Raw genomic sequence first — 57671 nt, forward strand, 5'->3', positions numbered from 1 at the left:
GACGCAGTCAAAGACGTTCGATTTTTAATTGAACAAGTCGCAAAAACAGATGCCAATGTGCTCATTTTAGGTGAATCTGGCACTGGTAAAGAAGTTGTCGCCCGTAATGTTCACTTATTGTCAAAGCGTAACACAGGACCATTTGTTCCAGTAAACTGCGGAGCAATTCCTGGGGAGTTACTTGAAAGTGAGTTATTTGGTCATGAAAAAGGCGCTTTTACAGGTGCGATTTCTGCACGTAAAGGTCGCTTCGAATTGGCGCAAGGTGGCACGCTCTTTTTAGATGAAATTGGTGACATGCCATTGCAAATGCAGGTGAAGTTACTACGTGTTTTACAAGAGAGAAGCTATGAGCGGGTAGGGGGGACTAAGCCTATTCAGGCTGATGTGCGCATCATTGCTGCAACCCACAGAAACCTTGAGGATATGATCGAAAAAGGGGATTTTCGTGAAGATCTTTTTTATCGCTTAAATGTATTCCCGATTGAAAACCCATCACTAAGCGAACGCGCAGACGATATTCCACTGTTATTAAAAGAGTTAATGCGCCGTGTAAACGAGCAAAGTGGCACCACAGCCAAGTTCACTGAGCGCGCGATTCAAAGTTTAAAAGAGCATGCGTGGCCTGGCAATATTCGTGAGCTGGCGAACCTCGTTGAGCGTATGGTGATCATGTTCCCTGATAAGGTCGTTGATATACCAGACTTACCAAGCAAATACCGTTATATTGAAGTCGATGCCTATGAGCCTGAATACCCTGAAGAGTTGATGGAACGAGATGCCTTTAACGATATTTTCAGCAGTGGTTTTAGTGACTATGAGGACGAAGAGCCTGAACTTTCAGCCGCGTCAGCTGATTCAGGTTTATTACCTGAAGAAGGTATTGAGCTAAAAGAGTATTTAGCAGATTTAGAGATAAGCCTGATTAGCCAAGCGCTTGAGCGTTATGACTATGTGGTGGCACGTGCCGCTGAAATTTTAGGTGTACGCCGTACAACCCTAGTCGAAAAAATGAAAAAGTATAATCTGTCGCGAGATTAACCTGCTTTAGCTTTTCATTATTCCCAAAAAATGTGTAGGTCATTTTAGCAACACGCTGTGATAGATGACCTACTTGTTTTTATTCGCTTCAAATTAACACTAATCGTGCAATCAATACTGTGCAATTATTTCAGCTTTTCTAAAACAATCATTACTGTGGTCGTTAACCATGCCACAGGCCTGCATATGTGCATAAACAGTTGTTGGCCCTAAAAATTTAAAGCCGCGCTTTTTTAGATCTTTAGCAAAAGCGGTCGAGGCTTCTGTTATAGCAGGGTAATCTTCTCGCTTTTCAAGGTTATTCACCAGTGGTTTACCACCTACAAACTGCCATTGATAGTTTGAGAAACTACCAAACTCTTTTTGAATCTCAATAAAGCGTTGCGCGTTATTGATAGTGGCAGCGATTTTAGCGCGATTACGAATAATGCCTTCAAACTGCATTAACCGTTCGACGTCATCTTCGGTCATTCTGGCAACCTCTTCGACAACAAAGTTTTTGAAGGCACTGCGATAGCCATCACGCTTTTTAAGTATGGTATACCAACTCAGTCCCGCTTGTGCTGACTCTAAGGTTATAAACTCAAATAAGCGGTGATCGTCATATAATGGCACACCCCATTCTTCATCATGATAGGCCACATAATCTTCTTTACTGGTGTCGAGCCATGGGCAGCGACAAAGGTGTTCTTTTTGCATCGTTCCCTCGCAGTTGTCATTTTTTTGTCGTTGTTAAATTAACCTTTAATTTATTGAAATTAAACAATAATAAATTTGGTATAGTTTGTGCATTTACACTGTCAGACACGATTTTTGAGTAGTTAATTATGGCCTTGGCAAATGTACTAAAACCACAATTTATCACAGCTAATCAATATAACCCATGTTTACAGCAAGAAGAGTATGTGGGGGAATTAAGTGAGCTTCGCCAGCAGGCAAGTTGGCTTAGTCATTTGGTTGATACTATGCCTGCAGGTGTGGTGGTGCTAGATGGGCGCGGCATGATTGCAAAAGCAAATCAAATTGCAATAGACATGCTGGGTGAGCCATTAGAAGGTGAAAAGTGGTTTAGCGTTATTCAACGCTCATTTCGCCCTAAGCAAGATGATGGCCATGAGGTGTCACTAAAAGATGGTCGTTTAATTAAGCTCGATATTACAGCTCTAGCTCCTGAGCCTGGGCAACTTATCCTAATGACAGATTTGACCGAAACGCGCAGGTTGCAAAAACGTGTAGCGCATATGCAGCGTTTAAGTGCCCTTGGCAAAATGGTTGCTTCTCTTGCTCATCAAGTCAGGACGCCGCTTTCTGCAGCTATGTTATATGCTGCAAACTTAGGCTCGAAGCGATTACCAGAAGCATCGCGTGGTAATTTCCATACTAAGTTAATGTCGCGTTTAAAAGATTTAGAAACCCAAGTGAATGACATGCTTTTATTTGCCAAAAGTGGTGAGCAGCAAGTTGTTGAAAGTGTCTCGATGCAACAACTTTTAAGTGAAGTTAAAGTGGGTGCCGATGCAATGGTTGCCCAAAATCATAGTGAGCTTGTTGTTAGTTTACCTGAGCCAGATATTGAAATAGTCGGTAATAAAACAGCACTGGCAAGTGCCGTTCAAAACCTTATTCATAACAGTATTCAAATAATTGGCAGTCAGGCACGTGTTGAGCTGAGTGCTAAGCGAGATGACAAAGATGAAAATTGTGTGCGCATAAGTGTCAGCGACAATGGCCCAGGTATTGATACTAGTTTAGCAGATAAATTATTTGAACCGTTTTTTACCACTAAAAGCCAAGGCACAGGGCTTGGACTGGCTGTTGTCAGTTCAGTCGCCAATGCCCATCAAGGGCGGGTTGAAGTTTATAACAACGCACATGGTGGTGCCTGTTTTAGTTTGATCTTGCCTATTAGTGCAGAACCTATGTTAGCGGAGGCAAAATGAGTACCCATCCTATTTTAGTCGTTGAAGATGACGCAGGCCTACGAGAAGCGCTGATTGATACACTAGAAATGTCTGGTATTGATTGTATTGCTGCCGACAGTGCCGAGCAGGCAATGGTCTTGTTAAAACAAAATACCTATGCATTGGTAGTCAGTGATGTGCAAATGGGCACTATGAGTGGTCTCGACCTATTGCGCAGCATTAAGCTGAACTACCCAGAATTGCCTGTTTTGATGATGACAGCGTATGCCACCATTGATGATGCGGTTGAAGCAATGCGCCTTGGTGCTATTGACTATATGGCCAAGCCGTTTGCGCCAGAAGTGCTTCTTAATATGGTCAGTCGTTATTTACCAGAGAAAGAAAAAGAGACCGAAGGTCCCATTGTCGCAGATCCATCAAGCATAAAGCTACTTGAGCTGGCCAGTAAAGTGGCTCGCTCTGACGCCAGTGTTATGGTGCTTGGCCCAAGTGGGTCAGGTAAAGAAGTCTTAGCGCGTTATATTCATGATAAATCAAGCCGTGCTGATGCGCCTTTTGTTGCAATTAACTGCGCAGCCATCCCCGAAAACATGCTTGAGGCAACATTATTTGGTTACGAAAAAGGTGCTTTTACAGGCGCTATTCAAGCTTGCCCAGGTAAATTTGAACAGGCGCAAGGTGGCACCATTTTACTTGATGAAATCACTGAGATGGACTTAGGGCTTCAAGCAAAATTACTGCGTGTATTACAAGAGCGTGAAGTGGAGCGACTGGGTAGCCGTAAAACGATTGAACTTGATGTTCGTGTTTTGGCAACCAGCAACCGTGATTTAAAAGACGCTGTTAGTAACAATCTATTTAGAGAAGATTTATACTATCGTTTAAATGTATTCCCCCTAATGTGGCGGCCACTTGCTGAGCGCCCAGGTGACATTATTATTCTTGCTGAGCATTTGATTGAACGACACTGCTTGAAAAGCAAAGAGCCAATTGCACTGATTACAGAAGGCGCAAAGCAAAAGCTTTTAGCGCACACATGGCCTGGTAACGTTCGCGAGCTTGATAATGTTATTCAACGGGCACTCATTTTATGTGATGGCAACAGTATTCATGAGAATGATATTTTCATCGAAGAGTTGTTATCAACAAGTTCAGAGCTAACTCAGCCGGCTCCATCCCATAATGCCCCGATTTATCAAGAGCAGCCTGTAGAGCCTCAACTTGCGAGTATTCCTCAAGTGAACGAGCAAGGTAATTATAAAGACGAACTCAAAGATAAAGAGCATCGTATTATTTTAGAGACGCTAGCCAAATGCCAAGGTAAACGCAAAGAGGTTGCAGAGACTTTAGGAATTAGTCCTCGTACACTTAGGTATAAGTTGGCGCAAATGCGTGATCTTGGGATCGCATTACCAGCCTAATCCATATTTCTTCTTACACAAACAAGCTCACATTATCGTGAGCTTGTTTGCTGTCAAAACTCTGACAACAATAAATATAACAATAAACACTTGTTCTTATTGGTTTTTATTTGTGGCACGCTTTGTGCATTTTACTTGGTAAGTGAACTGCATCGTCAGAGAGTATTATGAAAATTCAAAACAGCGCATTATTTCAAGAAATGCAATCTATGGCTCTAGAAGCGGGCCGTAGCCAGTCAGTTAATAACTTACCAACACAAGCTCAGCCGACTTCATCAGCACAGTTTGGTGATTTACTTAGTAATGCGCTTGATAACGTTAATGGCCTACAACAAGACGCTAAGCAAAAAGTCACCGCATTAGAGATGGGAGATCGCAGTGTTTCCTTGGCAGAAGTGATGATAGCTTCGCAAAAGTCTTCAGTGGCTTTTGAGGCGACGGTACAAGTAAGAAACAAACTTGTTGAAGCATATAAAGACATTATGAACATGCCTGTTTAACTAGGTAGTGGAGAATTATTGTGGCGCAATCTAATCAATCAACTGATCTAGCCTTAGCAGGTGGTGGAGTCGATTCACCTGATACTGAGGAACAACAAGAGCAAAAGTCTGGATACTTAAGTGCCCTGAACGGTGTGGATGTACTTCGTCAGGTTACGTTAGTTATTGCACTGGCTATCTGTTTGGCAATTGCTATTTTTATTATTATTTGGGCTCGTCAGCCAGATATGCGACCGCTTGGTAAAATGCCAACGGAAGAGCTTATTCAAACTCTCGACTTCTTAGATGCTCAAAAGATTGATTATGAATTAGATGGTAATGTCATTTCGGTTGAAGAAGGTGAATACCAAAATATTAAGCTATTGATGGCTCGTGAAGGCCTTGAGCAAGCGCCAAGCTCAGGTACTGACATCATCATGCAAGATATGGGATTTGGTGTAAGCCAACGCCTTGAACGTGAACGTTTAAAACATGGCCGTGAGCAGCAGCTTGCGCGCACCATTGAAGAGCTAAAAAATGTAACTCGCGCCAAAGTACTTTTAGCTATTCCAAAAGAAAACGTGTTTGCTCGTCGTGAAAAACAGCCTTCTGCTACGGTGGTGCTAACCCTGAAGCGTGGCCGCACACTCGATGGTGAAGAAGTTGACTCAGTGGTTGATATTATTGCGTCAGCTGTACAAGGGCTGTCACCTGAGCGCGTTACAGTTACCGATCAAAATGGCCGTTTACTTAACTCAGGCTCACAAAATTCACTGGCAGCTCGCTCACGTAAAGAGTATGAAATTGAGCGCAAACGCGAAGAAGAATATCTTAATAAAATCGATAGTATCCTTATTCCTGTTGTGGGGTTAGGTAATTACACAGCGCAAGTAGATTTGAATATGGACTTTAGTGCCGTTGAAGAAACTCAAAAGCGCTTTAACCCAGATTTACCTGCCGTACGCAGTGAAACAACGTTTGAAGAAAATAACATTGGTGGTTTAGCGGTTGGTATTCCTGGTGCCTTAACAAACCAGCCGCCTGTTAACTCTGATATCCCTGAGGTAGCGGGTCAAGGTGGTGCTGGTACAGCAACTAACCCGAGCCGTTCTCACAAAGAAGCAACCCGTAATTACGAGTTAGACACAACGATTTCGCATAAACGTCAGCAAACAGGGGTTATCCGTCGTATTAGTGTATCTGTTGCCGTTGACTATGTACCTCAAGTCGGTGAAAACGGTGAAACAACAATGGTACCGCGCTCGGTTGAGGCATTGTCAAATATCCGTCGCTTATTACAAGGTGGTGTTGGCTTTGATATGCAGCGTGGTGATGCGCTAGAAGTTGTAACCGTGCCTTTTGTTCGCCAAGACACAGGAGAAGCAATCGAAATACCACTGTGGGAACAAGAGTGGTTCATGAAAATGCTACGTTTAGCGCTGGGCGCATTGGTAATCATTGTACTAATAATTGCTGTTGTTAAACCAATGCTGAAACGCTTAATTTACCCAGATGATACACTGGAAGAATATGATGAAGATGCGCTAAGCTCAGGTATAGATATTGGTGATAGTACACTAGATATGCTAAATAAAGACTTTGACTCGGCTGCTGTAGGATTCTCAAGTGATGGTACACTACAGCTACCAGATTTACATGGCGATGAAGATTTACTTAAAGCAGTGCGAGCACTGGTAGCAAATGAGCCTGAATTGTCTTCACAAGTAGTGAAAGCGTGGTTAACAGAAGATGACTGATCAAGAAAAACAACTACCTGCGGCGTTTGATGTCGACAAATTAGACGGCGTAGATAAAGCAGCGATACTTTTGCTGAGTTTATCAGAAGAGGATGCAGCACAAATCCTAAAACACTTAGAGCCAAAACAGGTTCAAAAAGTGGGGATGGCAATGGCCGCACTGGATGATTTATCGCAAGCAAAAATTAGCGCTGTGCATAACTTGTTTATTGAACAAATTCAAAGCTTTAGTACTATTGGTTTCCAATCTGAAGACTTTATTAAGAAAGCACTAACCGCAGCCCTCGGTGAAGATAAAGCAGCAAGCTTAATCGATCAGATTGTCATGGGCTCAGGTGCGAAAGGCCTCGATTCGTTAAAATGGATGGACTCTAAACAGGTTGCTAATATTATTCGTAATGAGCACCCGCAGATCCAGACCATTGTTTTATCTTACTTAGAGCCTGAGCAGTCTGCTGAGATCTTGTCGCAGTTCCCAGAAAAAGTGCGCCTTGATTTAACCATGCGTATTGCTAACCTTGAAGAAGTTCAACCTGCGGCACTCCAAGAATTAAACGAAATCATGGAGAAACAGTTTGCTGGTCAAGCAGGTGCGCAAGCAGCGAAAATGGGTGGCCTGAAAGCCGCGGCAGATATCATGAACTACCTAGATACGAATGTTGAAGGTCAGTTGATGGATTCAATCCGTGAGCATGACGAAGAAATGTCGCAACAAATCCAAGACTTAATGTTTGTCTTCGAAAACTTAATGGATGTAGAAGATAGAGGCATTCAAGCGATTCTTCGTGAAGTGCAACAAGATGTACTCATGAAAGCAATCAAAGGTACCGACGAAGCACTGAAAGAAAAGATCCTAAGCAATATGTCAAAACGTGCTGCAGAATTGCTTGCTGATGACTTAGAAGCAATGGGGCCTGTGCGTATTAGTGAAGTAGAAACGGCACAAAAAGAAATTCTGTCAACAGCACGTCGCTTAGCAGATTCAGGTGAAATTATGCTTGGTGGCGGTGGTGGAGAGGAGTTCCTGTAAATCATGGATAAACCATCACTTCACCGAGGTAAACCTGTTCACGCCAGCGAAGCGGTTGATGAACTTTTAGAAAATTGGCCAATTCCTGATGTTGAACAAGATACTCGCAAGTACGCGGGACGCTCTACTGCATTTGGCACGCCTTTAGCTGATCTATATCGTAAAGAGCAAGAAAAAGCACCCGCAAAGGAAGAGCCTGAAGAGCCAGAAATACCCGCATTAACAATGGCTGAGCTAGAAAAAATTCGTCAAGATGCGTTTGAGGAAGGTTTAAAACAAGGCCATGAGCAAGGCTATATTGATGGCTTTGAAAAGGGCGTAGGTGAAGGTAAAGAAGCCGGCTACAAAGAAGGTGTAGAGTTAGGTAAAACTCAAGGCCAAGAAGAAGTTAAGCCTATAATCGAAGAGCAGCTCACGATATTACGTGGCTTACTTGATAGCCTATCAAATCCTTTATCACAAGTGGATGAAAGCGCTGAAAAACAGCTTGTGCAACTGGCTGTGATGTTAAGTGAGTCACTGATTTATCAAGAAATTAAAACCTCGCCAGATGTTGTTTTACACGCGTTAAAGCAGGCGATAGATGCATTAGGTGATGAGCAAACAAAAGTCCGTATTCACTTACACCCTGATGATATTAAACTTGTCACAGAAAGTTATGGTGAACAAACTGTTGCAGATAATCACTGGCAGTTAGTGGCAGAGCCGACCCTTGAACGCGGTGGATGTGAAGTTAAAACACCTCAGTCATCAATAGATATGACCGTAAAAACCCGCGTCAAAGAAACATTGGAAAACTTTTTGCATAACAGTGGTATCTAACCACTTTTTAGGCTCAGTATGAGTAGTCAAACACCCCTTGGCGAACGTTTAAAGCGTTATGAAAAGCATATAAAAGTCAGTAAGCCTGCTGTCGCAGGCATTTTGACGCGCGTTGTTGGTTTAACTCTGGAAGCGAAAGGTCTTCGCGCACCGGTTGGTAGCCAGTGCAAAATTGAAACGATCAATGGTTATGTTGATGCTGAGGTTGTTGGTTTTAATGATCAAACCTTATATTTAATGCCAAATGATCATATTTCCGGCGTGTTACCTGGCGCACGGGTTATTCCTCAAGTTAACGAAACAGGTTTGCCTGTAGGTATGAGTCTACTCGGTCGTGTTATTGATGGTCTTGGTCGTCCACTTGACGGTTTAGGTGTAATTAAGGCTGAGCACTATCTGAAGTTTGCACAAAACGCGATTAACCCCCTTGCTAGACGTCCAATTAGCCAGCCAATGGATGTTGGGGTGCGGGCGATCAATTCCGTTATCACTGTTGGACAAGGTCAGCGTATGGGCTTATTTGCAGGCTCAGGTGTGGGTAAGTCAGTGTTACTTGGTATGATGACCAGAGGCTCAGAAGCCGATGTCATCGTGGTTGGCTTAGTGGGTGAGCGTGGCCGTGAGGTAAAAGAATTTATTGAAGAAATTCTTGGTGTTGAAGGGCGTAAACGTTCCGTTGTTGTTGCTGCACCTGCTGATGCATCACCACTTATGCGTTTAAAAGGCTGTGAAAGTGCCGTCACAATTGCCGAATATTTTCGTGATCAAGGTCTCAATGTGTTACTGCTGCTTGATTCAGTGACTCGTTACGCGATGGCGCAGCGTGAAATCGCGCTCGCTGTAGGCGAGCCCCCGGCAACAAAAGGTTATCCGCCTTCCGTGTTTGCAAAATTACCCGCGTTAGTTGAGCGTGCTGGTAACGGTGGTGAAGGGCAAGGCTCTATTACTGCATTTTTTACTGTGTTGAGCGAGGGGGATGACATGCAAGACCCTATTGCCGATTCTGCCCGCGCTATTTTGGACGGTCATATCGTGTTATCGCGAGACTTAGCTGATAGTGGTCATTATCCTGCCATCGATATAGAAAAGTCTATTTCACGGGTTATGCCGCAAGTTGTTTCAGAGCCGCACATGCAACAAGCAAGAGTGCTTAAACAAGTCTATTCTATGTACCAGCAGAATAAAGATATGATTACGCTGGGTGCTTATCAAAAAGGAACAGATCCTATGCTTGATCAAGCAATTAATATGATGCCAGCAGTGAATCAGTTTTTACAACAAGGCATGAAAGATGTGATCAGCTATGACGATGGCTTACAAGGCCTAGCACAACTGTTAGGACAAGCATAATGGCTAAAAATAAACTTGCTCTATTACTAAAGCTTGAAAATGATAAAGAAGAATCGCTGCGTATGGATTACTTAAAAGCACAGCAACATCTGCAAAGTAATCAACAAAAGCTACAAGGCTTAAATAACTTTCGTCTTGAATACTCACAGCAACTGCATACCAAAGGGCGTTCAGGGTTATCAAGCGCAGGTTTTAGTCAGTACCACTCGTTTATTGCCAAAATAGAAGAAGCGATTCGTCAACAGGCAAGCACCGTGAATACCGCAAAGCAAGTTGTTGCGCAGCGAAAAACTCTGTGGTTAAAACAGCAAGTTAAAGCAAAAGCAGTTGCTAAGCTTATCGAAAAACAGGCAATTAAGCAGGCCGCGGCTGTCGCTAAAAGTGAGCAAAAGATGCTGGACGAGTTCGCTTCAAATCAATTCTATCAACGCCAGTTGAAAAATCCAACACTGTAATTTTTTAGGCATATAATTTGCATTTGTACTTGCTAGTAGCATTTATTTTGGCACTTACGGCGGCAAATTGCCCCTTTAAACTCAGGTGAATTATGGCGATCAGTGAAATTAATTTGCAAGTAAAAACAGAGCAAGGTACTGGTTTTTCAAGTAAAGAAACAGATTCTTCAGAGCAATCATCAGATGTAAGCTTTTTATCAACGCTTACACAAGCCCATGATGCGGCAAATGAAACCACCAGTAAGGATCGTCAAAGTGAACCTGCCAAACAAGTGGATGATTCAAAGCCGTCAGAAACAGGCGAAGATGAGCCAAAAAGTGAAGACAACACATTATTATTGCAAATTAATGCATCGCAAGCGATGAGTACCCACGTTAACGTCATCAATAACGCAGAAGCTGAACAGCCTGCGAGTGCTGCTAATACACAAAGTACTAAACCTGACGGAGCGTCAGTAAAAGACGCGACTTCTGTTGCCAGCTTAATCGAAAAATCAAAGGTTGCGACAGCCGTTAATAACGAATTGAACGCTGCTAATTTACCACCCAAAGATAAAGTTGAACCAGTGGTGGGTAAAGCTGAAGCGCTGGTGGATAAAGTTGCAGCTCAAAGCAGTGCACAAATAGATAAGCAACTTAACACTGATGAGTCAAAAGTTGCTATGCAAAGTGAGTCAAAAGTGGCAGCAGAACCAACGAAAGCTGCGAGCATTAGTGATGAACAAACAGTCCGTATACTCGCTCAGCTACAAAAAGGAGATGGTCAAGCCGTTAGTCAATTAGCTAAAGAGTTTGCTTTATCACCAGAACAACAAGCTAAGTTAGAACAGCAAGTAGCTGAATTAAAAGCAAGCGGCGAACTCAAAAACAGTGATATTAAAGCGATTAAATCACTGCTTAGTGAAGTATTGAACACTCAATCTAGTAATAACCCAGTTAAGAGTGACAATGCTTTACAAAATAATGAGCAAGTTCTTGCAAATGAAAGTAAAGATACGAGCAGTAAATTACCTCAATCAATAGAAAAACAAATAAGCGCACTGACTAAAAGTGAGCAACAAGTTTTATTGAATAAAGTGAATGAGCAGTTACAAACATTGCCTGAAGATTCTGAGCAATATAACAAGTTATCCGCAGTGCAAGCACGTTTAACTGAGGCTGTAAATCATTCAGATAAGAGCGCGGCCATCACAAGCTATGCGGCGGCGCAGTCAAATAAAGACAGCACTTCGCGCTCAGAACTGGCATCAGATAAACCATCTGTTGATATGACTGCAGAGGATGAACCACTTAGTGAAGCTGAGATTTTAGCTGTGAAGGAAGCAACTAGAGAGCCTGCATCAGCACGCGTTGTGCAATTATTCAATCAATTAGCAACACAGACAACGACAGCACAACCAAGTGCCTATGAACTTGCAGCGCAGCAGCACGAACAAGCACTTGAGCTACAAAATATACAAACACAATCGGTACAACAGACGAGCAGTAAAACGGTGAGTGTTGACCCAGGCGTCATGCAAGCGATAAATATTGTAAAAAGCGACGCTGCTAAAATGTTGCAAGAGCGAGTCAGTGCATTATTAAATATCAATAATAAAGAAGCTGAAATTCGTCTCGACCCACCGGAAATGGGCAGTATGCACATTCGTATCCGTAGTGATGCGGAGCAAGCGCAAATTAACTTTGTGGTTCAAAACCAGCAAGCGAAAGAAGCGCTTGAGCAATCAATGCCACGCCTGCGCGAAATGTTGGCGCAGCAAGGTATTGAACTTGGTGAGAGTAGTATTCAACAAGGTGAATCTGGAGCGCAGCAAGACCCCGAACAAGGGCAAGGGAATCTAGCGGGTAATCAACATGAAGAAGAAAGTCAGACTAACACTGCTGCAACAAATGTCGAAACTTCTCGACAACAATCTTCATCATCAATAGATTACTATGCTTAAGTCCTGCTATTATAAGAAATAAATTAGTTACAGTATGTACTGCTTAAATAATATGCTGTAATCGTGAAGGAAGTGATAATGGCTGAAGATGTAAATTTAGAAATAGAAGATACCGGTAAAAGTAAAAAAAAGTTGATCATCATTATAGCTGTCGTTGCTATTGTGGTGGCAGCTGGCGCAGGTTATTTTCTATTTTCGGGTGATGATGCACCCGCTGAGTCACTTGCCGATGAAACAACCGTAGCAAATAATGCTGCAGCACCTTCAAGCTCTGCAGAAGTGGGTTCTGCGCTCTATGTTGCGATGCCACGCCCATTTGTGTTCAATGTACCTGGTGCTAGTCGAGATCGTATAGTGCAAATAAAAGTGCAGCTTTTAGTGCGCGGCGAAGTCAATGAAGAAACAGCCAAAAAGCACATTCCTTTAATTGAAAGCACTTTATTAAGTGTACTTTCTACCACAACCGCCGACGAGTTGGGTACTAGCGAAGGAAAAGAAACGGTGCGAGTAGCTGCACTTGAAAAAGTTCAATCTGCATTAAACGATGTTGAGGGCAGTAAAGTGATTGAGCGGGTATTGTTTACCGGCTTTGTGATGCAATAAGGGGTCAGCGTGAGCGATTTATTATCCCAAGACGAAATTGATGCGCTATTACATGGTGTCGATGAAGTCGAAGAGGAAGATATTGGCGAAAGTGGTGATTCGGACAGTAGTACGCTTCAGTATGACTTTTCATCACAAGATCGTATTGTCCGTGGTCGTATGCCGACCTTGGAAATCGTCAACGAGCGCTTTGCAAGGCATATGCGGATCAGCTTATTTAACATGATGCGCCGTACCGCCGAAGTGTCTATCAACGGCGTGCAAATGATCAAGTTTGGCGAATACATCCATACTTTGTTTGTACCGACAAGTTTGAATATGGTACGTTTTCGTCCTCTCAAGGGGACAGGGTTAATTACCATGGAAGCACGCTTAGTGTTTATTTTGGTAGATAACTTTTTTGGTGGGGACGGACGCTATCATGCCAAAATAGAGGGCCGCGAATTTACCCCTACTGAACGTCGTATCGTACAAATGCTACTTAAAATAATCTTCGAAGATTATAAAGAAGCATGGGCACCTGTTATGGACGTGTCATTTGAATACCTAGACTCTGAAGTTAACCCCGCAATGGCAAACATCGTGAGCCCAACAGAGGTTGTGGTAATTAGCTCATTTCATATTGAGCTAGACGGTGGTGGCGGTGATTTTCATATTGCACTGCCTTACTCAATGCTTGAGCCTATTCGTGAGCTACTTGATGCCGGTGTACAATCTGATACTGAAGATACAGATTTACGTTGGAGTAAAGCATTACGTGATGAAATTATGGATGTTGAAGTTGATTTATCGACCCAACTGCTTGAAGTCGATTTATCACTTGAACAAATAATGGAGCTCAAAGCCGGCGATATTATACCGGTTGAAATGCCAGAGCATATCACAGTGTTTATTGAAGAACTGCCAACCTTTAGGGCGAAAATGGGTCGCTCAAGAGATAATGTGGCACTTCAAATCAGCGAAAAAATTAAACGTCCTGAATCAGTTAAGTCGGAACTACATGTGTTTACAAAAGGTGGTAAAAAACTTGATTCAGATGCAGAATTAGCAGAACTAGAAGATGATTTGCACCTATCTGAAGGTGTTGATTTAGACTGGTAGTCGATTTATAAGGTTAAATATAATGAGTGATGATCAAGATACAATGGACGAATGGGCTGCGGCACTAGCCGAAGCTGAGGAAGCCGAAAATGGCACAGGTGAAGCTGCCGTCGCAGAACTTGATGAGCTTAAAGATGAAAAGCATGAATTGTCTGGCGAAGAAAAACGCAAGCTTGATACTATTTTAGATATTCCGGTTACTATTTCTATGGAAGTAGGGCGCTCTAAAATAAATATCCGTAACTTATTACAACTCAACCAAGGTTCAGTTGTTGAGTTAGACCGTGTTGCCGGTGAACCTCTTGATGTGTTAGTCAATGGCACCTTGATAGCGCACGGTGAGGTGGTCGTTGTTAATGATAAATTTGGTATTCGTCTTACAGATGTAATTAGCCAAGTTGAGCGAATTAAAAAACTACGATGATTACTTTAGCAGCACTAACAAGTGTAACCAGCACTACAATGCCTACAGCATCACCGACGGCAGATATTCTGTCTATGGTGATGTCGCTGTTTTTAGTACTTGTGGTTATTGTTGTACTTGCCTTCTTTGTCAAAAAACTTAACCCTAATCTAACCAACAGTGATGAGTTTAAGGTGATTCGTAGTTTACCGCTTGGTTCGCGAGAGCGCCTAATGGTGGTAGAGATAGATAACAGCCAGCACTTAATTGGTGTGACGCCTCACAGTATAAATTACCTACATAAGCTTGAAACACCGCTCAAAGAAAAGGAATTGCCTGAACTAGCAAAACGATTTGGCAGTTTACTTAACACTCAATCATCTATAAATAAAAAGAACTAACGCTATGATCAAGTGGCTACTTATTTTAGCAAGTGTACTGTTTTTACCGTCTGTTCATGCTGAGGGTATCGAAGCACTCACTATTACAACGAATCCAGATGGCTCGCAAGATTACTCTGTAACCTTACAAGTCCTTGCAATTATGACTGCGCTGAGCTTCATTCCTGCCGCAGTTATTATGATGACCTCATTTACTCGTATTATTGTTGTGCTCGCTATTTTGCGTCAAGCAATTGGTTTACAACAAACGCCCTCTAATCAAATATTACTTGGTATGTCGCTATTTTTAAGCATTTTCATCATGGCACCGATTTATCAGCAGGTAAATGAGCGGGCAATCGAGCCATATTTGAATGAGCAAGTGACGTCAGTACAGGCATTAGAGCTTGCAAAAGAACCCATGAAAGCGTTTATGCTTTCCCAAGTACGTATTAAAGATCTAGAGACTTTTGCAAAGATCGCAGGTCACGATAAGCTTGACTCTCCAGAAGACACACCGCTAATCGTGCTTATTCCTGCGTTTGTAACAAGTGAACTACAAACCGCGTTTATTATCGGTTTTATGTTCTTTATACCGTTTCTCATAGTCGATTTGGTGGTTGCATCAGTACTTATGGCAATGGGTATGATGATGTTGTCGCCAATGATTGTATCTTTACCCTTTAAAATTATGCTGTTTGTTTTAGTCGATGGGTGGAGTCTTGTGATGGGGACCCTTGCAAAGAGCTTTGGTCTAGGGGTCTAGCGATGCTTAATGTGACCAATAGCAACTAGGAGCGATACGATGGAACCAGAAATCTTTGTTGATATTCTCAGTGGCGCACTTTTCTTAGTGATTAAATTAGTCTCGGCAATCGTTGTACCTGGTTTATTAGTGGGACTGGTTGTGGCTGTTTTCCAAGCGGCTACATCAATTAATGAGCAAACGTTAAGCTTTTTACCGCGTTTATTGATAACAATTAGCGCATTAATAATCGGTGGGCATTGGTTTACTCAAGAGTTGATGGATTACTTTAATGGTTTAGTATTATCAATTCCAGAGATTGCAGGGTAAATGGAATTTCCATTTGCAGTGGTCATTCAGTGGTTAAGTGACTTTTTACTACCGCTGGTGCGCATTAGCTCCATGATTATGATAATGGCGGGCTTGGGCGCAAAAAACGTTCCTGCACGTATAAAATTAGGTTTGGCGGTAGTTATAACCTTAGTAGCCGTGCCTGTATTACCTCCGGCGAGTTTTACAAGCTTGTTTTCGTTTGAAATGATACTGGTCGTTATTCAACAGATGTTGATTGGTGTTGCTATTGGCTTTGCATCTGTTTTGTTGCTCAATACCTTTGTGCTGGCAGGCCAAATATTGGCAATGCAAACCGGTCTTGGTTTTGCGTCAGTGGTTGACCCTTCAAATGGTTTAAGCGTACCTGCGGTGGGTCAATTTTATCTCATATTAGCGACGTTATTGTTTTTTGTGTTCAATGGGCATTTGATGATGATTCAAATGGTCATCCACAGTTTTCAAGTTTTACCAATTGATGGTAGCTGGTGGTCAGTGGATCATTACTGGGATATCGTCACTTGGGGTGGTTGGATGTTCACCACAGCCCTCGTTTTAGCCTTAGCGCCATTGACAGCCATGCTAGTCATTAACATGTCGTTTGGGGTGATGACACGTGCAGCACCACAGCTTAATATTTTCTCGATTGGTTTCCCGTTCACCTTAGTGGCCGGTCTTGTGATCATTTGGGCGACGCTGGGCAACTTTATGACTCAGTTCGAGTTCCAGTGGCTGAAAATGGTTGAGTTGATGTGTAGCCTTGTTGGTTGTACCCCTTAGGAGCGCGCTATGGCTGAAGATTCAGGTCAAGAAAAAACCGAAGAACCCACCAGTAAAAAAATAGAAGACGCGAAGAAAAAAGGTCAAGTAGCTCGTTCGAAAGAGCTTGGTACAATGTTTGTTCTCATGTTTTCTGCTATTTCGCTGCTTTTGTACGGGCCAGAAATTGGCAAAGGCTTGTATAACGTGATGGGGCGATTGCTTAGCTTAAATCGTAATGAAACCTATGACACCACAAAAATGTTCTCGGTTTGGGGTGTTGTGGGTGATGCCTTGCTCTTTCCTATGGCGATGTTTGTTTTTATCATCGTTATTGCTGCTTTTATTGGTAATACCTTATTGGGGGGCTTTAATTTTAGTTGGAAAGCCGCTGCGCCCAAAGCCAATAAAATGTCTCCAGCTAAAGGCATAAAACGTATGCTAGGCCCACAAGCGGGGATTGAATTGGTGAAGTCGCTGCTAAAATTTGCGGTTGTGGCTGGTTTTGCAGTGTTTTTAATTAATACCTTTTTCGATGAGATACTGCATCTGAGTATAGAAAGTGCGCCTGGTAATATTATCCACTCCCTTGAGATTTTATCGTGGATGTTTTTAGGGCTGACATGTACTTTAATTGTTATTGCAGCTATTGATGCGCCTTACCAAAGTCATAAGCATCATAAAGAGCTGAAAATGACACTTCAAGAAGTCAAAGACGAGTATAAAAACTCAGAAGGTGACCCTCAAATAAAAGCACGTATTCGTCGTACGCAACGAGAAATGTCGCAACGACGAATGATGCAAGATGTGCCAGATGCAGATGTTATTGTCACCAACCCGACTCACTATTCTGTTGCCATTAAATATGACACAGCAAAAGCAGGGGCGCCTATCGTACTTGCTAAAGGTCTTGATGAGCTTGCTATGCAAATTCGTAAAGTGGGCAAGGGTAATGATGTTCCTATCGTTGAGTCGCCAGTACTTACGCGTGCGCTTTATCATACGACAGAAGTTGGACAGCAGATACCCGATCAACTGTTCACCGCGGTTGCACAAGTACTTGCTTATGTATTTCAGCTAAAACGCTTCAAAAAAGGTCGTGGTAAACGCCCAATCCCACTGAATAAAAAACTGCCAATACCTGATGATTATAAATATTGATGCTTTATATTCACTGAGGTAAATTTTCTGACCTAAATTGGTGTTTAATAATTATTCCTTGGAACTTTTTTAGTATTTTTACAAAAAAACTTGCAATGTAGACTCTTCACTGCTTAATTGTACCTAGCTAGGGTACTTGTTTGAGTGTGTCATTTCCACTTATTCAGCTTCTGTTGTTAGCTATTTTAATTTAAATAATAATGATATGAAGGAATATATTTATGAATAAAAAAATAATTAAAATAATGTTTGTTTCTGCAATTGCTTTAGGTAGTAGTGCTGCAGCTTATGCGAAGTGTAGTGCAGGAGTAAAAGTGACTTGTACTTCAGGTGGTTGTACAACTGAAATTACAGTTTCATGCGAGCAGAGATAATTTTAATACATTAGTTATTTAAAATAAGGGGAAGTAAACTCCCCTTTACTATTAGGGAGAATATATGAAGACTTTGTTAGTAATTTTTTATTTCCTTATCGCTGGAAGTGTTAATGCAACAGAAAGTATATTTGAAAAGGAGATTACATTACCCGCTATGCAGTTTTTAAGTTCAGGTATGCCAAATACGGCACCATCTATTTACATTTGGGATGAAAAAGGAGTCCCTGCTTATTATTACACTGTTAAAGATATTCGTGCGATATCTACTGATAGAATCACTTACAAGCAAGACACCTTAAACTCTCAAAATCAAAAAGGGTTTGTATTTTTACAGAATTACTTGGCTGAGGAAGATTTTTTTAAACAAGGAAAAAAAGTACTTTTATTACATGTTATTGACTCAAATCTAAGTCCATGCCCTCCCTGCGATGAAGCTGAGAATAAATTAACGTCTCTTTTTACTAATGATAAACAAGGTTATCTCTTACTCAAAACGGTAATGGTTAATTAACCCTAATGCGTACTCTTAGAATTAGCTGAACTTATTATTGGTATGAAGTGAATAATGTTTTACGGACTTTGGCGGTATTGGAGACATGCAAAAAAGGAGCTACTAATATTTGGTACAGCTTTTGGGGTATTGTTCGCGTTTATTATTTTGCTAGGAATGGCGGTTTCGGGTGGGGCATTTAGTCAAGGTAGCCAAAATATTTATGCTGTTGGCATACTTAACCCGAGTGGTTCACTATCCCATACTAGTGCGTATGTTAGTAAAAAATTAGATCAGGTTTCAAATGTACGGCGACGTTTAATTTGGGCTCAAAATACTAATAATGTGGAAATTGCAGGAAAAGGACAACAATTAAATGTGGTTTATACTAATAGCCAGTATATAACTATGCTCAATCCCAAATTTTTAAACGGTACTCAGCGTTATCACTGTCAACCGGAGTGTGTTTTGCAGGGAGCAGCTATCGCATCTGAACTCGGTAATAGTCCAAGTATCAAGGTTGGTGGTCAGCACTATGAAGTAACAGCAATATTTGATCAAAACAGCTTTGAGTTTCCTGATGGTGAAAGGCCGGATATTATTTTAGATGTCTCTCAATTTGGCCTTGCATCCAGTTTTAACCAGCTGTTCACTATGTTTTCCGCTCAATACGACAATATATCGCCATCTCAATTCGCAGAGTTTATGCCTGTGTTTCGTACTGTACTAGGTCTATCTTCCGACCACAATTTTGCAGAAGTGGAAGCGCAAGCTCGAAAATTGTATGAAGAGCAAAAGTACCTATTTACAGATATTCGAAGGGTAATTAGCTTAAAAGGATCAGATGATAAAACCCTTGGTTTGATCCAAGGGAAATTTTTTGATCAAAAAGCGAAAGATAACATGCTGTTGATGAAATTTTTGTTTTTAATCGCAGCTATTCAATTATTTTTAGTGACGCTGGTAAATTTAATTAGTGTATTAACTCGGTTTAATTTAGTACGAGCCCAAGAAAATAGCACTCGTTATGCATTGGGCGGTAATAACTGGAGTATATTTTTTAATAATATTTACTTTATTCAGCCAGTAATGATTATTGCGGCCTTTTTGGGTCTAGTTTTCTTGTGGATTTTACATGGAGTTAGTTTTCATACATTAAGGGTACATTTGAATGTTGATTTACCTTCTTTGAGCTATTTGTTTTTTGCCTTTGCTGGTTTTATGGTCATTGTATCGTTGTGCTTTCCAGCAATTATTAATCTAAAAATATTATTAACTGGTTTAAAAGCACAAAAGGCTAGCTTGACTCGCAGCACGATTTTAAAAGTACGAAGTTTAAATGTATTGCTTTTTGTATTAGCAACAACCTGTGTGTTTTTATCCATTTCCACTTATAGCCATTGGCTAGTATTAAAGAAGCGGGGTACAGAAAATATAATAGCCAACCCTAATATGATTAATATTGAGTATGACGGCAAAGGCATGGTTAACTCCCAGTGGGAAAGCATAGTAAGATCTCTTGCCCAGAAAATTACAGGCATAGGCTTTTTAAGCACACTACCAGGAGACCGTAATTTAAGTTTTAAAAGTTTACAATTTAATGATGAAAAGTGCCAAGCAGTATTTGATGGTTGGGAAAATAGATTCTATGGTCATCCATTTAAAACAATTACAGGACAAGCACTTAATGTTAGCGATTGGGGACTGGGTGATATTGCTATTTCAGAAAGTGTGTTAGAGGTTTGTGGTTTTGATGCCAGTGAGATCATTGGCAAGTACATTCAGCAGGGGGAGGATAACCTTTATCAAGTGAGGGCGGTGGTTAAAGATATTCCATATGATTTACATGTTGCAACTCCACAGCGTGTTATTTATCCACGTGAAACAGTTTTGTCTAATTTTCGTAGCATGGTTTTTCCTGAATATATTGAATTAACTGATATTTCTGATGAATTACAGCAAGCATTCGAAGAATATAATTTACAAATGAGGATCAAGACAAGTGGTTCGTTAGAAGCATTTATTGGCAGTAAGCTGATCCGTGAAACCACAACCATGATCATTTGTTTCGTACTTATGGGGTTGGCGTTAATAGTATTGTTTTTAGCTTTTACACAGCATATCACTAAGGTTTTACTACTGCGAAATCGTGAGTGGGGAACTATGCGTGCGATGGGAGCAAATAAGAAGTGGCTAAGTCGATTATTAGTTAAAGAACTGTTGCATGAGTGGCTGATAGCGTTGTTTCTAGCTTTTGTATTTGCATTATTATACACCTTTTTGCAGCCGCGCCTTTTAATTGTGAGTGTATCAGGAGCCCTGTTCACAGTCTTGATTGCAGCCTCAATTGTTCTGGTGATTGCAATTTACTATGTTATTGGGCAATTTTTTAAACAGTGTCGTTTAACCCCTGCCAATTTACTTAAAAGTGAGTCATAAAATGGATCTTAAATATATTCAACAACAGGTTGCCCAAAGGCGGAAACAACGATTACTCCTACTATGTATAGGTGTTGGGCTGACCGTAGCTACACTAATAATCATGGTTTTTTATCTTAATCAAAATAAAATTACGCGTAATGATCTGCAATTGAGTCCTGTTGAATTTGGTGACTTTGCAATTAAGGTCGTAGCTAATGGTCAATTTAAAAGCCGTAACCCAAGTTTAGTTACAGTTAAGCAAGAAGGGGTTGTACAAGAGATTCTAGTTGAACAAGGGCAATATGTGGAGCTAGGAACTGTGCTTTTAAAATTGACTAACGATAATTTATTATTTAAGCGGTCGCAATTACAAACACAGCATAATAATGCGCAATTGGAGTTTGAACTAATAAGTGCTCGTTTAGCATTAGAGTTGGTGAAGCAAGAAACTGAAGTTGCAAGGCTTGCTGGTGAGTATGAGATCCTAAAAGCACAGTATTCAGCACAAAAAAAACTGGCAGAAAACAGTATTATTTCATCATTGGATTTAATGACCACCCAAGTACGATTGCAAAACCTTGAGCGACAGCATTATCTGGCGGCAAAAACGTTAGATTCGATGAACACACTTCATAAAAAAGAGAATATTCTCGCACAATCAAAAATTACAGATGTTTCAAATGAAATATCTGCATTAGAAAGCCATATTGAACAGTTAAAGTTGTTAGCCAATGAGAGAGGGCAAATACAAAAAATTAATGCTAAATTAGGTGAAAACTTGTCAGTTGGTATGGCTGCTTTAGAATTGTCAAATAGTGATGATTTACAGTTTGTAGCACAAGTTCCAGAACGCGAAGCGCAGCGTATTCAACCTTTAAGCCAAGTTAATATTCGGGTTAATGGCACATGGTTAGGTGGGGAAGTGGAGCGAGTAAGCCCGAATGTTGACAATGGCTTTGTGGACGTGTTTATTCGTTTTGAGCGTGCTGAAGATTTATTACTACGACAAGATTTATCTGCTAGGGTTGAAATTACGACACAAATAATAAAAAGTACTTTTTTCACAGAAAAACGTACAGCTAAGCAAGAACATACACAACAAGATGTTTGGATTTTTGATTCACAAAGAGAAATACTAACTAAGCGTACTATTCATTTTGGAGCAATGTCGCAGCAAAAAGTGGTAATAACTAATGGTGTAAACTCCGGTGAACTATTAGTAAGTTATGAGCAGAGTAAGAATTGGGGAAGTACAGCTCCAAAACTTGTCATGTGATTGGGAAGCAATAGTAATGTTACTATGCGTTGAGAACCTTACAAAAGTATTTAAGTTAAGCGGTATACCACAACAAGTTTTATTTGATGTTAACTTAACTATCTATGAGGGGGAATTCATTGCCATAACAGGCCCTTCTGGTGGTGGAAAATCAACGCTTTTAACGATTCTTGGTTTATTGGATCGACCTAGCGAAGGACACTATCAACTAGCAGGTGAAGTAACCACTCACTTTAATGATGAGTTAGCGGCTGCAATTCGCAATCAATATTTTGGCTATGTTTTCCAAAACTATAATTTGATCCCGCAGTTAAGTATTTGGGAGAATGTATCACTGCCCTTGACTTACCAAAGCAAGTTTAAAAAAACGCAGCGCATTGAGCAAGCAAAAGCTTATTTACAGCAAGTCGGCTTAGCCGAAAAGTATCTACATTACCCAAATCAACTTTCTGGAGGGCAGCAACAGCGCGTTGCTATTGCAAGAGCTTTAATTACTCAACCGAAAATTATCTTTGCAGATGAGCCAACGGGTAATCTTGACTCACTGAATAGTGAAAATATTATGAATATTTTCAAAAGCTTAAACGAGAAAGGGCAAACTATTGTAATGGTTACTCATAATCAACAAGAACTTGAATACGCCTCTAGAGTGATTCATGTAATTGATGGCCGTGTGACTTAAATATCCATTTCTTTGTAACTTGGAATAGTTATTGCAAATTCCGTGTAGTGTCAATTTTTTGAAATTGTTGAATTATGGAATTTAAAGCGGTATTACAACAACTTAATAAAGATAAAAAAGAGTATGCTAAAGGTGTGGGTACACCCTTACTAGTGCTAGCTGCGCTAGGTATGGTGATTTTACCACTGCCACCTTTTCTTTTAGATATTCTTTTTTCGTTTAATATCGCACTCGCACTTGTGGTACTTCTGGTCACGGTTTATACCATGAAGCCACTTGAGTTTGGTATGTTTCCAGCCGTTTTATTAATCGCCACGATTATGCGCCTTGCACTCAATGTTGCCAGTACCCGTGTTGTGTTACTTGAAGGCCACAACGGTGGTGACGCAGCAGGGAAGGTTATCGAGGCATTCGGCTCGGTGGTTATAGGTGGTAACTATGCCGTAGGTTTAGTGGTCTTCCTTATCCTCATTATCATTAACTTTGTTGTTATCACCAAAGGTGCTGGCCGTATTTCTGAAGTGTCAGCACGTTTCACCCTAGATGCAATGCCAGGTAAACAAATGGCGATTGACGCCGATTTAAATGCCGGTTTTATCAGTGCAGAACAAGCGCGTGAGCGCCGTGATGAAGTAACTCGTGAAGCTGATTTTTACGGTTCAATGGATGGTGCAAGTAAGTTCGTTAAAGGTGATGCCATCGCCGGTATCGTGATACTTGTAATCAATATTGTTGGTGGTTTATTTGTTGGTATGATCCAGCACGACTTAAGCTTTAGTCGAGCGATGGAGGTTTATACCCTGCTAACGATTGGTGATGGCCTAGTAGCGCAATTACCATCACTGTTACTTTCAATTGGTACGGCGATTGTTGTGACGCGTCAAAATGAGTCGCACAACATGGGGGAGCAGTTTAAAACTCAGTTAGGTAACGAAAAATCTTTATATATTGCATCGGGTATTCTAATCACTATGGGCTTAGTGCCAGGTATGCCGCATATCGCATTTTTAAGTTTAGGTGCATTGCTTGGCTATCTTGCATATTTCACGCAAAAACAAAAAGCAAAAGCTGAAGCAGAGCAAGCAGAAATCGAAGCAAATGGCGGAGCATCAGGCACCGGTGTTGCTAATAAACAAGAGCAAAAAGAGCTGGGCTGGGATGATGTTCAGCAAGTAGATGTTATTGGTCTAGAGGTTGGTTATCGTTTAATTCCACTTGTTGACCAATCACAAGGCGGAGAACTACTTAATCGCATTAAAGGCGTGCGTAAAAAACTATCTCAAGAACTTGGTTTCTTAGTACCTCCTGTGCACATTCGCGATAACTTAGAGCTCGATCCAAATGCATATCGCATTACGATGATGGGTGTATCAAGTGGTGAAGGTGAATTAAAGCACGGTGATGAGCTGGCAATTAACCCAGGTCAAGTATTTGGCCCAATCAAAGGTGTTGAGACAAAAGATCCTGCATTTGGCCTTGATGCAGTATGGATCAAGCCAGATCAAAAAGACGAAGCCCAATCTCTTGGTTATACGGTTGTTGATTCTGCGACTGTGGTTGCTACACACATTAGTCAGTTGCTGACGAATAGCGCAGCCTTGCTACTTGGACATGAAGAAGTACAAAACTTATTAGATATGTTAGCGAAGAGCCATCCACGTCTTGTTGAAGGTTTGGTGCCTGACGTTCTACCACTCACCACCGTTGTAAAAGTACTACAAAATTTACTTAATGAAGGGGTGGCAATTCGCGATATGCGTTCGATTGTTCAAACCCTTGTTGAATATGGCCCACGTAGCCAAGACCCTGATGTACTAACGGCTGCAGTGCGAATTTCACTACGTAGACTTATCGTTCAAGATGCTGTTGGTATGTCTTCTGAGATCCCTGTCATAACCTTGGCGCCTGAGTTGGAACAGATGTTGCATCAGTCACTTCAAAATGCAGGTGACGAAGGTGCCGGAATAGAACCAAGCCTTGCAGAGCGACTTCAACAATCATTGAATGAAGCGCATCAAAACCAAGAAATGGCCGGTGAACCTTCAATACTGTTAACGTCAGGAATGTTACGCACTGTGTTATCTCGTTTTGTTAAGTACACGATTCCAGGTTTAAGGGTCATGTCTTATCAAGAGGTACCAGACGAAAGACAGATTAAGATTGTCAGCTCAGTAGGCCAACAATAGGATAGTAAAGGGGTTGAACCATGAAAATTAAACGTTTTTTTGCTAAAGATATGCGCACTGCACTTAAAGAAGTGAAAGATGGGTTAGGTGTTGATGCGGTTATTATGTCAAATAAAAAGCTCGCTAACGGTGTTGAAATCGTTGCTGCTGTAGATTACGACAAAGCAGCCCCAAAAGCCGAAGCCGCGCCCGCAGCAGTGCAATCAAAATCTACGCCACAGCATAACTTTGTAAAGCCTGAACCAATGCGTGCTAAACCTGAGCCGCAAGCAAAAGTTGCTGATAGCCTACAAGCGTTACTTGAGCGTCAAGCCCCACGCCCTCGTTCGCCTGAGCTTGCATCTATGTTTAGCCAATCTGGTATCGATACAGGCGAGCACTATCAGCCTAAAGAGCCTAGTTTTCAGCAGCAACCTGAGTTTGCTCAAAAGCCACGTTACCAAGAACAAGCTGCGCCTCGTGTGCAAACGCAAGCTCATAGCTTAGGCTTTGATGACTTAGATGCAGGCTTTGATGATTTAGATTCGCCTGTTGAGCAGAAAAATTCTGCGCCTGCTAATCAATCAGAAATGGCGACAATGCGTGAAGAAATGAATGCGATTCGTCAATTACTTGAACATCAAGTATCGGGCTTAATGCAGCAAGATATGGCACGTCGTGATCCAACTCGTGCGTGTATGATTGACCGTTTAGCGGGGATGGGAATTGAGCGTGATGTTGCTGAGCAAATGGCGTGTTTTATTCCTGACGATGTTTCACGTCAACAAGCTTGGCAAGCACTCCTGCAAATGGTTGAAAACCAAATGCATACGACCAATAACGAAATCTTACGTCAAGGCGGCGTGTTTGCACTTGTTGGGCCTACAGGTGTTGGTAAAACAACCACTGTTGCTAAGCTTGCTGCGTTAGGTGCGCAAAAATACGGTGCTGACAAAGTTGCATTAATTACGACGGATACATACCGTATTGGTGCCTACGAACAACTTGCTACTTATGGCCGTATTATTGGCTGTGGTGTTAAACAAGTAAAAGATGCAAATGAATTAGCTGAAGTGCTATACCATTTACGTAATAAGCGACTAGTATTAATAGACACAGCAGGAATGAGCCAACGTGATTTACGTTTGACTGAGCAGCTTAATACACTAATGCGTAATCAGCGTGTTGATATTCGTAGTTACTTAGTATTAAGTGCTACAGCACAAATAAATGTGTTGCAAGAAACCGTAAGACACTTTAAAAAGGTGCAACTAAGTGGTTGTATATTCACTAAGTTAGATGAATCACTAAGTTTAGGTGAGATTATTAGCATAGCGATTCAAAATCGCCTTCCGATAGGGTATCTTACTAATGGTCAGCGAGTTCCTGAGGATATTCGTGTTGCAAATGCCGAAAAACTAGTGAAAAAGGCTGAACAATTGTATTTAAAACGAGCAAAAGCACAACATTCACGACGTCAAGCAGTAGCGTCGAGCACAGTAGGGATGTATGATTAACACAGTATTAGATCAAGCAAGCGGCCTGCGCAAAATGAATCAAAATAATAATAGTGGCGTTAAAGTAATCGCTGTGACTGGCGGCAAAGGTGGTGTGGGTAAAACCAATGTTTCATTAAATACCGCTATTGCACTCGGTCAGCAAGGAAATCGAGTATTAGTTCTCGACGCCGATTTGGGATTGGCAAACTGTGACGTCATGCTTGGCCTTCGTGTTGAACGTAACTTATCTCATGTTTTATCTGGCGAATGTGAGCTGGATGAAATCCTTGTTGAAGGCCCTGCGGGAATTAAAATAGTTCCTGCAACCTCTGGTTCGCAAAGTATGGTGGAACTTAGTCCTTCTGAACATGCTGGCCTTATCCGCGCATTTAGCGAATTAAACACTGAGTTTGATATATTAATTGTCGATACCGCCGCGGGTATTTCTGACATGGTATTAAGCTTTTCACGTGCAGCACAAGATGTTGTTGTGGTTGTGTGTGATGAACCTACCTCGATTACCGACGCCTACGCACTCATTAAAGTACTGAGTCGTGAACACGGTGTGTATAAATTTAAAATTGTTGCCAATATGGTCCGCAGTATGCGTGAAGGCCAAGAATTGTTTGCTAAACTATCAAAAGTAACCGATCGTTTCTTGGATGTATCTATGGAATTAGTTGCAACAATACCGTATGACGAAAATATGCGTAAATCGACTCGACGCCAAAAAGTGATTGTTGAGTTGTTTCCTAGTTCGCCAGCAGCAGTCGCATTTAAAACATTAGCAACAAAAGCAGTTAAGTGGCCAATACCAAATCAACCATCAGGTCATTTAGAATTTTTTATTGAAAAACTAGTAAACGGCTAACTATGACAACATCGGTGAATAAAGCGATGGGATATCAATCAGCAAACAATTTGAATGCGATTGTCGAAAAGCATGCCTCTTTAGTCAAAAAAGTGGCATGTCATTTAATTGCTCGTTTACCCGCCAGTGTTCAATTAGATGATTTAATTCAATCAGGCATGATTGGCCTTATTGAAGCATCAAAAAACTTTGATGCGAGCAAAGGGGCAAGCTTTGAAACCTTCGCTGGTATTCGCATCCGTGGTGCGATGCTTGACGAAATTCGTCGGGGCGATTGGGCGCCTCGCTCTGTTCACCGAAATGCCCGCCTCGTTGCTGAAACCATTGCCTCATTAGAAAGTACTTTAAATCGAGAGCCAAAAGATACAGAAGTTGCTGAAAAACTTGATATTACGCTTGATGAGTACCATCATATCTTACATGATGTAAACTCCAGTAGAGTACTGGGTATTGAGGATTTAGGTGTTGATGAAGATGTCATCACACCAATGGGCCAAGATTTAGCACTAGACAAACCGTTTAATAACGTTAAAAATGAACGGTTTAACCAATCTCTATTAACGGCTATTCAATCGTTACCAGAAAGAGATGCGCTTGTTTTGTCTTTGTATTACAACGATGAAATGAATTTAAAAGAAATAGGGCACATACTCGATGTAAGTGAGTCGCGTGTGAGTCAAATACATGGTCAGGCGATGATTAAGCTCAAAGCAAAAATCAATGACTGGATTAATTAGTAGTAAGTAAATATAGGTTCAAACCTCACCGGAGGATGTTTTGGATAAAAACATGAAAATTCTTGTTGTTGATGATTTTTCTACAATGAGACGTATCATTAAAAACCTGTTAAGGGATTTAGGTTTCACCAATGTGCAGGAAGCTGATGATGGTTCAACAGCATTACCAATGCTACAAAATCAAGAATTTGATTTTGTTGTCACCGATTGGAACATGCCTGGCATGCAAGGTATTGATTTGTTGAGAGCAATTCGTGCCGACGATAGCCTAAAGCATATTCCTGTGCTGATGGTGACAGCTGAAGCGAAAAAAGAACAAATTGTTGCTGCTGCTCAAGCGGGTGTTAATGGTTACATCGTTAAACCATTCACTGCTGCGACACTGAAGACCAAATTGGAAAAAGTGTTTGAACGTTTAGGTTAATCTAAGGGGAGAGGCTTATGTCAGCACTTGCTGCGCCTCAAATAAGTTTAGAGCAAGCTCGTCAACTTGTTGAGTATCTTGAAAATGGTGAACAAGAAAAAGCAGATAAGCTAATACTTGATACAGCATCAAAAGAACAATCAGAGTTGTTTGCAGAGGTCGGAAAATTAACGCGACAACTCCATGAAGCGCTAAAAAACTTTGATCTCGATACGCGTTTAACAGGCTTAACAACGGAAGCAATTCCTGACGCTAAACAGCGCTTAAATTATGTCATGGAAATGACAGAAAGCGCCGCTAATAAGACCATGGATGCAGTGGAAGCAAGTTTGCCAATTGCTCAGCAACTTGCAGACGATATAGCGACGATAAAACCTACATGGGATCGTTTGATGAATCGAGAAATTGAGCTCGGTGAATTCAAATCATTATGTCATAGCTTAGATAAGTTTATGAACAGCTCGCAAACTAAAACAGATGAGCTACAAGGCTTGATGACAAATGTGTTAATGGCACAAGATTATCAAGACTTAACAGGGCAAGTTATACGCCGAGTCATCGAGTTAGTGCGCGAAGTAGAAGACAGTTTAATCAATCTTTTAACTGTGTTTGGCAGTCAAGAAGATGGTCATCAAAAACAAGAAAAACAGGCCATAGAACAAGCACCTGCACAAAGCGATACGCTAGCAGGTCCTGAAGGGCCAATTATTGATAAAGAGTCTCGCGATGATGTTGTCTCAGGACAAGATGAAGTTGATGATCTATTATCAAGTCTGGGCTTCTAAGAGGAGAGTAGCTGCATGAGCTTTGAAGTCGATGAAGATATTTTACAGGATTTCCTAGTTGAAGCTGGGGAAATCTTAGAGCTTTTGTCAGAGCAATTAGTCGAACTGGAAAATAACCCAGAAGATAAAGATTTATTAAATGCTATTTTTAGGGGCTTCCATACCGTAAAAGGTGGGGCTGGCTTCTTAAGCATGACAGAACTTGTTGATGCTTGTCATGGCGCCGAGAATGTCTTTGATTTATTACGTCAGGGCGGGCGCACTGTTACATCTGAATTAATGGATGTTATTTTACAGGCTCTCGATACAATAAATGAAATGTTTACGACCATTCAGAATCGTGAGCAGCCAGAGCCTGCGGACCCTGTCCTCCTTGAAGCCCTTCATAAATTAAGTCACCCACCAAGCGCTGAAGAACTTGCTGGTGAAGACACATCAATAACAGAGGCTGTTAGCACCGCGCCTGAAGAGCCAGTTGTTGAAGAACCTATCATCGACAGCTCAGAAGTAACTGCTGATGTGGCAACGGATAACACCGATGAAGACGACCCGTTTGCATTTGATATGTTGTTTGACGGTGGTTTGGCTGATACTCAGCCTGATGCACAAAATATTGATGAAATAACCGAAGATGAATTTGAAAGCTTACTTGATGAGCTACATGGTAAAGGGCAAAGCCCTGCAGCTGTTGAAGCAGAAAAAGTAAGTAATGACAGTGATGATATCACTGATGATGAATTTGATAGTTTGTTAGATGAACTTCACGGAGTTGGTAGCTTTGGTGAAGTAAAATCAACGAGCACACCAGAACAAGTGTCGGCTGAAAAGCCTGTTAGCACAGCATCACAGCCTGCTGGCAGTGAGGGTGACGATGAAATCAGTGACGATGAATTTGAAGCCCTGCTTGATGAGTTACATGGTAAAGGAACGGCGCCTAAATCATTAGAGCCTTCATCATCAGCACAGCCTACAGAGCCAAAAGCGCCTGAAGCTGCGAAAGCTGAGCCTAGTAAACCAGTGCCTCAAGCAAAACCAGCAACCCCTCCTCCTGCAAAAGCGGCTCAGCCTGCTCCTGTTGCAGCTAAAGCAGAGCCTAAGCCAAGTGCCGCTGCGAAAAAAGCACCTGCACCACAGGCGGAAACGACGGTACGTGTTGATACTAAACGTCTTGACGAGATTATGAACATGGTTGGCGAACTGGTACTTGTTCGTAACCGCTTAGTCAGTCTTGCTAATAATACCAATAGTGAGTCTATGGGTAAGGCTATCTCGAATTTAGACGTTGTCACAGCTGACTTGCAAGGTGCTGTGATGAAAACACGAATGCAGCCGATTAAAAAAGTATTTGGCCGTTTCCCTCGCGTCGTTCGTGATTTAGCACGTAGTTTGAAAAAAGATATTAATTTGCAGTTGGTTGGTGAGGAGACTGATTTAGATAAAAACTTAGTTGAAGCCCTTGCTGATCCACTTGTGCATTTGGTCCGTAATTCAGTTGATCATGGTATTGAAATGCCTGATGTACGTGAGGCCGCAGGCAAGCCTCGTACAGGTACTGTTACGCTATCAGCATCACAAGAAGGCGACCATATTCTACTTACCATCCGTGATGATGGTGCCGGTATGGACGCTGAGAAACTGAAAAAGATAGCAATCAGTAAAGGTGTTATCGATCATGACCAAGCTAGCAGACTATCTGATACAGAAGCGTATAATTTAATTTTTGCTCCTGGCTTCTCAACGAAAGAAGAGATTTCTGACATTTCGGGCCGTGGTGTGGGTATGGATGTGGTGAAAACCAAGATTACCCAATTAAATGGCTCAGTGAATATTCAGTCAGAACTTGGGGTCGGTACTGTACTTGAAATTAAAGTGCCGCTTACATTGGCCATTCTTCCAACATTGATGGTTATTGTTGGAGAGCAAACATTTGCGTTGCCACTTGCAGGTGTTAGTGAAATTTTCCACCTCGACTTAACCAAGACGAATGTTGTCGATGGGCAGCTGACGATTATTGTTCGTCAAAAAGCTATTCCGCTCTTTTATCTAGAGCATTGGTTAGTGAAAGGTGCAAATAGCCAAGAACGCAAAGCCGAAGGACATGTTGTTATTGTTCAAATAGGTACAAAACAGGTGGGCTTTGTTGTTGACTCATTGATAGGTCAAGAAGAAGTCGTTATCAAACCGCTAGATGCTTTATTACAAGGTACACCAGGCATGGCGGGTGCGACGATTACCTCTGATGGTGGGATTGCACTTATTTTAGATGTGCCAAGCATGCTTAAACATTACGTTGGCTAGCATTATTTAAACTCACTATTCTAAGTGCGCATTAATAGTGCGCACTTACACTGAACACATAACAAGAGAGTGCCAATGGCAGTCAAAGTATTAGTAGTCGATGATTCGAGCTTTTTTCGCCGCCGTGTTAGCGAAATTTTAGAGCAAGATAGTAATATCCAAGTTGTAGGCTTTGCCGTGAATGGCAGAGAAGCTGTTGATAAGGCAAAAGAGCTTAGGCCTGATGTTATTACTATGGACGTTGAAATGCCTGTTCTTGATGGTATTAGTGCCGTCAAAGAGATTATGGCTGCAACACCAACGCCTATTTTAATGTTTTCTTCATTAACTCGTGATGGTGCAACAGCAACACTTGACGCGCTTGATGCGGGGGCTTTGGACTTTTTACCGAAAAAGTTTGAAGATATTGCTCGAAATAATGAAGATGCAATCGCACTTTTACAAAATAAAGTAAAAGAAATTGGTCGCCGTCGCATTTCACGTTTTACACGTCCTGCTCCGCCACCTCGTCCTGCATCTACAAGCACAAGAAGCGGTGGTATTGTTCAGCCTGATCGTAGTTTCAGCCGCCCAGCACCAGCTCCGGCTTCATCGACGAGCAATGTGCGAGCTTCAGGCAAGCAGTATCAAGTTGTCGCAATTGGTACATCAACAGGGGGCCCTGTTGCTTTACAAACCATATTAACTCAATTGCCAGCTAATTTTCCGCACCCTATTTTGCTGATTCAGCATATGCCTGCTGCATTTACACCTGCTTTTGCTGCGCGACTAAATGGTTTGTGTAAAATTAAAGTGAAAGAAGCGCAACAAGGCGACCGATTAGTACCAGGCACCGCTTATTTAGCACCGGGTGGTCAGCAAATGCTGGTAGAAGGGCGTGGAAGCTCTCGAACATTACGTGTTTTCGAGGATGATAGTCCTCGCATTACATACAAACCGAGTGTGGATGTAACATTTGCAAGTGCTGCTAAAGCATTTGGTGGTGATGTATTGGCAGTTGTACTTACTGGTATGGGGGCTGATGGTCGAGATGGTGCCCGTATGTTAAAACAAGCTGGTGCGACGATATGGGCGCAAGATGAAAAAACCAGTGTTGTTTATGGTATGCCGCAAGCCGTTGCCAATGCAGGCCTTGCTAGTGAGAGCTTAGCGCTTAACGACGTTGCTGCACGTTTAACACGAGAGACCGGTTGTGGATAAACTGTCGTTTCTTGGTTTAATTGTCGCTGTTAGCGCCATTGCTTTTGGTTATGCGCTTGAAGGTGGGGTGGTAAGCGCTCTATTTAATGGCCCCGCACTGATTATCGTGCTAGGTGGTACCTTAGGCGCTGTAATGTTACAAACACCAAGCAGTGTATTTTCTAAAACAGTAAAAATTAGCCATTGGGTATTTTTCCCCCCTTATCACGATATAGATGCAGCCATTGAGCAGGTGAAGCGTTGGTCTCAAAAAGCGCGCCAAGAGGGGTATCTTTCGCTTGAAGACGAGTCCTTAGCACATCACGATCCTTATGCGGCAAAAGGGCTAAGTATGTTAGTTGATGGAGCCGGTGAAACTAAGCTTAGAGACACACTTGAAATCGACTTAATGCTCGAGCGTGAAAGGTTAATGGAAGTGAGCCGTGTATATGAAGCCATGGGTGGCTACAGTCCAACCATTGGTATCTTAGGTGCGGTACTTGGGCTTATTCAAGCAATGCAATTTATAACTGATCCTGAAAAGCTTGGAGCAGGGGTCGCGACAGCATTTATTGCGACCATTTACGGGGTTGGTTTAGCAAACTTACTTTTCTTACCAATGGCAAATAAATTAAAGCAACAAATTGAACAAAAAATGCTGTACCACGAATTACTTGCCGAAGGGATTATAGCTATTGCTCAAGGTGAAAGTCCGTTAAATATTGAACTCAAACTTGAGGCGTATCGTGTTGAGCGTCCAAGCTTAGTTCGCGAGTAATTCCTATGATGCGCCGTCGCATGCGTCATAAAATTCAAAAAAGCCAACATACAGAGCGTTGGCTTGTTTCTTATGCTGATTACATGACCATTATGTTTGCCTTTTTTGTGGTCATGTATGCAATTGCTATTAGCAAGAATGAAGATTTCCAAGTGTTATCTGATTCACTAGAGCAAGTATTTGATAAATCAGCACGTACTCATCAGCAGGCTGGAACTGGGATACATGGTACTGGCATTTTAACTGACCGCGTTACGCCTGAAAGTGACGTTTTATATGGTGAAAGTATTCTTAAAGAAGAGCAAGGACCTAAATTAATCGATGGACAAGCTGATACCAGTAATATCGAAAAAAAGCATTTGGGAAAACCGCTAGATAGTTTACTTAGCAAACTACAATCAGCATTGATTGATGAGATCCGTAATGGTGAGGCAAGCCTTGAGCTTAATCAAGACTGGCTGATAATTGAATTAAGTTCAGGCATGTTGTTCTCATCGGGAAGTGCTGTTGCTCAACAACGTGCTAAACAAGTTGTTGCATTAGTTAAAGACATTATAGCTCCTGTAGATAATTACATTCGTGTAAGAGGTTATACCGATAACGAAGGTATTCGTAATGAAATGTTTCGATCTAACTGGGAACTGTCGGTCGCAAGAGCAACATCAGTATTGGTTGAGCTTGAAGAGCTAGGAATAAACCCAGCTCGTATGGCTATTGAGGGATATGGTCAATACTCACCCTTTTCTAGTAATGAGACAGAGCAAGGGCGTGCAGAAAATCGTAAAGTCGTTGTGGCACTTTCTAAATATGGTTTACCAGAACAAGCACAGCAGGATACCAATGAACAGGCTAATCCTAGTGTAAAAGAGAGTACAGAAATTGAGTTGCCAAGCAATGACAACACGATTAAAGTGATCCAATTACCTCACGGTGGCATTCGAATTACCACGCGCAATGAACAATAATAAGGTGTGATGTGAAAATTTGGACAGTAGCGAATCAGAAAGGCGGAGTGGGGAAAACCACAACAGCTGTTAGTCTTGCTGGCACGCTTGCATTACAAGGGAAACGGGTATTATTAATAGATACCGATCCACATGCTTCATTAACTTATTATTTTGGTATCGATTCAGAAGAGTTAGAGATTAGCGTCTACGATATTTTTGCTCGTGGCAACAGTATGGCCAGCGAAGAAATCTTACAAGCACTTTGCCCGTCAACACTTGAGAACCTAGATATTTTACCTGCAACCATGGCGATTGCGACCCTCGATAGAAGTATGGGCAATAAAAATGGTATGGGTCTTATACTAAAAAAAGCGCTGGCAAAAATTAGCGAACATTATGACTATGCAATTATCGACTGTCCGCCTGTATTAGGTGTATTAATGGTTAATGCCTTAGCTGCCAGCGAACGTATTTTAGTGCCAGTACAAACAGAGTTTTTGGCTCTCAAAGGCCTTGATCGCATGATGCGTACCATGGAATTGATGCAAACATCGCAATCTAAACAATATCAGTATACGATTATACCAACAATGTACGACAAACGGACTAAAGCATCCCTTGAAGCCTATAAAACTCTGCAGGATAATTACAAAGATAAAGTGTGGTCGGGAGTCATCCCCGTTGATACCAAGTTTAGAGATGCAAGTTTGGCACAGCAAGTACCTATTCAGTTTTGTCCTCGATCACGAGGGGTATTTGCGTATCGCGCATTACTCGATTATTTAGTTGCACAAGGTTAAAGATGAGCAGCAAACACTTATTTGCCAACGAAAAAGTGATGACCCAATACTTGGGGGCATTACTGTGTGAGGAAGAACCAGAACAGCAAAACCTTGAACCTGTGGCTAAGTTACTCGAACAAGTAAATGAGTCAAAAGGTGACCCATTACCTCTAGAAGTAGAGCAAAAAGTAGAAACACCTGTTGTTGAACCTATTAAAGAGCTTGAGAAAACCGAGAACCAAGCTAATATCAAAGATATAGTCGAACAAAAACAGACTGAGATTGTTGCTAAAACCTCGTCTGAGCGACAAGAAGACTATTTTGATGGTGAATTTCAAGCACTGTTTTTTGAGGTTGCAGGCTTAACGTTAGCCGTTCCTTTGAAAGCATTAGGGGGCATTCATCAACTAACAGAGGTTAATCAGTTATTTGGCAAACCTAAGTGGTTTAAAGGTGTGATGCTAAATCGTGATGAAAAACTGAATGTAGTGGATACAGCACGTTGGGTGATGCCTGAAAAGTATGATGAAAAATTAGAACAGTCACTCGATTATCAATATTTAATCACCTTAGGTGACAGTCAATGGGGATTATTGGCTGAGAAGCTCGTAAATAATATTACACTTCGCGAAGAAGATGTAAAATGGCGAGCAAAATCAGGCAAGCGGCCTTGGCTTGCTGGCGTTATCAAAGAGAAAATGTGCGCCTTGATTGACGTTGAAAATTTATACCAATTGCTAGAGCAGGGCTTAGACAGCCGTGAGCAGTAACTATTTTTACGGAGTAATAGCATGAGTGAAGAAAGACTACTGTCAGCGAATAAAAATGCTGATAGCAACGATGAAGTGTTACAGTGGGTAACCTTTAAACTTGAAGAAGAAACGTACGGCATTAACGTAATGCAAGTACAAGAAGTGCTTCGCTATACCGAAATTGCTCCTGTTCCAGGTGCGCCTTCTTATGTGCTTGGAATTATTAACCTGCGTGGTAATGTTGTGACTGTAATCGACACCCGTGCACGTTTTGGCTTGATGGGCGCAGAGGTAACGGATAATTCTCGCATTGTCATTATCGAAGCGGAGAAGCAAGTTATCGGTATCTTGGTTGATAGCGTTGCTGAAGTTGTGTATCTACGTAGCTCTGAAATTGACAGTGCGCCGAATATTGGCACAGAAGAAAGTGCTAAGTTTATCCAAGGTGTATCTAACCGTGATGGTGAGTTACTGATCTTGGTTGACCTTAATAAACTTTTAAATGACGAAGAGTGGGATGAGCTGAGCGCATTATAAACGCTCAGAATTTATATGCTGTTATACTCTTTGTTTGGAGCCTCAATCTTACTATTTTTGGTATGTTTGGGGCTTATTTTTGTTAATAACAACAAGCACGCTACGGCGTTAAAAGCAAAGCAACAACAAGTGCAAGATGCTCAGCAACAGTTGAGTATTTTACGCAGTGAAGTGGCTGAAATGCGAGCTGGCATGCTAAGTATTGGCAAAAGATTGGTTGCTGTTGAAGATAAAAATCAAGAACTTGAACAACTTCAAGATGCGCAAAAATATGATGACCCCAATGCGAAAATTTATTCGCGTGCGGTAAAAATGGTAGAACTTGGTGCCGATTTGGAAGAGATTATTCGCGAGTGTGAATTACCCAGAGCTGAGGCTGAGTTACTCATGTCATTACATAAACAAAAGGGCGCTTAATTAGCGCCTTTTCTATTTATTTAAGCCTGAATGTTCAGCTTTCCTTGAAAGTCCTGCCAACCAGGGGGAAATTTTCCTCTTAATACATATGAAAAAGCAATGAGCTCGGCGATTACGTAGTATAGTTCCTTAGGTATTTCTTCACCTAACTCAAGATGTGCAAGTGTTTTTGCTAACTCAGCATCTTGATGAATTAAAATACCTTTTTCTTCAGCCAGTTTTACTATTTCATCAGCAAGCTCGCCAAACCCTTTCGCTGTTACTTTTGGTGAATTGCCTACCTCATACAGGAGGCCTATGGCGGATTTATGTTTGAGGTCATCTTTCATATTAAATCTTTACATTAATGATTGCATGAGACTGGTAAAATGCATGGTGTGTTGGCACACCTTGTTTTAAGTTTAGTTCAGCGATATTTAAACCGTGACTGGCGAGTTTGTGGCGTAACGTTTCTAAATGTGGGTGAGCTAATGCAGTTACATCTTGTGATGATGCCAATAATTGACATTCAACGGCTTTATCCATTATTTCAGCAGTTACTTGTAGCTGACCAAGCTCAGCATAGTCAAAGTTAAGCCTCACGAACCATACATCCTTACTTTCTAATTTATTTTTGCTCGGTTTTTTATAATGACCTAGGCTAATTTCAGTTTGCCCAATTTCTGGCGGTAATTTCATTGGTAAAAAGAATTGCGCTAAAGGGTTAGAGTCTTGCTGCTGGTTTATCGGGGTTGTTTGTACCTGTGATAAGTTCGATTTCAATTGGCCAATTTCATTAGCAAGAGTTTGGAGATTAGTTTGCTGTAACTGCTCAAGCATTTTGTTACTGTCGAGGGCTTTAAAGTTTGGTACTAATACTTGCAATAGAGCATCAAGCCCATGTTGGTTGTTAAAACCTATTGCAGTGGGGGACTGACTAATTATAGGCGCTGCAAGGGTTGTAACTGCGAGCTGCTCAAGTCCTTGATTAAAACTAGCCTGTAGATTTTGTGGCGATAATGATGCAGGCCTTAAAATACTCAACAGTTCACGCTCGATAGTTGCTGGAAGTGTATTTTGAGCAGAGATCATTCTGTTGAATGCTTGATTCACCAATCGGTTTAAGTCTATTGATGGGGTGTTATTACTTTGGCTAAGCTGATCAAGTTTTTGACTTAATTGAACAGGCACAGTGGTACTAATAAGTTGCTTACTCTCACTTTGAGGTATTAATGTCGCGACGAGCTTAGCCTCAAGTGGCTGCATTAATTGTAAGGGCCGCGCTAAATTTGGTTCTTTAGATGCTAAAAACGCTGCATTAGCATTGTTGTTATTCGTTGCAGTTTTGCTGTGTTGTAATAGTTCGGTATTTGTAGTGAGTGCTGCTAAACCTGCTTTTATCTGCTGAAAAAGCTGAATCATCGGCGGCGAATTATTATAGTGCGTGGGTAGCATGACTTGGGCTGTGGTCATTGGTACTTTTGAAGATGTATTTGCCCACGGAGCGTGTAGTTCAGCCAACTTAATAATATCTATTTTTTTTATATTAAAGCCAAGATCTGCCAAAGATGAAGCGCTTTTCAATAAAGGCGAGTTTAAATTTGCTGTATGTTTTTGAGTTGCTGGCAGCTTTTCAAAATACCGTACCGCATCGCTTATACGTGTTTTTAAATCAGCAAAACTGTCTTTTAACCAAGAGCGTATAGGTGAATCAGTTGAGCTCAAAGGCTGTGCCGATGGTATAAAGGTACTTTTATTTGGTTGCTCTTTAAGTAATTGATGAAATGTGTCAGTTAAAGAATTTTTTAAAATAAACTGCTCATTGATGGGTTTACTTACCAGTTTTAATCCATTGCGGATTACCTGTGGGGTTAGTTTAATGTCTTTAGAATTTAGCTGTAGCTGGGTTAGTAACTGTTTACTTTCATTTGTGGGAAGATCTTTTAATTGCAGTATCATCGATGCCATTGCTTTGTTTGCAATGGTAAGCTGTAGCTGCTTCGCAGATAAATTGAGTGCGAGTTCAGGTGCTAATTTAACTAAGATTTCTGCCACTTTTTGCTGGCTAACAGCTTGTTGATGTAAAGAGTCACCATAACGGTTCAAAATATTTAATGTAAACTCAGCGTGTTTAGTCGTTGCAGGTAACATAACTGCTTGTAGAGGTGCTGCTGATTTCAAAAGTGTGCTGAGTGTGTTGTTTAACATAAACTCGGCTTTTAAAGTCGGTATGCTTAAAGCCGGTTTATTGTTCGGAATTGTTGCAGGAAGTATTGCTGTTGTTTGACTGTCGCCTTGCGCTAAAAGGTTTAAAAGAGCTTGCAACTGAGGAGCTTTACTTAATGTCATACTAACCGGTGTCGGTGTGATGCTAAGCTGCTTACCATCATGATTCAACGAAACGTTAGCTGATGCATACTTAGCTAATTGGTTATTCGTTTGCTGGGTAGATAAACGTAATGTTTGCCACGAATCATCGAGTAATACATCCATTTGCACTGAGTGTTTGCTAATAACAATATTACGGGCACTTAGAGTTTGTTCACCAAGTGCTTGTATCGCTTCGTTTGATGAATTTTGCGCAACGCGACTGACTCCTGTGCTCTCAAGGTTTAGTTGTGTAGTTAGCGTTAACGGGCTCTGTTTATTCATTATTTTAGATCAAATATAAGTTAATCGTTTTAAAGCAATATTCGTATTACCCTATCATTATGGTAGACTATCGCCTAATTTTGGGTATAGAGAATCGTCATCTTGTTACACATTAAGTCCGTCACCTGCATCAAACAAGATCGTTGTTTGTTTGCGGATCTTAATTTCAGCTTGAAATCGGGACAAATTATGCAGTTAGCTGGTCCAAACGGGGCTGGTAAAACATCATTATTGCGTATTATCGCAGGTTTCGCTACGGCGGATGAAGGTGATGTTTTGTTCCAAGAGCGATCGATTGCCAAGTACTATGATGAATATGCACAAGAGCTGTTATTTATTGGCCACAAAACCGGTGTAAATACGCAGCTTACTGCACTTGAGAATGTCGCTTTTTGGCTAAAAATAAATGGCTACGATACGCACCAAGATTTATACCCTATTTTAGCTAAAATTGGTTTGGTTGGCCTAGAAGATGTTCCAGTACGTATGCTCTCAGCAGGGCAACAACGTCGGGTTGCTTTGGTAAGGCTTTGGTTGAATAACGCTAAACTTTGGATTCTTGATGAACCATTTACAGCCCTTGATAAAAGCGGTGTTATATTTTTACAAGAGCGCTTTGTTGAGCACCTAAATGCAGGTGGGGCGATTTTACTGACCACCCACCAAGACTTAACCACCCATTTTAGTGATCTAAAAACAGTGACTTTGGAGTATCGCCACTGATGGTAAAGCAGCATTCTTATTGGCAATTATTCTCTGCGGTTTTTTTTAAAGATCTTAAATTAGCGTTTCGTCAGCGAGCTGAAATCGTTAATCCTATTTTATTTTTTCTTATCGTTATTACACTTTTCCCGTTAGCTATCGGGCCTGAACCGGGTCTACTAGCACGCATGGCACCTGGCATTATTTGGGTTGCTGCCTTGCTTTCAACTATGTTGGGCTTAGATAAATTATTTCGTGATGATTATCACGACGGCACATTAGAACAGCTGATTGCGTCGTCATATCCGTTACCATTAACGGTGCTTGCTAAAGTGGCCGCACACTGGGTGATCACTGGATTACCGTTGGTGCTGATGACACCTGTATTTGCTTTATTATTGAATTTAGAAAGTTCAGCGCTTTTGGCAACGGTGCTTACTCTTTTATTGGGTACACCTTTGCTTAGCTTTATAGGTGCAATTGGCGCTGGACTGACTGTGGGGTTACAAAAAGGCGGCATTTTGATGAGTTTGCTTGTTTTGCCTTTGTATATCCCCGTACTAATTTTTGCAACCTCTGCTATTGATACCAGCTCTATGGAGCTCGCCTATAGCGGACAGCTTGCAATCCTTGGTGCCATGCTAATCGTAGCGATTATAGCGGCACCAATTGCCATATCGTCAGCATTGAAAGTGAGTGTAAGTTAATATGTGGAAGTGGTTACATCCCTACGCAAAAGCAGATCGTGCTTACCAATTGTGTAACACCTTACTGCCTTATTTCGCCGTCGTTACGGTGGTTTGTATGATTGTTGGATGGGTCTGGGGGCTCGCTTATGCGCCAGCAGATTATCAACAAAAAGACAGCTATCGAATTATTTTTATCCATGTGCCTTCAGCTATTTTGTCTATGGGTGCGTATTCTTCTATGGCGATCGCAGCTGTGATCGCACTAGTATGGCAGCTACGTAATGCAGAACTTGCAGTGATTGCAATTGCACCTGTTGGGGCGTGTGTGACAGCAATTGCATTGATCACCGGTGCTGCATGGGGAAAACCTATGTGGGGTGCTTGGTGGGTTTGGGATGCACGTTTAACATCTGAGCTTATTCTATTATTTTTATATTTGGGGGTATTATCGCTTTATCATGCCTTCGAAGATAAAAAATCGGCAGGGCGTGCCGCGTGTATTTTAGCTATTGTTGGCGTGATTAATCTGCCAATTATTCATTTTTCGGTAGAGTGGTGGAATACACTTCACCAAGGCGCAACAATCACTAAGTTTGATACTAAAGCCATCGATCCTAGTATGTTCTGGCCGCTTATGGTGAACATAGTTGCCTTTGCTGGCTTTGTAGGTACAGTGACATTAATTCGTCTTAAAAACGAAATTTTACAACGTGAAAAGCACCGCCCATGGGTGCGTCAGTTGCTTGAGCGAGGTTAATCATGCAGTTTGATTCTTTTGCAGATTTTATTGCCATGGGAGGCTATGGCTTTTATGTATGGTTGTCTTTTGGCACGTGTGCATTAATTTTACTTGGTATTTTATTTAGTTCGTTAAACGATACGAAACGTATTTTCTCTTCAGTTAAGCAACAAGTGCAACGTGAAGAGCGCATTAAAAAAGCGAAACAAGGGGCAGGTCAATGAATCCAAGACGTAAAAAACGTTTATTAGCTGTTGTAGCCATCATTTTTGGCGTGGGTGCAACCATAGGTTTAGTGCTCTATGCGCTGCAAGAAAACATCAATTTATTTTATACCCCTAGTGAATTAGTCGACGGTAAAGGTCCGAATAAAGAGAAGCCACACGTTGGGCAAAAACTACGTATTGGTGGCATGGTTGTGCCAGGTTCTGTAGTACGCGATGAATCAAGTTTAAAGGTGAGTTTTAAGCTAATTGATACTGGCCCAATGGTGACTATAAATTACCAAGGTATCTTGCCGGATTTATTCCGCGAAGGGCAAGGGATTGTTGCGCAGGGCGTACTTGTTAAAGCGAATGAAATTGATGCCTTTGAGGTACTTGCCAAACATGATGAAGAGTACATGCCAGCGGAAGTTGCTGAAGCAGTGAAAGGTATTAAGCATGAAAAACCGACCTATAACTTAGATAACGGCAATTAATATGATCCCAGAACTCGGTTATTTTTCTTTAACACTGGCCATGGTGCTTAGTGTTTTATTATGTATTTTTCCTATTTGGGGAGCGCACACTGGTAATTTACGCTTGATGCGTGCTGCTCCTTCGCTAGCAATTGGTCAATTTGTGTTTGTACTTTTGTCTTTTGCAGCGCTTATTTATGCCAGTTTAACCGATGATTTTACCGTTTCGTATGTCGCTTATCACTCAAGTAGTACTTTACCTTGGTACTATAAAATCACCTCAACCTGGGGGGGACATGAAGGCGCTATTTTACTTTGGCTTGTAATGCAAGCGGGTTGGACAGCGGTTGTTGCCATGCGTTCTAAGTCACTACCATGGGTTTTGCGTGCTCGTGTACTAGGTGTGCTAGGCTTTTTGGGTGTTGGCTTTATGCTTTACACCTTACTGATGTCGAGCCCATTTGAGCGCTTATTGCCTTACTTCCCCGTAGAAGGTCGTGATTTAAATCCATTATTGCAAGACCCTGGTATGATTATTCACCCGCCATTGCTTTATATGGGCTATGTGGGTCTGTCTGTGTCGTTTTCATTCGCCATCGCTGCGCTGCTAACAGGTAAACTTGATAATACTTGGGCTAAGTGGTCTCGTCCTTGGACTATGACGGCATGGGGTTTTTTAACATTAGGTATTACTATAGGTAGCTGGTGGGCTTACTCTGAGCTTGGCTGGGGTGGCTGGTGGTTCTGGGATCCCGTTGAAAACGCATCATTAATGCCATGGCTGGTGGCAACCGCGTTGTTGCACTCACTATCAACTACAGAAAAGCGTGGTGTATTTAAGTCATGGACCGTATTACTGGCTATTGCTGCATTCTCTTTAAGCTTACTCGGTACGTTTATTGTTCGTTCAGGCATTATTGTCTCTGTGCATGCGTTTGCGTCAGATCCTAACCGCGGTATGTTTATTTTAGCTTTCTTAGCTATTGTTGTCGGTGGTGGTTTATCGCTTTACGCATTACGCGTTTCACAGGTTAAAAGTGAAGGCCGTTATAAGTTTGCTTCCCGTGAAGTGGCACTTTGGTTAAATAATATTTTCTTAGTGGTCGCTACACTAATTGTTTTATTAGGTACGTTATTACCAATGATTCATAAAGAGCTTGGTTTAGGTAGTATCTCGATTGGTGAACCGTTCTTCAACAAGATGTTTGCTATCTTACTTGTGCCATTTGCTATCTTAATGGGCATCGGTCCTTTGCTTCGTTGGAAGCAAAATAAGTGGTCAATGCTACAAAATAAATTAGCTTTATCAGCCATTGTTAGTATTGTCGCAACTGCTGCGTGGTTATATTCGAGCTACGACGTAATAGCGCCTCTGACCTTTATCGCTACGGCACTTGCTGTTTGGATTTTCGTGACAACCTTAGTTGATTTAGCAGCTAAAGTGACTATTCATAAAACACTGGCTGAGGGCTTTAAGCGTTTAGGTTTAAGTTATTGGGCTATGGTACTGGGGCATGTTGGTTTAGCGTTTGTTATTGCAGGTGTTACATTAACGTCAGCTTATTCAGTTGAACGTGATGTCTCAATGAAGCCAGGTGATAAAGTGGCGCTTAATGAATATCAGTATCGTTTTGATGGCGTTAAAAGCATTCGCGGTGCTAACTATAGCGGTCACGCTGGTGTCGTTACGGTGCTTAAAAATGACAAGCAAGTAACTGTGTTACATGCTGAGAAGCGTCGTTATGACATAGGTATGCAATTTATGACGGAAGCAGCAGTCGATGCAGGTTTTACCCGTGACTTATATTTAGCACTTGGCGAGCAACTTAGCCAAGGAGCATGGTCGCTGCGTATTTACCATAAACCGTATGTCCGTTGGATGTGGCTCGGTGGTATTTTAATCTCCATTGCAGGTTTCCTTGTACTAGGTGATAAACGTTATCGTCAAAAATCAACGAAAGAGGAGGCTATGGCATGAACCGTAAGCTATTAGCATTAGCCCCTTTACTGGTGTTTGTTTTACTGTGTGTGTTCTTGTATCAGGGGTTGTTTGCCAACCCCCGTGAACTACAAACAGGGCGTATAGGTCACACAATGCCGGCTTTTAACCTTCCTGACTTGATGGATGAATCTAAGCGCTGGACTGATGCCGATTTGAAGGGCGAGGTATACCTGCTTAATGTGTGGGGCACGTGGTGCCCAACTTGTTTAGCTGAGTTAGGTTACCTAACAGAACTCAGAGAGCAAGGTGTGAAAATTATTGGCTTGTATTATGAACAAGGCTACGACCCTGACTTTGATGGGCAGTTTGATATCAACGCATTGCGCGAAGATGTAACGAGCATGCTTAATCGCGCTGGTGACCCGTATCAGTTTAATATTTTAGATTTAAAACGCACCTTGGCGCTAGATTTAGGTGTATCGGGGGCACCAGAAACGTTTCTTGTAGATAAGCAAGGAACTATTTTGCTACATCATACCGGTGATATTAACCCGCGTGTATGGCGTTCGAAGTTTGCACCTTTGATGCAGGAGTTACAGCAGTGAGATTAATTATTTTTTTAGCAAGCTTGTTAATTACTTTCAGCGCATTCGCACAGCAGGATAAGTATCAGTTTGACAATGACGAGCAAGCAGTGCGCTTCAGTGAGTTAACAAAAGAGCTACGCTGCCCAAAATGCCAAAATCAGAATATTGCCGATTCTGATGCCGTCGTCGCTAAAGATTTACGAGATAAAGTATTAGCACTTGTGAAGGATGGCAAAACCAAGGATGAAGTCATTGAATATATGATTGATCGTTATGGTTACTTTGTTCATTACGATCCGCCAGTTACACCTGCAACTTTAGTGCTTTGGGTATTGCCTGTTTTGATAGTTGTGCTTGGCTTTGGCTTTATTGTTATTCGACAACGAAAAGCCTCGGTGAAGCAAACATGGACTCATGAAGACGAAGCATTACTTGCTAAGTTAATTAAACAAAATCAACGTCAGGAGCAAAGCTAAATGGCATTAATGTGGGCTTTATTTGTTTTACTCACACTGATTGCATTGCTATTTGTTGTGGTACCCTTTTTTAAGCGCGAAAAAATTCAACGTCTTGATCACAATGCAAACTCGGAATTGATCCGTATCTACCATCAACGTTTAGAAGAGTTAAACACTGACCTTGAAAATCAGCGTATAGATGCTCAAATGCATGAAGAATCTGTTGTTGAGCAAAAGCGACGCTTGTTAAACGAATTATCGCCTGAAAAAGCGTTAAATAGTTCTGGTAATAATCGCATTATTGCCTTAACTGGCGCTGGTTTTTTAGTTGCGTTGACCGTTATTTTTTATAGCTTCACAGGCAGCCAGCAACAAATAAAAGGCTGGCACGATGCAATGGCAAACTTAAAGTCATATGGTGAACGTGCTGTAATGCAGGATAAAGAGCCATTGACTCCAAATGAGCTTCAAGCATTTGCACTTGCACTGCGTACTAAGTTAGACAGAAGCGGCGATGATGAAGTTGCCTGGATGTTGCTAGGGCGTGTGGCTATGTCGTTGAATGAATATGACATGGCTATGCAATCATTTGATAAAGTGTTGAAGATGAACCCAGATAACAAACAGGTGCTAATTAGCTATGCACAAGTTTTGTTAATTGAGGGGAGTGATGCAAATATGTCGCGTGCTGCGACAATGTTGTCGAAGGTTCTTAAATCAGAACCAACCAATGTTGATGCAATCTCATTACTGGCATTAATTGCTTATGAGCGTAAAGATTGGCTACAAGCGAAAACGGCATTTGAAGTATTACTGGCTAGTATGCAAAAGGACGATCCTCGCTATAGCATGATAGCGCAGCGAATTGCTGAAATAGATGCGAAAATGGGCAGTGAACAGATTACTGATAACACACAAGCTGAAATAGCAAACAGTGAAATAAAAGTCACCGTTGACTTAGCCAGTGAGTTAAAAACACAGCTTCCGGATGATGGCACATTATTTGTTTTTGCAAAAGCCGCGAATGGTCCGCCTATGCCATTAGCTGTTGTTAAAATGACAGAATATAGCTTTCCACTAGAGGTAACACTCAGTGACAGCAATGCCATGGTTGAAGGATTAACGCTTTCTAGCACAGATAAAATTATCTTAACTGCGCGTTTATCAAAAGATGCAACTGTGGTACCTTCTAGCGGCGAATTAGAAGGTAAGTCGGATATTTTAGAGCGTGCTGAAGTTAAAGAGTACGCATTGCTGATTAATGAATTGATACCGTAAGGACAGTTGATGTTTAAGCACAGTTTATTTTTTATTTTTTTTGCGGTGCTCGCAGGATGCGCACAAGTACCTGACGAAAAACTAGATGACCGTGATCCCCTGCAGTCATTTAACCGCCCTATGTATGACTTTAATATGGATGTATTGGATGCGTATATCCTTCGTCCTGCGGCTGTTGGTTATGTAACAGTGACGCCTGTGCCGGTTAGACGCAGTATCGTGAATTTTACAGATAATATAACTGCGCCGACCGATATGGTGAATGCTGGCTTACAAGGCAAACCGGGTAACATGAGTATTAGCCTAGCACGCTTTTTAGTTAACTCGACTGTAGGCTTGTTTGGCTTTTTTGACGTTGCGTCATCGCTTGGCTTAGAAATAGTTGATGAGGATTTTGGTCAGACTCTAGGTATATGGGGAGTCGGTGACGGTGCTTATCTTATGTTGCCAGGTATGGGGCCAACCACAGCAAGAAACCTAACCGGTGATGTAGTTGATAATGTTGTTTTACCAGAAATTGCGCTTACTACGCCACAAACTATACTCGTTTTTGCATTAAAGGCTGTAGAGGCGAGGGCATCATTAATACCACAAGAGAGTTTATTAAATGAGTCGCTAGATCCCTATATCTTTATGAAAGATATTTATTTTCAGCGCCAATTGTATGAACTACATGACGGTAATCCGCCCATCGAAGAAGAGCCTGATGATTTTGATGAAGACTTCTTAGAAAATCTTTAACAATCTATTAGAATAAAAAATGCCAGCTTTTGCTGGCATTTTTTATTCGCTATATGTTTGTTTAATCGCCAAAAACTGACATTTGTTCATTTGCCCAGTTAACAGCATCATGATAAGCATCGGGCACCTCTTCAGGGGCTAGACCAAGCTCTTGTTGAATATCTTTAGCGCCTTGCCAGTTTGCTTGCTCGTATTGCTTTACAAGCCGTAAGTAAACGGCAAGTTGCCCTTCTTCATCGAGCAGTGCGGCTTTTATATCATTACTTAATGGCAGTTTTTTCATCACGCTTGGCATATCTTCATCTAAGATAGCGTCCATTAATGACATCATGCCCGTTAAAAATGCCATGCCAGTATCACGTAGCTGACCGTGGTTAATGGCAAGTAGTTCGGTGAAGCGAGCTCGCGTTAATGACAGTCGAATTAGCTCAGCAGGTTTATCTGCGGCAACTTGTGCTGCAAACAACAGTGATAAGAAACGTTTTATCTCTTCGTTGCCTAATACAATAAGCGCTTGCTTAATGGTGCTTATTTCTGCGCGGCGCTTAAATGCCGCAGAGTTTGAGTAGCGTAGTAGCTTGTATGATAGGTTAACGTCTCGCTCGAAAACTTCAGTGATTTTTTTAAGGTTTACATCAACGCTTGATGTTTCATACAAAAGCTCTGCAAGTGCCATTTCTGAAGGGGGAAGTGTTTTACTTTGTACCATCTCTGGTTTTGAGAAGAAAAAGCCTTGAAAGTAGCTAAAGCCCATATCAACGGCAAGTTGATATTTCTCATATGTTTCAACTTTTTCCGCCAAAAGCTGGATCTGAGGGAAAGGTTTGATTGCTTCTATGACTTCTTGTATTGATTCCTTTGTACAGGTTAAAAAGTCGATTTTAATAATATCAATAAAAGGGTAAAAATGACGCCAAACAGGTTGATGAATATAATCATCAAGCGCAAGGGTGTAGCCTTTTTCTTTTAAGTCTTTGACTATAGCTAAAAGGCGTTTCCCAGGTTGGATTGTTTCAAGAATTTCTACAACAATCTGGTCTTTACCAAGCAGTAACGGGTAGCCTTTTTGCAGCGTTTCTAGGGTAAAGTTGATATAGGCAGGCTTATTATCAGTTAAATCATCAAGCCCAAAGTTGAATTGGCTGCCTTCAATGAGTCGAGAAGTCGCTTCATCACCATCAATCTCAGGAAACACGTTATCTACACCATCTCTAAAGAGAAGTTCATAGCCTACAAGTTTCTTTTCTTTGTCTAGAATTGGTTGGCGCGCAGCGTAAAAGTACATATTTGAAGCAAATCCACATCAGTTAAATCATTTTTCCCCGCAATATATTGCATTGCGTTTGAAATAGCATTAGTAAAAGAGCTGAAACGGGGAAAAGTTGTTTTATTATTTCACTTTAGATCCTAAGACTAGGATAAATCGTAATAGAATTCTATTACTTGCGTCTAAATAATAGAAAAATTGTTAGCAAAGTGTTTATTGCGTCAAAGCCGCTACCCATCGGCTAGATTGGAGTTGGAGGGTAGAAGCATGATATAGTCGTGAGTGATATCGGTTTTTACCCCAATAATGTCTTAAAATTAAATGGCTTGCGAGTCATTATTCGGATTAAAAGCCAACATTAATCAATAATTGGAGGCTAATTTGGAAACAGGAATGATAATTTCGTTAGCATTGTACTTCATCGTAATGTTGGGGATTGGGCTTTATGCTTACAAACAATCAACAGATGATGTATCGGGATACATGCTAGGTGGTCGTAATCTATCACCAAGTGTCGCTGCGCTATCAGCAGGTGCATCAGATATGAGTGGTTGGTTACTGATGGGTCTGCCAGGTGCAATGTACTTGTTTGGTTTAAGTAAGGTATGGATCGCAATAGGTTTGGTACTTGGTGCTTGGGCAAACTATTTTCTCGTCGCACCACGTTTGCGCGTGTATACAGAGAAAGCGAATGATTCAATCACCATTCCAGACTATTTTGCAAATCGCTTCGATGATAATAAAAATATTCTGCGCGTAATTTCAGCTATTGTTATTATCGTATTTTTCACATTATACACCTCATCAGGGGTTGTTGCGGGTGGCAAGTTGTTCGAAAATTCATTCAACATGAGTTACGAGATGGGCTTGTATATCACAACGGGTGTGGTTGTTCTTTACACATTATTCGGTGGTTTTTTAGCAGTTAGTTTAACTGATTTTGTGCAAGGTTGTATCATGTTCGTGTCGCTGCTTGCAGTACCGATAGCGACCTATACTATGCTTGACCAGCCGTTTATGGATACGTTAGCTAATGCTCGCTATGACTTATTATTAAGCTCACCGAAAGAATCAGAAATTCATGCACTTAATATGATGGACTGGTTTGCAGGTGGCTCAACAATTGCCATCATCTCGGCAATGGCGTGGGGACTAGGTTATTTTGGTCAGCCACATATCATTGTACGCTTTATGTCTGTTCGCTCAGTGAAAGATATGCCGACCATGCGCCGTGTGGGTATGTCGTGGATGACATTATCGGCAATTGGTGCTGTGCTAACTGGTCTGTTTGGTGCCGCTTACATGCTGGAAAACCAAATGCCAATTGATGACAAAGAAACTATTTTCTTAGTGCTGTCTGAGCTTATTTTCCACCCACTGATTGCAGGCTTCTTACTTGCTGCTATTCTTGCGGCGATTATGAGTACTATTTCGTCGCAGCTATTGGTGTGTTCAAGCTCATTGACTGAGGATTTCTATAAAATATACCTCAACCGCAGTGCGTCTCAGAAAGAACTTGTTTTAGTTGGCCGAATTAGTGTTATTTTGGTTGCGCTGTTTGCTATCTACTTAGCTTATGACCGTAATAGTTCTATTCTTGACCTAGTCAGTAATGCATGGGCAGGTTTTGGTGCTGCATTTGGCCCACTTGTGTTATTCAGCCTTTACTGGAAACGTATGAACCTTCAGGGGGCTATAGCGGGTATGGTTGTGGGTGCTGCGACAGTTCTATTTTGGATTTATGCACCAGTTACGATTGATGGGCAAAAATTAAGTGCAATTATCTATGAGATAGTGCCTGGGTTTATTCTATCAAGTATTGCGATAGTCGCTGTGAGTTTAAGTACACCAGAACCTAAAGAAGAAATTACTAAATTATTTGATGACGTTGAGGCATCACTGTAGTTTTTAATTAGACACTTTTGATTAGATACAAAAAGGGCAACATAGAGTTGCCCTTTTTATTGGATTTTTATTTTTAACCTGCTGCTTTTTCTTTTATATCTGCAACATTGTCGGTGGCTGGTTTTGCTTTTTTAGGTTTTACAGGAGCCTCTTTAGCACCTTTCAAAACAGCCATAAATTGGTCTTTTTCTTTTGCCATCTCAAGTGCAAGAGATTCAATTTGTTGCTCACTTAGTGGTACGTCAACTTTCTCAAGCATCATTTCTAGTGATTCAGCAATGTCGAGCATCTTGTCATATGCGTCAGCTTCTTTTTTAGTAGTAAACGTCATTCGCTCGACTCCGTTTCTTTCTACAACATATTTAACAACAACAGCCATGATTTCTCCTGCATTTAAGCGTGGCATTTGTAGCGTAGCAACGCCACTTTGATTACTGTTTTTATATACAGTAATCGTTTGTGGCGGAATTTGCAAGTTTGATGAGTCTATTTTTTGTGGTGATTATTTGACATTGAGGTTGGTTTTAGGTTTATTTAATGATGTCACTATTATAGAAACGGTAGGGATGCAATAAGCGTTAGGTGACAATTAACTTAACTATCCATAATGGATATCACGGAGGAAAATATGAAACTATTATCAAGTCTCTTTCTATCAATAGGCTTAACTTTATTGCCCACTTTACCTATTAGTGCAGCTGAAGATAAAGGAGCTGTGCAAGTAAAACAGCAAAAGGTGAATATAAATAAAGCCAGTGTTGAGCAACTCACTTTGCTTCCTGGCGTGGGTGAGTCAAAAGCCAAAGCGATTATAGAACACCGAACTCAGCAGGGGCCTTTTAAATCATTAGAACAACTCAAAGATGTAAAAGGGATCGGTGAAAAGGTGTTCTCGCAGCTAGAAGGAAAAATTATTCTTTAAATAAGTAAACAGGGCGGTTATTCGCCCTGTTTAAACTCTTTAATTGCTACTTGTAAATGGGGGAGCGCAAACATGTTTTCAATCGGTGTTGTTATGAGTGGATAGCTCAGGCCAGCTAGTAGCAGCCAAGGCACAAGCGACCAGCCCTGAAAATAAGCTAAACCTAAAAACAGGGGCGCTAAAAAAACAAGTTTACATACAGATAAAATGATCTTCTGTATAGGACTTAAATGCGCAAGTGCAAGGGCAATAATTTGCTGACGTTGTCTTACTTTAAACTCTTTTAAAGCAGGAATTTGACTAGAAAAAAAATACAACATTACAACGACTTTTTAATTACTAAACGACTCGCTACAACAGCGATAAAAACAAGTGAATAGGCTGCAAAAATAACTTCCATCCACGCAGGCATACTCATTGACGCAAATTGCCAATCTATGTTTCCACAATCACCTGTTGCAGCAAAGAAGCTTGGGATCCATTCGTGCAGAGGCATAAAGCTTGGAAAGTTTGGTTCAAATGCACAGCTAAATGCAAACGGGTCTGTATTGTTTTGCATCGCGATGTGTTCTTTGGCAATAAAGTAGCCCCAAATTGAAGATATCCCCCAAGTAACAAATGCGATAAGTCTACATAGGGTGCTTTGTGGGTTGATTGCGCCGACAATACCTGCACCAAGAAGGCCAAGCATAGCAAAACGTTGGTAAATACACATTATGCAGGGCTCAAGTCCCATATTGTATTGAAAGAACAGCGCTGTTATTTCAAAAACAAATGCGGTTAAAGCGAGTAAAACCCAAGGTGTTCTTTTGCTTGCTAATTCAGCTAACCAATTCATGAAAGATCCAATTTTGAAGTGTTTTCAAGATTATGCTTAGGGAGTGCCTTGGGTGCAAGTGTCTGCGGTGAATATTCGTAACAAAAAGGAGCTTGCTAGCTCCTTTTGGTGTTACGACTAGTTTTTACGTTAAACGCTGACAGCTTGTAAAGACTCGCTTTGGTAGCAGCCTAGAATACGAATATATTGGGTGTGCTCTTTCAGCTCTTCGAGTGCTTGTTTGACATGTAAATCGTCAAGGTTAGCCTCTAAATCTACATAAAAAACCTCTTCCCACGGGTTACCAGGTACAGGGCGAGATTCAAGTTTTACAAGGTTTATTTGATGATGCTTAAATACCATTAACGCATCAGCTAATGAACCAGCTTGTTGCTTGGTTGCCATGATCAAGCTTGTTTTTGTTGGTATTTGTTTAGAAACCTGTAGTGGTTTACGTGCAACAACGATAAAACGGCTATGGTTTTCACTTTGATTAGCCAGCCCTGTTTTTACAACCTCTAGACCAACATTTTTCCCTGCTTGAGCTGAGCCGATTGCTGCGCTGTTGGGCGTATCTAATGCTGATTGCAGTGCATGGAAAGTTGAATCACATGTTTCATGTTGAATATCACCGAGCCCTTGTACAAAGCGGCTACATTGGGCGAAAGGTTGTGGGTGAGCATAGATTTTATTTATGTGAGACAGTTCTGTGTCTGGCAGGGCAAGCAAACAATGCTCAACACTGTGGGTCACTTCACCCACAATAGATACTTGCGCATGTTGTAAGAGATCAAATACCTCATTAATACTACCAGAGCTAGTATTTTCAATGGGGAGTAAGCCGAAGTCAGCTTGTCCATTTTCAACGTTCCCTGTAATTTGTTCAAAGCTTGAACAGCCAATTTCTATTACTTTTCCTGGACGTCGGCTAAAGTATTTATGGCAAGCCAATTGACTATATGAACCTTGACCGCCCAAGTAAGCGACGCGGTGTGTTTCGCTCATTGCATCGGGGTTGAGGCTTTTTTGTAGCATCGCTTGCTGGTTGAGTACAGAGTCCTCAAGAATGGTTTGAAATACATTGTTAATGTAATAGGCATCTAAACCAAGCGACTTTCCGTAACCAATTAGTTTTTCGAGCAACGCTTGCTCACGTGCTTCATCGCGGATTGGTTTATTGTTGGCAATTTTATATTCAACAACGCTGTGGCTAATACGGCGTCGTTTGGCTAGTAAGACAAGTAAGTCTGAATCTATTTCATTTATATCATGTCTTAACGCATTTAATGTATCAATGCTCATATTGGTTTCCTCATTCCAAAACAGTGCACAAACAAAAAAGCCTCCCAAGTGGGAGGCTTTAGCTATTCGGTGAAATTATCTCGCAAACAGTTAAGCCTCCTCTATCTAAAGAAGCTAAAAAAAGAAAAGTAAGTGCGAGCGTTAATTTGTTTCATTCAGTTAATGTAAGAAGTGTGGTTTATAAAGTCAACTGCATATTGTACGTAATTTGCAAATCATCGGCTAAGTGAGGAAAATTCATCAATCTTCATAAAAAATTTATAAATCTAAAAATGAATCTGGTATATTTGCCTTTGGAGAACAAATAATAACAATTATTAATAAGGTAGCCTAGTGGTGTATCGACGCCCGCCATCTCGTTTTGGTGTGAATTCGTTAAGTATGAAGTTATCGCTGCTGATTTCTGCAATTTGTTTGATTGCAGGTATATGTGCAGCCGCTTTGATGCTTAAGTCAGAAGAAAAACAGCTTGTTTTTGAAGAACATGAGCTTTTAAAGCATTCGAGTGAACGCTTAAGCCGTCAATTCGACCGTTTAATAAAAACAAAAATCAATATTGCAGAGCAAGCAAACAATGTCGTTAGCAGCCAGCTGTTAAATAGTGAGTCTCATATACTCAGTAAACACAGTGCTGATATTAAGTTTGCAGTTGATGGCAGTGTTCGCAGCACCTCAGAAGATGGTTTATCTGCTGCCTTTATCCCAGAAGAAAACTATTCAGAATTTTACAAGCAATTGATCAACGACTCAGAGTCGTTATGGAAAATTGTTTCACCAACACTTATCCAAGACTTTTTTAATTTTTATCTAGTTACAAAAGATAACTTTATTCGCATTGCACCACCAAACTGGGCACTCAATGTGCCTGGCGATTTTGATTTCACAAAAGGTGAAACTTTTAATTACGCTCAGAATGTGCTCAACCCGAGCAGGGAAGCTGTGTGGTCAAAAGTGTATTACGACACTATTTGGCATAAATGGGTGGTGAGTGTACTTGTTCCCGTTTATCGAGATAATGAATTTTTTGGTGTTACAGGCAGTGATATTGCGCTCGAAACGCTATTGGCTCAACTGCCGATAGGAGATCGTGAGCAACACCTATTAGTATTCGATGCAAAAGGGCAGTTACTCGCACACCCAGATTTAGAAAAATCGATGCTAGAGCAATATGGTCGAGAAGGTAAAGTGTTACGAACAGAGGATTTTGTTAACCCTGACTTACAAAAGCTCATCGCAGAAACAATTCGCCTAAAATTACCTGAGTCAGCTAATTCATTTGTTCAAAATGACGAAACACACATTATTAATATTCGTAAAGTTGAGCATTTAAACTGGTATATCGGAATTTACAAAAAACGTTCTTCAGCATTATCTGCGTTAGAAGAGTTAAAAGTGAAGTTCTTTGGTTTGTTTATTCTATACGCTATTTTAGTGGCGCTGTTGTTGCATCAAGCATTGTATCAACTGGTACTTCGTCGTATCCACTCATTAGTAAATGCAGTCGTGAGTTTTGGCAAAGGTCAGCTACAAACTGAGTTTCCAAAAGCAAATAAAGACGAAATTGGTACACTAAATGGCTCTTTCAGAGACATGGCTATTGAAATTAGAAAGCTGATTGATGGGTTAAACCAGCGTATAAGTGAAAAAGAGATAGCAGAGAAAGCCGCAAATAGACTGTCAAAAGCAGTGGCATTCTCAGGAACCGGTGTGGTTATTACCAATCAAAACTTTGAGATTGAATATGTTAACCCCAAGATGGTTGAAATGACTGGGTTTGAAGAGCGTCATTTTATGGGGTCATCACTTTTAAGCATTATTTCGCAGGAAATGGCAATTTTAGTCGATGATATTGATGTTGATCTTCGAAGTCGTAATTATTGGCGTGGTGATACTTTACTGCAAGGACATGAACGTCAGTCAGTGTGGGTGTCGCTAAGTATTTCGCCTATTCGTGAAGACGCAGGAGAAATCACCAGCTATGTTGCCTCAGCACAAGATATATCGTTTGTAAAAGAGAGCCAGCGAAAAATGGAGCAGCTGGCATATTTTGATACGCTCACCGGCCTTGCTAATCGTACATTTTTTAGAATGCAGTTACGCAAGTCGATGGCACTTGCAGAGCGTGGTCATTATGCGTTTGCCTTATTCTATTTTGACTTAGATGAATTTAAACGTATTAACGATACACTTGGCCATGATGCGGGCGATCAATTATTAGTAGAAGTAGCAAACCGTTTGAAAAAACGTTTGCGCACCGAAGATACCATTGCTCGCCTTGGTGGTGATGAATTCGCGGTCCTATTAAGTGGTATAGAACACCAAACTCATGCTATGGAAGTGGCTAATACGATTCAAAAGACACTGAATGAGCCAATTAAACTCGGCAATAATGAAGTGATCATTAGTGGTAGTATAGGCATCACGATGGCGCCTTTTGACAGCCAAGAGGAAGATCAGCTGTTAAAGCATGCAGACCTTGCAATGTACGAAGCAAAAGCCAAAGGCAGAAACACCTATCACTTTTATAGCCAAGAGCTAAATGCCGCTGCCAATGAACGCTTATTCATCGAAAATGAGCTACGCACAGGCATTCGCGACAAGCAATTTGTTATTTATTATCAGCCACAAGTCGATAGTCGAAATCAACATGTTGTTGGTTACGAAGCGTTGATTAGATGGTTCCACCCAACTGAGGGAATGATCCCTCCAACAAAGTTTATTCCGATTGCTGAAGCAACAGGACTTATTGTTGAACTAGGGGCGTGGGTATTACAAGAAGCGTGTGAATTTGCCGCACGTTTAGAAAGAAAAAATTTAAAGAATAACATTTCAATAAATCTCTCGGCGCGCCAATTTAAAGACGCTAACCTAGTACTCACCTTAGATAAAATCATCAAACAAACTGGTGTTGAACCCAAACGCTTACATTTAGAGTTAACTGAGAGCATGTTAATGGGGCATGTTGAAGCCGCCATATTACAATTACATCAGTTAAAGGCATTGGGTGTATCAATCTCAATTGATGATTTTGGAACAGGCTACTCTTCACTCAGCTATTTGAAACGCTTCCCTGTTGATATTTTGAAAGTGGATCGCTCGTTTGTTAAAGACATACCTGATGATTCAAATGACATGGAAATTACAGCGGCGATTATTGCAATGGCACAAAAGCTTAAACTCAATGTGGTAGCAGAGGGTGTTGAGACGATTGAACAGATTGAGTTTTTACAAAACAATAACTGCTATATTGTACAAGGTTACTACTACAGCCCACCAGTTAGCGAGGCTGACTTACCTACGTTGTTTGAGCGTTTAGAACAAACAGATAAAATATAGTCGCTTATATTTATCTGTTCTTTGGTAAATTTAGTTAGGACTTCATCTGGCTGGCGGCTATGTGCGAAGAGCAGATGTTAAAATTTATTCAGGCTAAGCTATTATTCCCTATATTCATGAAAATGAGCAAGTTGTGCACTATTAAGTTGCTATACGTTTGCGTAGTGCGTTGCACTGTCGATTTAGCTATACTGTGTGAAGTATGACCTGAAGGAGATTTTGTATGTATGTTGAAATTGACGAAGATGAAGTTAAACACTTACATTTAGAAAAGTTATCCGTCGGTGAGGTCGTAATTTTACGTCAGGCCGGCAAGGAAATTGCCCAGATTGTTCCTATTGCTTCTAGTAAATCCCCTCGTGTTCCAGGTCAGTATCGAGGGCAGGTCAAAATTGAGCCAGAGTTTTATGAAGCAGATGCCGATATAGAGAGTATGTTTCATGAGGACTCACAGTGAGGAGTATCATTTTAGATACTTGTGCATTTTTGTGGTGGATAGACGACTCTGCGGAGTTGGGTGAAGCTTCAAAAGCTCTTATTGCTGACCCAAATAATAA

At 41.2% G+C, this 57671-nt stretch carries 60 protein-coding genes (2 of these 60 only partly in view); 52 read left to right on the forward strand and 8 right to left on the reverse strand.

Annotation, left to right across the window (positions count from 1 at the left end; genetic code table 11):
* On the forward strand, window positions 1-1041 hold the 3' portion of the coding sequence (locus tag L3V38_RS01275) for a sigma-54 dependent transcriptional regulator (protein WP_237118130.1). It extends 399 nt beyond the left edge of the window; the window shows 1041 of its 1440 coding nt (coding positions 400-1440); its start codon lies beyond the left edge, outside the window; its stop codon occupies window positions 1039-1041.
* Window positions 1042-1152: 111 nt separating this feature from the next.
* Here L3V38_RS01275 and L3V38_RS01280 read toward each other — a convergent pair whose 3' ends face one another.
* Entirely contained in the window at window positions 1153-1740 is a 588-nt protein-coding gene (locus tag L3V38_RS01280; RefSeq protein ID WP_237118131.1) for a DNA-3-methyladenine glycosylase I, read from the reverse strand.
* A gap of 128 nt (window positions 1741-1868) precedes the next feature.
* On the opposite strand from L3V38_RS01280, the gene L3V38_RS01285 reads away from it, so the two are divergent.
* From L3V38_RS01285 to L3V38_RS01460, 36 genes are all read left to right on the forward strand, one after another.
* Complete coding sequence (locus L3V38_RS01285) at window positions 1869-2981, forward strand: ATP-binding protein (protein ID WP_237118132.1); 1113 nt, start codon at window positions 1869-1871, stop codon at window positions 2979-2981.
* A complete protein-coding gene (locus tag L3V38_RS01290; RefSeq protein ID WP_237118133.1) occupies window positions 2978-4384 on the forward strand; it encodes a sigma-54 dependent transcriptional regulator in 1407 nt (468 codons plus the stop codon). The genes L3V38_RS01285 and L3V38_RS01290 overlap by 4 nt, the downstream gene beginning before the upstream one ends.
* Window positions 4385-4551: 167 nt before the next feature.
* Window positions 4552-4884, forward strand: coding sequence for a flagellar hook-basal body complex protein FliE (gene fliE / locus L3V38_RS01295; protein ID WP_062569723.1), 333 nt, complete (start codon window positions 4552-4554; stop codon window positions 4882-4884).
* 20 nt (window positions 4885-4904) lie between these two features.
* Window positions 4905-6620 carry a flagellar basal-body MS-ring/collar protein FliF gene (gene fliF, locus L3V38_RS01300; RefSeq protein WP_130150473.1) on the forward strand — a complete coding sequence of 572 codons (1716 nt, stop codon included), beginning with the start codon at window positions 4905-4907 and terminating at the stop codon, window positions 6618-6620.
* Entirely contained in the window at window positions 6613-7650 is a 1038-nt protein-coding gene (gene fliG, locus L3V38_RS01305) for a flagellar motor switch protein FliG (protein WP_062569725.1), read from the forward strand. The genes fliF and fliG overlap by 8 nt, the downstream gene beginning before the upstream one ends.
* A gap of 3 nt (window positions 7651-7653) precedes the next feature.
* Window positions 7654-8472 (forward strand): flagellar assembly protein FliH, encoded by an 819-nt coding sequence (fliH, locus tag L3V38_RS01310; RefSeq protein WP_237118134.1) that lies wholly within the window; start codon window positions 7654-7656, stop codon window positions 8470-8472.
* A gap of 18 nt (window positions 8473-8490) precedes the next feature.
* Entirely contained in the window at window positions 8491-9822 is a 1332-nt protein-coding gene (gene fliI / locus L3V38_RS01315) for a flagellar protein export ATPase FliI (protein WP_237118135.1), read from the forward strand.
* Window positions 9822-10277, forward strand: a complete 456-nt coding sequence (gene fliJ / locus L3V38_RS01320; RefSeq protein WP_237118136.1) for a flagellar export protein FliJ — start codon at window positions 9822-9824, stop codon at window positions 10275-10277. The genes fliI and fliJ overlap by 1 nt, the downstream gene beginning before the upstream one ends.
* 92 nt (window positions 10278-10369) lie before the next feature.
* Window positions 10370-12220 carry a flagellar hook-length control protein FliK gene (locus tag L3V38_RS01325; RefSeq protein ID WP_237118137.1) on the forward strand — a complete coding sequence of 617 codons (1851 nt, stop codon included), beginning with the start codon at window positions 10370-10372 and terminating at the stop codon, window positions 12218-12220.
* Window positions 12221-12298: 78 nt separating this feature from the next.
* On the forward strand, window positions 12299-12823 hold the full coding sequence (fliL, locus tag L3V38_RS01330; RefSeq protein WP_062569730.1) for a flagellar basal body-associated protein FliL: 525 nt from the start codon (window positions 12299-12301) through the stop codon (window positions 12821-12823).
* Window positions 12824-12832: 9 nt separating this feature from the next.
* The gene (gene fliM, locus L3V38_RS01335; RefSeq protein WP_062569731.1) at window positions 12833-13924 is read left to right on the forward strand and encodes a flagellar motor switch protein FliM; all 1092 of its coding nucleotides are present in this window, start codon (window positions 12833-12835) and stop codon (window positions 13922-13924) included.
* 22 nt (window positions 13925-13946) lie between these two features.
* Window positions 13947-14348, forward strand: coding sequence for a flagellar motor switch protein FliN (fliN, locus tag L3V38_RS01340; RefSeq protein ID WP_062569732.1), 402 nt, complete (start codon window positions 13947-13949; stop codon window positions 14346-14348).
* The gene (gene fliO, locus L3V38_RS01345; protein WP_130150476.1) at window positions 14345-14728 is read left to right on the forward strand and encodes a flagellar biosynthetic protein FliO; all 384 of its coding nucleotides are present in this window, start codon (window positions 14345-14347) and stop codon (window positions 14726-14728) included. Before fliN ends, fliO begins: the two co-directional genes overlap by 4 nt.
* Before the next feature lie 4 nt (window positions 14729-14732).
* Window positions 14733-15473: a flagellar type III secretion system pore protein FliP gene (gene fliP / locus L3V38_RS01350; protein WP_062569734.1), complete on the forward strand. Its 741-nt coding sequence runs from the start codon at window positions 14733-14735 to the stop codon at window positions 15471-15473.
* A 39-nt stretch (window positions 15474-15512) separates the two neighbouring features.
* Window positions 15513-15782: a flagellar biosynthesis protein FliQ gene (gene fliQ, locus L3V38_RS01355; RefSeq protein WP_062569735.1), complete on the forward strand. Its 270-nt coding sequence runs from the start codon at window positions 15513-15515 to the stop codon at window positions 15780-15782.
* Window positions 15783-16562, forward strand: a complete 780-nt coding sequence (gene fliR, locus L3V38_RS01360) for a flagellar biosynthetic protein FliR (protein ID WP_237118138.1) — start codon at window positions 15783-15785, stop codon at window positions 16560-16562.
* Window positions 16563-16571: 9 nt separating this feature from the next.
* Window positions 16572-17702 carry a flagellar biosynthesis protein FlhB gene (gene flhB, locus L3V38_RS01365; RefSeq protein WP_237118139.1) on the forward strand — a complete coding sequence of 377 codons (1131 nt, stop codon included), beginning with the start codon at window positions 16572-16574 and terminating at the stop codon, window positions 17700-17702.
* Between the two features lie 221 nt (window positions 17703-17923).
* A complete protein-coding gene (locus L3V38_RS01370) occupies window positions 17924-18076 on the forward strand; it encodes a hypothetical protein (RefSeq protein WP_237118140.1) in 153 nt (50 codons plus the stop codon).
* 64 nt (window positions 18077-18140) lie between these two features.
* Window positions 18141-18590 (forward strand): hypothetical protein, encoded by a 450-nt coding sequence (locus L3V38_RS01375; RefSeq protein WP_237118141.1) that lies wholly within the window; start codon window positions 18141-18143, stop codon window positions 18588-18590.
* Window positions 18591-18644: 54 nt separating this feature from the next.
* Window positions 18645-21008 (forward strand): ABC transporter permease, encoded by a 2364-nt coding sequence (locus L3V38_RS01380; protein WP_237118142.1) that lies wholly within the window; start codon window positions 18645-18647, stop codon window positions 21006-21008.
* A 1-nt stretch (window position 21009) separates the two neighbouring features.
* Entirely contained in the window at window positions 21010-22266 is a 1257-nt protein-coding gene (locus L3V38_RS01385) for an HlyD family efflux transporter periplasmic adaptor subunit (RefSeq protein ID WP_237118143.1), read from the forward strand.
* Window positions 22267-22282: 16 nt separating this feature from the next.
* A complete protein-coding gene (locus tag L3V38_RS01390; RefSeq protein WP_237118144.1) occupies window positions 22283-22948 on the forward strand; it encodes an ABC transporter ATP-binding protein in 666 nt (221 codons plus the stop codon).
* A 74-nt stretch (window positions 22949-23022) separates the two neighbouring features.
* Window positions 23023-25134: a flagellar biosynthesis protein FlhA gene (flhA, locus tag L3V38_RS01395; RefSeq protein WP_237118145.1), complete on the forward strand. Its 2112-nt coding sequence runs from the start codon at window positions 23023-23025 to the stop codon at window positions 25132-25134.
* Window positions 25135-25154: 20 nt separating this feature from the next.
* Window positions 25155-26630: a flagellar biosynthesis protein FlhF gene (flhF, locus tag L3V38_RS01400; protein ID WP_237118146.1), complete on the forward strand. Its 1476-nt coding sequence runs from the start codon at window positions 25155-25157 to the stop codon at window positions 26628-26630.
* The gene (locus tag L3V38_RS01405; protein ID WP_062569740.1) at window positions 26623-27483 is read left to right on the forward strand and encodes a MinD/ParA family protein; all 861 of its coding nucleotides are present in this window, start codon (window positions 26623-26625) and stop codon (window positions 27481-27483) included. Before flhF ends, L3V38_RS01405 begins: the two co-directional genes overlap by 8 nt.
* Window positions 27484-27509: 26 nt before the next feature.
* Complete coding sequence (locus tag L3V38_RS01410; RefSeq protein ID WP_130150577.1) at window positions 27510-28220, forward strand: RNA polymerase sigma factor FliA; 711 nt, start codon at window positions 27510-27512, stop codon at window positions 28218-28220.
* Between the two features lie 40 nt (window positions 28221-28260).
* Window positions 28261-28644, forward strand: coding sequence for a chemotaxis response regulator CheY (gene cheY / locus L3V38_RS01415; protein ID WP_016708035.1), 384 nt, complete (start codon window positions 28261-28263; stop codon window positions 28642-28644).
* Between the two features lie 17 nt (window positions 28645-28661).
* The gene (locus L3V38_RS01420) at window positions 28662-29429 is read left to right on the forward strand and encodes a protein phosphatase CheZ (RefSeq protein WP_130150479.1); all 768 of its coding nucleotides are present in this window, start codon (window positions 28662-28664) and stop codon (window positions 29427-29429) included.
* A 15-nt stretch (window positions 29430-29444) separates the two neighbouring features.
* On the forward strand, window positions 29445-31727 hold the full coding sequence (locus L3V38_RS01425) for a chemotaxis protein CheA (RefSeq protein ID WP_237118147.1): 2283 nt from the start codon (window positions 29445-29447) through the stop codon (window positions 31725-31727).
* A gap of 75 nt (window positions 31728-31802) precedes the next feature.
* A complete protein-coding gene (locus L3V38_RS01430; protein ID WP_237118148.1) occupies window positions 31803-32927 on the forward strand; it encodes a chemotaxis response regulator protein-glutamate methylesterase in 1125 nt (374 codons plus the stop codon).
* Complete coding sequence (locus L3V38_RS01435) at window positions 32920-33684, forward strand: flagellar motor protein (RefSeq protein WP_237118149.1); 765 nt, start codon at window positions 32920-32922, stop codon at window positions 33682-33684. Before L3V38_RS01430 ends, L3V38_RS01435 begins: the two co-directional genes overlap by 8 nt.
* Window positions 33685-33689: 5 nt before the next feature.
* Window positions 33690-34649 carry a flagellar motor protein MotB gene (locus L3V38_RS01440; RefSeq protein WP_237118150.1) on the forward strand — a complete coding sequence of 320 codons (960 nt, stop codon included), beginning with the start codon at window positions 33690-33692 and terminating at the stop codon, window positions 34647-34649.
* Window positions 34650-34660: 11 nt separating this feature from the next.
* Window positions 34661-35431, forward strand: coding sequence for a ParA family protein (locus L3V38_RS01445; protein WP_062569746.1), 771 nt, complete (start codon window positions 34661-34663; stop codon window positions 35429-35431).
* A gap of 2 nt (window positions 35432-35433) precedes the next feature.
* Complete coding sequence (locus L3V38_RS01450) at window positions 35434-36183, forward strand: chemotaxis protein CheW (RefSeq protein ID WP_062569747.1); 750 nt, start codon at window positions 35434-35436, stop codon at window positions 36181-36183.
* Between the two features lie 21 nt (window positions 36184-36204).
* On the forward strand, window positions 36205-36702 hold the full coding sequence (locus L3V38_RS01455) for a chemotaxis protein CheW (RefSeq protein WP_058586379.1): 498 nt from the start codon (window positions 36205-36207) through the stop codon (window positions 36700-36702).
* Window positions 36703-36717: 15 nt separating this feature from the next.
* The gene (locus tag L3V38_RS01460; protein ID WP_062569748.1) at window positions 36718-37119 is read left to right on the forward strand and encodes a DUF2802 domain-containing protein; all 402 of its coding nucleotides are present in this window, start codon (window positions 36718-36720) and stop codon (window positions 37117-37119) included.
* 20 nt (window positions 37120-37139) lie between these two features.
* On the opposite strand, the gene L3V38_RS01465 is transcribed toward L3V38_RS01460, so the two are convergent.
* Both L3V38_RS01465 and L3V38_RS01470 read right to left on the reverse strand, forming a co-directional pair.
* Entirely contained in the window at window positions 37140-37448 is a 309-nt protein-coding gene (locus L3V38_RS01465; protein WP_237118151.1) for an EscU/YscU/HrcU family type III secretion system export apparatus switch protein, read from the reverse strand.
* 1 nt (window position 37449) lies between these two features.
* Window positions 37450-39750, reverse strand: a complete 2301-nt coding sequence (locus L3V38_RS01470) for a flagellar hook-length control protein FliK (protein WP_237118152.1) — start codon at window positions 39748-39750, stop codon at window positions 37450-37452.
* A 102-nt stretch (window positions 39751-39852) separates the two neighbouring features.
* Here L3V38_RS01470 and ccmA point away from each other — a divergent pair, with 102 nt between their 5' ends.
* Genes ccmA through L3V38_RS01520 form a run of 10 tightly spaced genes read left to right on the forward strand, consistent with a single transcriptional unit; the run spans window position 39853 to window position 47565 of the window.
* Window positions 39853-40473 (forward strand): cytochrome c biogenesis heme-transporting ATPase CcmA, encoded by a 621-nt coding sequence (ccmA, locus tag L3V38_RS01475; protein ID WP_237118153.1) that lies wholly within the window; start codon window positions 39853-39855, stop codon window positions 40471-40473.
* Entirely contained in the window at window positions 40473-41159 is a 687-nt protein-coding gene (ccmB, locus tag L3V38_RS01480) for a heme exporter protein CcmB (protein WP_062569752.1), read from the forward strand. Before ccmA ends, ccmB begins: the two co-directional genes overlap by 1 nt.
* Before the next feature lies 1 nt (window position 41160).
* Window positions 41161-41898 carry a heme ABC transporter permease gene (locus L3V38_RS01485; protein ID WP_130150488.1) on the forward strand — a complete coding sequence of 246 codons (738 nt, stop codon included), beginning with the start codon at window positions 41161-41163 and terminating at the stop codon, window positions 41896-41898.
* Between the two features lie 2 nt (window positions 41899-41900).
* On the forward strand, window positions 41901-42104 hold the full coding sequence (ccmD, locus tag L3V38_RS01490) for a heme exporter protein CcmD (RefSeq protein ID WP_130150489.1): 204 nt from the start codon (window positions 41901-41903) through the stop codon (window positions 42102-42104).
* Window positions 42101-42580 (forward strand): cytochrome c maturation protein CcmE, encoded by a 480-nt coding sequence (gene ccmE / locus L3V38_RS01495; RefSeq protein ID WP_062569755.1) that lies wholly within the window; start codon window positions 42101-42103, stop codon window positions 42578-42580. Before ccmD ends, ccmE begins: the two co-directional genes overlap by 4 nt.
* A gap of 1 nt (window position 42581) precedes the next feature.
* On the forward strand, window positions 42582-44537 hold the full coding sequence (locus L3V38_RS01500; RefSeq protein WP_062569756.1) for a heme lyase CcmF/NrfE family subunit: 1956 nt from the start codon (window positions 42582-42584) through the stop codon (window positions 44535-44537).
* Entirely contained in the window at window positions 44534-45106 is a 573-nt protein-coding gene (locus tag L3V38_RS01505) for a DsbE family thiol:disulfide interchange protein (RefSeq protein ID WP_130150491.1), read from the forward strand. The genes L3V38_RS01500 and L3V38_RS01505 overlap by 4 nt, the downstream gene beginning before the upstream one ends.
* Window positions 45103-45564 (forward strand): cytochrome c-type biogenesis protein, encoded by a 462-nt coding sequence (locus L3V38_RS01510; RefSeq protein WP_237118154.1) that lies wholly within the window; start codon window positions 45103-45105, stop codon window positions 45562-45564. Before L3V38_RS01505 ends, L3V38_RS01510 begins: the two co-directional genes overlap by 4 nt.
* Entirely contained in the window at window positions 45565-46824 is a 1260-nt protein-coding gene (ccmI, locus tag L3V38_RS01515) for a c-type cytochrome biogenesis protein CcmI (protein WP_237118155.1), read from the forward strand. It abuts the gene before it with no gap.
* 9 nt (window positions 46825-46833) lie between these two features.
* Complete coding sequence (locus L3V38_RS01520; protein WP_130150494.1) at window positions 46834-47565, forward strand: VacJ family lipoprotein; 732 nt, start codon at window positions 46834-46836, stop codon at window positions 47563-47565.
* Between the two features lie 61 nt (window positions 47566-47626).
* On the opposite strand, the gene L3V38_RS01525 is transcribed toward L3V38_RS01520, so the two are convergent.
* On the reverse strand, window positions 47627-48850 hold the full coding sequence (locus tag L3V38_RS01525) for an HDOD domain-containing protein (protein ID WP_130150495.1): 1224 nt from the start codon (window positions 48848-48850) through the stop codon (window positions 47627-47629).
* 375 nt (window positions 48851-49225) lie between these two features.
* Between L3V38_RS01525 and putP the strand changes: the two genes are divergently transcribed.
* The gene (putP, locus tag L3V38_RS01530) at window positions 49226-50737 is read left to right on the forward strand and encodes a sodium/proline symporter PutP (RefSeq protein WP_130150496.1); all 1512 of its coding nucleotides are present in this window, start codon (window positions 49226-49228) and stop codon (window positions 50735-50737) included.
* A 73-nt stretch (window positions 50738-50810) separates the two neighbouring features.
* Here putP and L3V38_RS01535 read toward each other — a convergent pair whose 3' ends face one another.
* The gene (locus L3V38_RS01535; RefSeq protein ID WP_237118156.1) at window positions 50811-51116 is read right to left on the reverse strand and encodes a YebG family protein; all 306 of its coding nucleotides are present in this window, start codon (window positions 51114-51116) and stop codon (window positions 50811-50813) included.
* 249 nt (window positions 51117-51365) lie between these two features.
* Here L3V38_RS01535 and L3V38_RS01540 point away from each other — a divergent pair, with 249 nt between their 5' ends.
* Complete coding sequence (locus L3V38_RS01540; RefSeq protein WP_205989525.1) at window positions 51366-51659, forward strand: helix-hairpin-helix domain-containing protein; 294 nt, start codon at window positions 51366-51368, stop codon at window positions 51657-51659.
* A 17-nt stretch (window positions 51660-51676) separates the two neighbouring features.
* Here L3V38_RS01540 and L3V38_RS01545 read toward each other — a convergent pair whose 3' ends face one another.
* From L3V38_RS01545 to L3V38_RS01555, 3 genes are all read right to left on the reverse strand, one after another.
* Window positions 51677-51979 (reverse strand): DUF6170 family protein, encoded by a 303-nt coding sequence (locus L3V38_RS01545; RefSeq protein ID WP_062569764.1) that lies wholly within the window; start codon window positions 51977-51979, stop codon window positions 51677-51679.
* Window positions 51979-52497, reverse strand: a complete 519-nt coding sequence (gene dsbB, locus L3V38_RS01550) for a disulfide bond formation protein DsbB (RefSeq protein WP_062569765.1) — start codon at window positions 52495-52497, stop codon at window positions 51979-51981. Before dsbB ends, L3V38_RS01545 begins: the two co-directional genes overlap by 1 nt.
* A 129-nt stretch (window positions 52498-52626) precedes the next feature.
* On the reverse strand, window positions 52627-53778 hold the full coding sequence (locus L3V38_RS01555; protein WP_062569766.1) for a chorismate mutase: 1152 nt from the start codon (window positions 53776-53778) through the stop codon (window positions 52627-52629).
* Between the two features lie 333 nt (window positions 53779-54111).
* Between L3V38_RS01555 and L3V38_RS01560 the strand changes: the two genes are divergently transcribed.
* The 3 genes from L3V38_RS01560 to L3V38_RS01570 form a co-directional block, all read left to right on the forward strand.
* The gene (locus L3V38_RS01560) at window positions 54112-57114 is read left to right on the forward strand and encodes an EAL domain-containing protein (protein WP_237118157.1); all 3003 of its coding nucleotides are present in this window, start codon (window positions 54112-54114) and stop codon (window positions 57112-57114) included.
* 223 nt (window positions 57115-57337) lie between these two features.
* Complete coding sequence (locus L3V38_RS01565) at window positions 57338-57571, forward strand: hypothetical protein (protein ID WP_237118158.1); 234 nt, start codon at window positions 57338-57340, stop codon at window positions 57569-57571.
* Window positions 57568-57671, forward strand: partial view of a type II toxin-antitoxin system VapC family toxin gene (locus L3V38_RS01570; RefSeq protein WP_237118159.1) — the 5' end (the start) only. 286 nt of this gene lie beyond the right edge of the window; 104 of the gene's 390 nt are visible here — the first part of the coding sequence; it begins with the start codon at window positions 57568-57570; the stop codon falls past the right edge of the window. Before L3V38_RS01565 ends, L3V38_RS01570 begins: the two co-directional genes overlap by 4 nt.

The sequence above is a fragment of the Pseudoalteromonas sp. L1 genome (assembly GCF_021728095.1).
Lineage (GTDB): Bacteria > Pseudomonadota > Gammaproteobacteria > Enterobacterales > Alteromonadaceae > Pseudoalteromonas.

Coding starts and splice junctions, on each gene's coding strand:
- L3V38_RS01280 (WP_237118131.1), bottom strand. CDS start 1,740: ATGCAAAAAGAACACCTTTGTCGCTGCCCATGGCTCGACACCAGTAAA.
- L3V38_RS01285 (WP_237118132.1), top strand. CDS start 1,869: ATGGCCTTGGCAAATGTACTAAAACCACAATTTATCACAGCTAATCAA.
- L3V38_RS01290 (WP_237118133.1), top strand. CDS start 2,978: ATGAGTACCCATCCTATTTTAGTCGTTGAAGATGACGCAGGCCTACGA.
- fliE (WP_062569723.1), top strand. CDS start 4,552: ATGAAAATTCAAAACAGCGCATTATTTCAAGAAATGCAATCTATGGCT.
- fliG (WP_062569725.1), top strand. CDS start 6,613: ATGACTGATCAAGAAAAACAACTACCTGCGGCGTTTGATGTCGACAAA.
- fliH (WP_237118134.1), top strand. CDS start 7,654: ATGGATAAACCATCACTTCACCGAGGTAAACCTGTTCACGCCAGCGAA.
- fliI (WP_237118135.1), top strand. CDS start 8,491: ATGAGTAGTCAAACACCCCTTGGCGAACGTTTAAAGCGTTATGAAAAG.
- fliJ (WP_237118136.1), top strand. CDS start 9,822: ATGGCTAAAAATAAACTTGCTCTATTACTAAAGCTTGAAAATGATAAA.
- L3V38_RS01325 (WP_237118137.1), top strand. CDS start 10,370: ATGGCGATCAGTGAAATTAATTTGCAAGTAAAAACAGAGCAAGGTACT.
- fliL (WP_062569730.1), top strand. CDS start 12,299: ATGGCTGAAGATGTAAATTTAGAAATAGAAGATACCGGTAAAAGTAAA.
- fliN (WP_062569732.1), top strand. CDS start 13,947: ATGAGTGATGATCAAGATACAATGGACGAATGGGCTGCGGCACTAGCC.
- fliO (WP_130150476.1), top strand. CDS start 14,345: ATGATTACTTTAGCAGCACTAACAAGTGTAACCAGCACTACAATGCCT.
- fliP (WP_062569734.1), top strand. CDS start 14,733: ATGATCAAGTGGCTACTTATTTTAGCAAGTGTACTGTTTTTACCGTCT.
- fliQ (WP_062569735.1), top strand. CDS start 15,513: ATGGAACCAGAAATCTTTGTTGATATTCTCAGTGGCGCACTTTTCTTA.
- fliR (WP_237118138.1), top strand. CDS start 15,783: ATGGAATTTCCATTTGCAGTGGTCATTCAGTGGTTAAGTGACTTTTTA.
- flhB (WP_237118139.1), top strand. CDS start 16,572: ATGGCTGAAGATTCAGGTCAAGAAAAAACCGAAGAACCCACCAGTAAA.
- L3V38_RS01370 (WP_237118140.1), top strand. CDS start 17,924: ATGAATAAAAAAATAATTAAAATAATGTTTGTTTCTGCAATTGCTTTA.
- L3V38_RS01375 (WP_237118141.1), top strand. CDS start 18,141: ATGAAGACTTTGTTAGTAATTTTTTATTTCCTTATCGCTGGAAGTGTT.
- L3V38_RS01380 (WP_237118142.1), top strand. CDS start 18,645: ATGTTTTACGGACTTTGGCGGTATTGGAGACATGCAAAAAAGGAGCTA.
- L3V38_RS01385 (WP_237118143.1), top strand. CDS start 21,010: ATGGATCTTAAATATATTCAACAACAGGTTGCCCAAAGGCGGAAACAA.
- L3V38_RS01390 (WP_237118144.1), top strand. CDS start 22,283: ATGTTACTATGCGTTGAGAACCTTACAAAAGTATTTAAGTTAAGCGGT.
- flhA (WP_237118145.1), top strand. CDS start 23,023: ATGGAATTTAAAGCGGTATTACAACAACTTAATAAAGATAAAAAAGAG.
- flhF (WP_237118146.1), top strand. CDS start 25,155: ATGAAAATTAAACGTTTTTTTGCTAAAGATATGCGCACTGCACTTAAA.
- L3V38_RS01405 (WP_062569740.1), top strand. CDS start 26,623: ATGATTAACACAGTATTAGATCAAGCAAGCGGCCTGCGCAAAATGAAT.
- L3V38_RS01410 (WP_130150577.1), top strand. CDS start 27,510: ATGGGATATCAATCAGCAAACAATTTGAATGCGATTGTCGAAAAGCAT.
- L3V38_RS01420 (WP_130150479.1), top strand. CDS start 28,662: ATGTCAGCACTTGCTGCGCCTCAAATAAGTTTAGAGCAAGCTCGTCAA.
- L3V38_RS01425 (WP_237118147.1), top strand. CDS start 29,445: ATGAGCTTTGAAGTCGATGAAGATATTTTACAGGATTTCCTAGTTGAA.
- L3V38_RS01430 (WP_237118148.1), top strand. CDS start 31,803: ATGGCAGTCAAAGTATTAGTAGTCGATGATTCGAGCTTTTTTCGCCGC.
- L3V38_RS01440 (WP_237118150.1), top strand. CDS start 33,690: ATGATGCGCCGTCGCATGCGTCATAAAATTCAAAAAAGCCAACATACA.
- L3V38_RS01450 (WP_062569747.1), top strand. CDS start 35,434: ATGAGCAGCAAACACTTATTTGCCAACGAAAAAGTGATGACCCAATAC.
- L3V38_RS01455 (WP_058586379.1), top strand. CDS start 36,205: ATGAGTGAAGAAAGACTACTGTCAGCGAATAAAAATGCTGATAGCAAC.
- L3V38_RS01460 (WP_062569748.1), top strand. CDS start 36,718: ATGCTGTTATACTCTTTGTTTGGAGCCTCAATCTTACTATTTTTGGTA.
- L3V38_RS01465 (WP_237118151.1), bottom strand. CDS start 37,448: ATGAAAGATGACCTCAAACATAAATCCGCCATAGGCCTCCTGTATGAG.
- L3V38_RS01470 (WP_237118152.1), bottom strand. CDS start 39,750: ATGAATAAACAGAGCCCGTTAACGCTAACTACACAACTAAACCTTGAG.
- ccmB (WP_062569752.1), top strand. CDS start 40,473: ATGGTAAAGCAGCATTCTTATTGGCAATTATTCTCTGCGGTTTTTTTT.
- L3V38_RS01485 (WP_130150488.1), top strand. CDS start 41,161: ATGTGGAAGTGGTTACATCCCTACGCAAAAGCAGATCGTGCTTACCAA.
- ccmD (WP_130150489.1), top strand. CDS start 41,901: ATGCAGTTTGATTCTTTTGCAGATTTTATTGCCATGGGAGGCTATGGC.
- ccmE (WP_062569755.1), top strand. CDS start 42,101: ATGAATCCAAGACGTAAAAAACGTTTATTAGCTGTTGTAGCCATCATT.
- L3V38_RS01500 (WP_062569756.1), top strand. CDS start 42,582: ATGATCCCAGAACTCGGTTATTTTTCTTTAACACTGGCCATGGTGCTT.
- L3V38_RS01505 (WP_130150491.1), top strand. CDS start 44,534: ATGAACCGTAAGCTATTAGCATTAGCCCCTTTACTGGTGTTTGTTTTA.
- ccmI (WP_237118155.1), top strand. CDS start 45,565: ATGGCATTAATGTGGGCTTTATTTGTTTTACTCACACTGATTGCATTG.
- L3V38_RS01520 (WP_130150494.1), top strand. CDS start 46,834: ATGTTTAAGCACAGTTTATTTTTTATTTTTTTTGCGGTGCTCGCAGGA.
- L3V38_RS01525 (WP_130150495.1), bottom strand. CDS start 48,850: ATGTACTTTTACGCTGCGCGCCAACCAATTCTAGACAAAGAAAAGAAA.
- putP (WP_130150496.1), top strand. CDS start 49,226: ATGATAATTTCGTTAGCATTGTACTTCATCGTAATGTTGGGGATTGGG.
- L3V38_RS01535 (WP_237118156.1), bottom strand. CDS start 51,116: ATGGCTGTTGTTGTTAAATATGTTGTAGAAAGAAACGGAGTCGAGCGA.
- L3V38_RS01540 (WP_205989525.1), top strand. CDS start 51,366: ATGAAACTATTATCAAGTCTCTTTCTATCAATAGGCTTAACTTTATTG.
- L3V38_RS01545 (WP_062569764.1), bottom strand. CDS start 51,979: ATGTTGTATTTTTTTTCTAGTCAAATTCCTGCTTTAAAAGAGTTTAAA.
- dsbB (WP_062569765.1), bottom strand. CDS start 52,497: ATGAATTGGTTAGCTGAATTAGCAAGCAAAAGAACACCTTGGGTTTTA.
- L3V38_RS01555 (WP_062569766.1), bottom strand. CDS start 53,778: ATGAGCATTGATACATTAAATGCGTTAAGACATGATATAAATGAAATA.
- L3V38_RS01565 (WP_237118158.1), top strand. CDS start 57,338: ATGTATGTTGAAATTGACGAAGATGAAGTTAAACACTTACATTTAGAA.